Origin of the sequence: Nonomuraea sp. NPDC050153 (assembly GCF_044460125.1) — a bacterium.
GTDB lineage: Bacteria > Actinomycetota > Actinomycetes > Streptosporangiales > Streptosporangiaceae > Nonomuraea.
This window is the reverse complement of record NZ_JBITJQ010000045.1, coordinates 54441-99114: the sequence shown is the minus strand read 5'-3', so window position 1 is coordinate 99114 and position 44674 is coordinate 54441. Positions and strand designations below refer to the sequence as shown.

General features: G+C 69.6%; 51 protein-coding genes and 1 tRNA gene (1 of these 52 running past the window's edge). 22 read left to right on the top strand and 30 right to left on the bottom strand.

The window, feature by feature from the left end:
- The first annotated feature begins 283 nt into the window (after window positions 1-283).
- Window positions 284-1399, top strand: a complete 1116-nt coding sequence (locus ACIBQ1_RS55585; protein WP_397291040.1) for a DUF418 domain-containing protein — start codon at window positions 284-286, stop codon at window positions 1397-1399.
- Here ACIBQ1_RS55585 and ACIBQ1_RS55580 read toward each other — a convergent pair.
- Entirely contained in the window at window positions 1394-1528 is a 135-nt protein-coding gene (locus tag ACIBQ1_RS55580) for a hypothetical protein (RefSeq protein ID WP_397291038.1), read from the bottom strand. The genes ACIBQ1_RS55585 and ACIBQ1_RS55580 overlap by 6 nt on opposite strands.
- A 292-nt stretch (window positions 1529-1820) precedes the next feature.
- On the opposite strand from ACIBQ1_RS55580, the gene ACIBQ1_RS55575 reads away from it, so the two are divergent.
- Window positions 1821-2204 carry a hypothetical protein gene (locus ACIBQ1_RS55575; protein WP_397291036.1) on the top strand — a complete coding sequence of 128 codons (384 nt, stop codon included), beginning with the start codon at window positions 1821-1823 and terminating at the stop codon, window positions 2202-2204.
- 5 nt (window positions 2205-2209) lie between these two features.
- On the opposite strand, the gene ACIBQ1_RS55570 is transcribed toward ACIBQ1_RS55575, so the two are convergent.
- A complete protein-coding gene (locus tag ACIBQ1_RS55570) occupies window positions 2210-2587 on the bottom strand; it encodes a hypothetical protein (protein ID WP_397291034.1) in 378 nt (125 codons plus the stop codon).
- Window positions 2588-2924: 337 nt separating this feature from the next.
- Window positions 2925-3761, bottom strand: coding sequence for a hypothetical protein (locus ACIBQ1_RS55565; protein WP_397291032.1), 837 nt, complete (start codon window positions 3759-3761; stop codon window positions 2925-2927).
- A 584-nt stretch (window positions 3762-4345) separates the two neighbouring features.
- Here ACIBQ1_RS55565 and ACIBQ1_RS55560 point away from each other — a divergent pair.
- Together ACIBQ1_RS55560 and ACIBQ1_RS55555 are read left to right on the top strand one after the other, a co-directional pair.
- A complete protein-coding gene (locus ACIBQ1_RS55560) occupies window positions 4346-4639 on the top strand; it encodes a hypothetical protein (RefSeq protein WP_397291031.1) in 294 nt (97 codons plus the stop codon).
- Window positions 4640-4677: 38 nt separating this feature from the next.
- Window positions 4678-4902, top strand: a complete 225-nt coding sequence (locus ACIBQ1_RS55555; RefSeq protein WP_397291029.1) for a hypothetical protein — start codon at window positions 4678-4680, stop codon at window positions 4900-4902.
- Between the two features lie 285 nt (window positions 4903-5187).
- Here ACIBQ1_RS55555 and ACIBQ1_RS55550 read toward each other — a convergent pair.
- From ACIBQ1_RS55550 to ACIBQ1_RS55535, 4 genes are all read right to left on the bottom strand, one after another.
- Window positions 5188-5260 (bottom strand) — tRNA-Thr (locus ACIBQ1_RS55550).
- Window positions 5261-5280: 20 nt separating this feature from the next.
- Window positions 5281-6243: a 23S rRNA (guanosine(2251)-2'-O)-methyltransferase RlmB gene (gene rlmB, locus ACIBQ1_RS55545; RefSeq protein ID WP_397291027.1), complete on the bottom strand. Its 963-nt coding sequence runs from the start codon at window positions 6241-6243 to the stop codon at window positions 5281-5283.
- Between the two features lie 346 nt (window positions 6244-6589).
- Window positions 6590-7981 (bottom strand): cysteine--tRNA ligase, encoded by a 1392-nt coding sequence (gene cysS / locus ACIBQ1_RS55540; RefSeq protein WP_397291025.1) that lies wholly within the window; start codon window positions 7979-7981, stop codon window positions 6590-6592.
- 64 nt (window positions 7982-8045) lie between these two features.
- The gene (locus tag ACIBQ1_RS55535; RefSeq protein ID WP_397291024.1) at window positions 8046-8432 is read right to left on the bottom strand and encodes a PPOX class F420-dependent oxidoreductase; all 387 of its coding nucleotides are present in this window, start codon (window positions 8430-8432) and stop codon (window positions 8046-8048) included.
- A 52-nt stretch (window positions 8433-8484) separates the two neighbouring features.
- Here ACIBQ1_RS55535 and ACIBQ1_RS55530 point away from each other — a divergent pair, with 52 nt between their 5' ends.
- On the top strand, window positions 8485-9453 hold the full coding sequence (locus ACIBQ1_RS55530; protein WP_397291022.1) for a DUF2637 domain-containing protein: 969 nt from the start codon (window positions 8485-8487) through the stop codon (window positions 9451-9453).
- Between the two features lie 43 nt (window positions 9454-9496).
- Here ACIBQ1_RS55530 and ACIBQ1_RS55525 read toward each other — a convergent pair whose 3' ends face one another.
- From ACIBQ1_RS55525 to ACIBQ1_RS55510, 4 genes are all read right to left on the bottom strand, one after another.
- A complete protein-coding gene (locus ACIBQ1_RS55525) occupies window positions 9497-9646 on the bottom strand; it encodes a hypothetical protein (RefSeq protein WP_397291020.1) in 150 nt (49 codons plus the stop codon).
- Window positions 9647-9658: 12 nt separating this feature from the next.
- On the bottom strand, window positions 9659-9955 hold the full coding sequence (locus ACIBQ1_RS55520; protein WP_397291018.1) for a GlsB/YeaQ/YmgE family stress response membrane protein: 297 nt from the start codon (window positions 9953-9955) through the stop codon (window positions 9659-9661).
- Between the two features lie 183 nt (window positions 9956-10138).
- A complete protein-coding gene (gene ispF, locus ACIBQ1_RS55515) occupies window positions 10139-10609 on the bottom strand; it encodes a 2-C-methyl-D-erythritol 2,4-cyclodiphosphate synthase (protein WP_397291017.1) in 471 nt (156 codons plus the stop codon).
- A 17-nt stretch (window positions 10610-10626) separates the two neighbouring features.
- Window positions 10627-11109, bottom strand: coding sequence for a CarD family transcriptional regulator (locus ACIBQ1_RS55510; protein ID WP_043624891.1), 483 nt, complete (start codon window positions 11107-11109; stop codon window positions 10627-10629).
- A gap of 275 nt (window positions 11110-11384) precedes the next feature.
- Here ACIBQ1_RS55510 and ACIBQ1_RS55505 point away from each other — a divergent pair, with 275 nt between their 5' ends.
- Window positions 11385-11960 (top strand): copper chaperone PCu(A)C, encoded by a 576-nt coding sequence (locus ACIBQ1_RS55505; RefSeq protein WP_397291015.1) that lies wholly within the window; start codon window positions 11385-11387, stop codon window positions 11958-11960.
- 61 nt (window positions 11961-12021) lie between these two features.
- On the opposite strand, the gene ACIBQ1_RS55500 is transcribed toward ACIBQ1_RS55505, so the two are convergent.
- Together ACIBQ1_RS55500 and ACIBQ1_RS55495 are read right to left on the bottom strand one after the other, a co-directional pair.
- A complete protein-coding gene (locus ACIBQ1_RS55500; protein ID WP_397291013.1) occupies window positions 12022-12714 on the bottom strand; it encodes a winged helix-turn-helix domain-containing protein in 693 nt (230 codons plus the stop codon).
- A 63-nt stretch (window positions 12715-12777) separates the two neighbouring features.
- On the bottom strand, window positions 12778-13953 hold the full coding sequence (locus ACIBQ1_RS55495; RefSeq protein ID WP_397291045.1) for a sensor histidine kinase: 1176 nt from the start codon (window positions 13951-13953) through the stop codon (window positions 12778-12780).
- Window positions 13954-14086: 133 nt separating this feature from the next.
- On the opposite strand from ACIBQ1_RS55495, the gene phoU reads away from it, so the two are divergent.
- Window positions 14087-14731 (top strand): phosphate signaling complex protein PhoU, encoded by a 645-nt coding sequence (gene phoU / locus ACIBQ1_RS55490; RefSeq protein WP_397291011.1) that lies wholly within the window; start codon window positions 14087-14089, stop codon window positions 14729-14731.
- A gap of 215 nt (window positions 14732-14946) precedes the next feature.
- The gene (locus tag ACIBQ1_RS55485; protein WP_397291009.1) at window positions 14947-15750 is read left to right on the top strand and encodes a tyrosine-protein phosphatase; all 804 of its coding nucleotides are present in this window, start codon (window positions 14947-14949) and stop codon (window positions 15748-15750) included.
- A 1159-nt stretch (window positions 15751-16909) separates the two neighbouring features.
- Here the strand turns inward: ACIBQ1_RS55485 and ACIBQ1_RS55480 are convergent.
- From ACIBQ1_RS55480 to mshA, 3 genes are read right to left on the bottom strand one after another with little or no spacing between them, the layout of a single operon-like run.
- The gene (locus ACIBQ1_RS55480) at window positions 16910-17653 is read right to left on the bottom strand and encodes a phosphoglyceromutase (RefSeq protein WP_397291007.1); all 744 of its coding nucleotides are present in this window, start codon (window positions 17651-17653) and stop codon (window positions 16910-16912) included.
- A gap of 23 nt (window positions 17654-17676) precedes the next feature.
- Complete coding sequence (locus ACIBQ1_RS55475; RefSeq protein ID WP_397291005.1) at window positions 17677-18156, bottom strand: YbjN domain-containing protein; 480 nt, start codon at window positions 18154-18156, stop codon at window positions 17677-17679.
- 38 nt (window positions 18157-18194) lie between these two features.
- A complete protein-coding gene (gene mshA / locus ACIBQ1_RS55470; RefSeq protein WP_397291043.1) occupies window positions 18195-19433 on the bottom strand; it encodes a D-inositol-3-phosphate glycosyltransferase in 1239 nt (412 codons plus the stop codon).
- Between the two features lie 162 nt (window positions 19434-19595).
- Between mshA and ACIBQ1_RS55465 the strand changes: the two genes are divergently transcribed.
- On the top strand, window positions 19596-20339 hold the full coding sequence (locus ACIBQ1_RS55465; protein ID WP_397291003.1) for an SDR family NAD(P)-dependent oxidoreductase: 744 nt from the start codon (window positions 19596-19598) through the stop codon (window positions 20337-20339).
- On the top strand, window positions 20332-21150 hold the full coding sequence (locus ACIBQ1_RS55460; RefSeq protein ID WP_397291001.1) for a class I SAM-dependent methyltransferase: 819 nt from the start codon (window positions 20332-20334) through the stop codon (window positions 21148-21150). The genes ACIBQ1_RS55465 and ACIBQ1_RS55460 overlap by 8 nt, the downstream gene beginning before the upstream one ends.
- Window positions 21151-21153: 3 nt before the next feature.
- Here ACIBQ1_RS55460 and ACIBQ1_RS55455 read toward each other — a convergent pair whose 3' ends face one another.
- The 3 genes from ACIBQ1_RS55455 to ACIBQ1_RS55445 are packed head-to-tail and all read right to left on the bottom strand — an operon-like array spanning window position 21154 to window position 23919.
- Window positions 21154-21657 (bottom strand): O-acetyl-ADP-ribose deacetylase, encoded by a 504-nt coding sequence (locus ACIBQ1_RS55455; protein WP_397290999.1) that lies wholly within the window; start codon window positions 21655-21657, stop codon window positions 21154-21156.
- Window positions 21658-21673: 16 nt separating this feature from the next.
- A complete protein-coding gene (locus ACIBQ1_RS55450; protein ID WP_397290997.1) occupies window positions 21674-23461 on the bottom strand; it encodes a cytochrome c oxidase assembly protein in 1788 nt (595 codons plus the stop codon).
- A gap of 2 nt (window positions 23462-23463) precedes the next feature.
- Window positions 23464-23919: a DUF305 domain-containing protein gene (locus ACIBQ1_RS55445; protein ID WP_397290995.1), complete on the bottom strand. Its 456-nt coding sequence runs from the start codon at window positions 23917-23919 to the stop codon at window positions 23464-23466.
- A 122-nt stretch (window positions 23920-24041) separates the two neighbouring features.
- Between ACIBQ1_RS55445 and ACIBQ1_RS55440 the strand changes: the two genes are divergently transcribed.
- The 6 genes from ACIBQ1_RS55440 (at window position 24042) to ACIBQ1_RS55415 (ending at window position 27502) form a co-directional block, all read left to right on the top strand.
- Complete coding sequence (locus ACIBQ1_RS55440; protein WP_355390972.1) at window positions 24042-24398, top strand: BlaI/MecI/CopY family transcriptional regulator; 357 nt, start codon at window positions 24042-24044, stop codon at window positions 24396-24398.
- A complete protein-coding gene (locus ACIBQ1_RS55435) occupies window positions 24395-25300 on the top strand; it encodes a M56 family metallopeptidase (RefSeq protein WP_397290993.1) in 906 nt (301 codons plus the stop codon). Before ACIBQ1_RS55440 ends, ACIBQ1_RS55435 begins: the two co-directional genes overlap by 4 nt.
- 63 nt (window positions 25301-25363) lie before the next feature.
- Window positions 25364-25855 (top strand): helix-turn-helix domain-containing protein, encoded by a 492-nt coding sequence (locus ACIBQ1_RS55430; RefSeq protein ID WP_397290991.1) that lies wholly within the window; start codon window positions 25364-25366, stop codon window positions 25853-25855.
- A gap of 3 nt (window positions 25856-25858) precedes the next feature.
- Entirely contained in the window at window positions 25859-26257 is a 399-nt protein-coding gene (locus ACIBQ1_RS55425; RefSeq protein WP_397290989.1) for a hypothetical protein, read from the top strand.
- Between the two features lie 116 nt (window positions 26258-26373).
- Window positions 26374-26742, top strand: coding sequence for a DUF2516 family protein (locus ACIBQ1_RS55420; RefSeq protein WP_397290987.1), 369 nt, complete (start codon window positions 26374-26376; stop codon window positions 26740-26742).
- Window positions 26743-26767: 25 nt separating this feature from the next.
- Entirely contained in the window at window positions 26768-27502 is a 735-nt protein-coding gene (locus tag ACIBQ1_RS55415; RefSeq protein WP_397290985.1) for an alanyl-tRNA editing protein, read from the top strand.
- Here ACIBQ1_RS55415 and ACIBQ1_RS55410 read toward each other — a convergent pair.
- Window positions 27499-28410 carry a TetR/AcrR family transcriptional regulator C-terminal domain-containing protein gene (locus tag ACIBQ1_RS55410; protein WP_397290983.1) on the bottom strand — a complete coding sequence of 304 codons (912 nt, stop codon included), beginning with the start codon at window positions 28408-28410 and terminating at the stop codon, window positions 27499-27501. The genes ACIBQ1_RS55415 and ACIBQ1_RS55410 overlap by 4 nt on opposite strands.
- A 42-nt stretch (window positions 28411-28452) precedes the next feature.
- Between ACIBQ1_RS55410 and ACIBQ1_RS55405 the strand changes: the two genes are divergently transcribed.
- Window positions 28453-29604, top strand: coding sequence for an FAD-dependent monooxygenase (locus ACIBQ1_RS55405; RefSeq protein ID WP_397290981.1), 1152 nt, complete (start codon window positions 28453-28455; stop codon window positions 29602-29604).
- A 28-nt stretch (window positions 29605-29632) separates the two neighbouring features.
- On the top strand, window positions 29633-31240 hold the full coding sequence (locus ACIBQ1_RS55400) for a DUF2207 domain-containing protein (RefSeq protein ID WP_397290979.1): 1608 nt from the start codon (window positions 29633-29635) through the stop codon (window positions 31238-31240).
- Here the strand turns inward: ACIBQ1_RS55400 and ACIBQ1_RS55395 are convergent.
- On the bottom strand, window positions 31237-32145 hold the full coding sequence (locus ACIBQ1_RS55395) for an asparaginase (protein ID WP_397290977.1): 909 nt from the start codon (window positions 32143-32145) through the stop codon (window positions 31237-31239). The genes ACIBQ1_RS55400 and ACIBQ1_RS55395 overlap by 4 nt on opposite strands.
- 71 nt (window positions 32146-32216) lie before the next feature.
- Between ACIBQ1_RS55395 and dtd the strand changes: the two genes are divergently transcribed.
- The gene (gene dtd / locus ACIBQ1_RS55390) at window positions 32217-32642 is read left to right on the top strand and encodes a D-aminoacyl-tRNA deacylase (RefSeq protein WP_397290975.1); all 426 of its coding nucleotides are present in this window, start codon (window positions 32217-32219) and stop codon (window positions 32640-32642) included.
- A 71-nt stretch (window positions 32643-32713) separates the two neighbouring features.
- Here the strand turns inward: dtd and ACIBQ1_RS55385 are convergent, their stop codons facing one another.
- The 5 genes from ACIBQ1_RS55385 to cyaB all read right to left on the bottom strand — a co-directional run bounded on the left by ACIBQ1_RS55385 (window position 32714) and on the right by cyaB (window position 35801).
- A complete protein-coding gene (locus ACIBQ1_RS55385) occupies window positions 32714-33652 on the bottom strand; it encodes a YgfZ/GcvT domain-containing protein (protein ID WP_397290973.1) in 939 nt (312 codons plus the stop codon).
- Window positions 33653-33718: 66 nt separating this feature from the next.
- Window positions 33719-34132 (bottom strand): Fur family transcriptional regulator, encoded by a 414-nt coding sequence (locus ACIBQ1_RS55380; RefSeq protein WP_185070409.1) that lies wholly within the window; start codon window positions 34130-34132, stop codon window positions 33719-33721.
- Window positions 34133-34444: 312 nt separating this feature from the next.
- Complete coding sequence (locus ACIBQ1_RS55375; protein ID WP_397290971.1) at window positions 34445-34741, bottom strand: DUF2470 domain-containing protein; 297 nt, start codon at window positions 34739-34741, stop codon at window positions 34445-34447.
- A 6-nt stretch (window positions 34742-34747) separates the two neighbouring features.
- The gene (locus ACIBQ1_RS55370; RefSeq protein WP_397290969.1) at window positions 34748-35236 is read right to left on the bottom strand and encodes an FABP family protein; all 489 of its coding nucleotides are present in this window, start codon (window positions 35234-35236) and stop codon (window positions 34748-34750) included.
- Complete coding sequence (gene cyaB, locus ACIBQ1_RS55365) at window positions 35223-35801, bottom strand: class IV adenylate cyclase (RefSeq protein WP_397290967.1); 579 nt, start codon at window positions 35799-35801, stop codon at window positions 35223-35225. Before cyaB ends, ACIBQ1_RS55370 begins: the two co-directional genes overlap by 14 nt.
- Before the next feature lie 43 nt (window positions 35802-35844).
- Here cyaB and ACIBQ1_RS55360 point away from each other — a divergent pair, with 43 nt between their 5' ends.
- Window positions 35845-36207 carry a DsrE family protein gene (locus tag ACIBQ1_RS55360; protein WP_397290965.1) on the top strand — a complete coding sequence of 121 codons (363 nt, stop codon included), beginning with the start codon at window positions 35845-35847 and terminating at the stop codon, window positions 36205-36207.
- Between the two features lie 82 nt (window positions 36208-36289).
- On the opposite strand, the gene ACIBQ1_RS55355 is transcribed toward ACIBQ1_RS55360, so the two are convergent.
- The 4 genes from ACIBQ1_RS55355 to ACIBQ1_RS55340 form a co-directional block, all read right to left on the bottom strand.
- Window positions 36290-37003: a type 1 glutamine amidotransferase gene (locus ACIBQ1_RS55355; RefSeq protein WP_397290963.1), complete on the bottom strand. Its 714-nt coding sequence runs from the start codon at window positions 37001-37003 to the stop codon at window positions 36290-36292.
- Window positions 36993-38222 (bottom strand): MurT ligase domain-containing protein, encoded by a 1230-nt coding sequence (locus tag ACIBQ1_RS55350; RefSeq protein WP_397290961.1) that lies wholly within the window; start codon window positions 38220-38222, stop codon window positions 36993-36995. Before ACIBQ1_RS55350 ends, ACIBQ1_RS55355 begins: the two co-directional genes overlap by 11 nt.
- 206 nt (window positions 38223-38428) lie before the next feature.
- On the bottom strand, window positions 38429-41479 hold the full coding sequence (locus tag ACIBQ1_RS55345; protein ID WP_397290959.1) for an ATP-binding protein: 3051 nt from the start codon (window positions 41477-41479) through the stop codon (window positions 38429-38431).
- Window positions 41480-41550: 71 nt separating this feature from the next.
- Window positions 41551-43491 carry a hypothetical protein gene (locus ACIBQ1_RS55340; RefSeq protein ID WP_397290957.1) on the bottom strand — a complete coding sequence of 647 codons (1941 nt, stop codon included), beginning with the start codon at window positions 43489-43491 and terminating at the stop codon, window positions 41551-41553.
- A gap of 170 nt (window positions 43492-43661) precedes the next feature.
- Here ACIBQ1_RS55340 and ACIBQ1_RS55335 point away from each other — a divergent pair, with 170 nt between their 5' ends.
- Together ACIBQ1_RS55335 and ACIBQ1_RS55330 are read left to right on the top strand one after the other, a co-directional pair.
- Window positions 43662-44330, top strand: a complete 669-nt coding sequence (locus ACIBQ1_RS55335; RefSeq protein ID WP_397290955.1) for a hypothetical protein — start codon at window positions 43662-43664, stop codon at window positions 44328-44330.
- Window positions 44327-44674, top strand: partial view of a hypothetical protein gene (locus ACIBQ1_RS55330; RefSeq protein ID WP_397290953.1) — the 5' portion only. Its footprint extends 297 nt past the window's final position; the window shows 348 of its 645 coding nt (coding positions 1-348); it begins with the start codon at window positions 44327-44329; its stop codon lies off the right edge, out of view. Before ACIBQ1_RS55335 ends, ACIBQ1_RS55330 begins: the two co-directional genes overlap by 4 nt.

The window sequence follows — 44674 nt, the reverse complement described above, 5'->3', positions numbered from 1 at the left end:
GAGCCCGCTCCTGTCCGCAGGTGTGACACACCGGGAGAACCGCCGAGATCGCCCCAACTCGGCCGTACCGACCAAACCCTTTGTCAGCAGGCTCTTACAGGAATCCGCCGCTGCACCCGCGCACCTTCCGAGATCAAGGGCTACCGGAATGGAGCCTCAGCGATCGCTTATGGCAAGGCTCCCGCCCACGCCGATGAACCGACCGAAAGTATGATCTCGGGCGCTACGGACCCTGCTTTCGACCGGTGCCGTCCTCCCGGGTGCCCCTGCAGGATGAGGCCCCATGCCACGCGAAGAACTCCCCCATGAATCGCCTCCTAAAGGGCCAACCGGCCATCGCGGCCACCGTCTCCCGCACGACGGGCCCGCCGTCTCCCCCGATCCGCCTCAGACCGCCGCGCTCGCGTCCGGCCGGCCCCAGACCGCCGTGCCCTCCTCGGGTCGGCCCCGGATCATCGCGCTCGACGTGCTGCGTGGGTTCGCGCTGTGCGAGATCCTGCTCGCCAACATCCAGCTCATGGCCACCGGCACCTCCGCCCTCGTGGTGCAGCCCATGGGCGACTGGGACCCCTGGCTCGGACTACCGATCTTCTCCCTGCTGTTCGGCATCGGGTTCGCGCTGCTGCTGGACTCCGCCGCGAGCCGCGTCCCCCGCCCACGCCTGGTCCTGCTGCGCCGGCTTGGGGTGCTGCTCGCGATCGGCCTCGCGCACATGCTGCTATGGCCCGGCGAGATCCTGACCGACTACGCCGTCGTCGGCATACTGGTGCTGCTGCCCTCGACCTGGCTGCCGCGGTGGGCCATGGCCGGCCTCGCCGCCACACTCATCCCGGCGGCGCTGTTCTTCGGCGGGGGCGGGCCCCTGCTGATCGCCGGGCTGTTCCTGCTGGGTGCGGCGCTGGTCCGCTACGGGGTGATCGAACAGATCGAGCGATCCACCCGAGGGCCGCTCCTGCTGGGCCTGCTCTTCGCGGCGGGACTGGCTTCCGCCCTGTGGGTACAGGCCGGCATGCGGGCCGTGGGGGCAACGACGTACCTGTCTTCCATGTCCAGCCTTGCCGATCTGCTGCTCGTCGGTGTGTACGTGTGCGGCCTGCTGGTCCTGCTCAGAACGCCGCTGCGACCGGTGCTGCAGTTCGTCTTCGCGCCACTGGGCCGGATGGCGCTGACCAATTATCTGACCGCCACACTCCTCGTTCTGGTGGCCAGCCACCTCCTCGGCCTGCCGATCGGACAGTCCTTGACGGCGGCGTACTGGACCGCGGGAGCCATCCTCACGACCCAGTGGCTGTTCTGCACCCTTTGGCTGCGCCGTTACCGTCAGGGCCCCATCGAGTGGCTCTGGCGGTGGGCCACCTGGGCCTACCGCCCGCCCCTCAGCCGGGCCAGGACGTCATGAACTCGGGCCGGAGTCGGAGTCGGTGACGACGACGTCGTCCTCCTGACCGGCGCCGCCGACCGCACGCTGGAACAGCATCCCCAAGCCCCTGGTGGTGACGGTGTCGATCGTGGCGATCCGTTTGTCCACCAGGCGTTTCTCTACGTCTTCAGGCGAACGCCGGAATCACCATCATGCTGTCACCGGCCGACGCTGCCAGAGGCTGAAATGGGTTCACCAGACTGCCCGCAGTTTCGAGGCGGACCACAACCATCTGGCGCGGTGATCGTAAGGGCTCCATCTGTGCGGCGGCGCGGCAACGCCCGCTGGTGGGTTCGGTTGGTACGGCGCGGCAGACGTGCGGCGGACGGCCCGGTGTCCCGCCGGCGTCCGGGACCGGCCTCCAGGCCGCACGCCCGGACGGCGGACGGGCGAAGGGCCGGTGGTACGGCGGCGCGGTGCGGTCTATCTCGGCCACGTCCCGGACGGGAAGCGAATCCGCGAGAAGGTCTCCGGCAAGACCCGCGCCGAAGTCGTCGAGAAGGTTCGCAAGCTCAAGGAAGCGCTGGCCAAGGGCGCTCCCGTCCCCGATGACCGGCTGACGGTCGGCACGTTCCTCGATCGCCGGCTGCTCCACCTGCCCGGCCATGTCTCCGATGGGACCATGAACAACTACGAGGACACGGTACGGCTGCATCTCAAGCCAGGACCCGGCCGTCACAGGCTGACCAAGCTCACCGTGGCCCAGGCGGAGTCTGGAGACCGTCGGCCAGCAGGCTCTGCGGGCATGGTGCGTGTAGAACGCGGCCATGCCCGCAGCGGTTAGACAGGTCAGCAGCTCACGGTCTTCTGGTAGACGCCTCGGGAGCTGTGGGTGAAGCCCTTGCCGGGCGCCAGGCTCTTGCAACTGGAGTTGGATCCACCAGCGCGGAAGATTACCTGGGCACGCACCGTGGAACTGCAGTTGTTGGTGACCTTCACGTAGCGCTTCTGGTTGAACCACGTCTCGATCGACACACACGAGGGAAGGGCCGCCTGCGCGCTGGATGCGACGGAGGCATGAGCGGCAGGAGTGGCGATCAGGCTCGCACCCGCCAGGGCAGCAACGACGAAAGCGGTACGGACAGACATGACAGCCTTTCGATTGGCATCGTGGTCGATCACCATCGAAACAGCAATGATCAGCGAATACGGAATTATGACGAGCACCCGTCTGCTTCTGCAGCCCACGCAGCACCGGCCGTTCCGTCAACTCGCCGGGGACATGCGAGCCTCTCCCCGGCGCCCTCGGCATCTGCACTCACTCATGACATCGGCATCCCGCGAGGCGCAACCGCTGGCGTTCACGGATGCGGGCGTAGACAAACGGACAACCACGGGCTCCCAGCCGTGGGCACACCGCTTGAAGATGACCTCAGCCGGAACCACCAAATCCCTTCGTCAACAGGCTCTGAGCGAGAGGGCCTGATCATGCGGAACGTCGCGGCGCTGTCGATGAAAGGCGGCCTCCGAGCCTGGGCCGTCGTAGGCGAGGGGCGACAGGGGCCTATTCGGGGGTGTCGATGAGCTCGTCGCGGGTCGCCACCTGATCGGCTGCAGGCGGTTTGATATCGGTCGCGCGGCCCCACCGCGACAACCGGACGTCGTCGACGAATTGCATGGGCTCCAAGTCGTCTTTCCCCGGCCAGCCGGGCAGCAAGGAGGAACTCTGGCATCGGCGGACGAGTTGGTCCTGCCCTATCCACAGCTTCCAGTTGATGCGGACTTGGGCGTATGTGCCTGTGGGCTTGTGATCGAGGACGCGGAGGTCAGGATCCGCCTTGGCGACCTCGCCCAGCGTGATGATCCCCTCGTGCAGGGTGGTGCGGGCGCCGTCATACACACCGGCCGGGCGCTTGTCCTTGGTGCCGGCGAGCAGGGTCTTGAGCGTTGCGGGGTGGCTCAGCCGCATATGGCCACAGGTCAGGGCAAGGGACTGCTTGTCCTCAGTGACCCTCCAGCTCTTGCCTTCCGGCAGACGCTCGCCCAAGAAGGAGGACTGCTCGTAGTACCGGTCCGGGAAGACAATGAAGCGCTCTGGGTCCTTGCCATCCTTAAGATCAAGGAGCTCGCTCGCGATGACCTCACCGTGAGCCAGTTCGTGGACCCCTGACTGCCGAAAGGTCCGCGGCTCTCCATCCCAGGCCTTGAAGACCGTGGCGTTCGAGAACGTCACGGTCTTGCCGCTCGCGAGCTGGCGGCGCAGCGCGGCGACGGGGTCGAGGCGAGCCTCGGCTACGCCCGACGGCGGGACGATCACGGCAACGGACGCGATCGTCAGGGCAAGCGACCAAAGCCTCATGCGGTCGTCTTCCTCGAAGCGGGACCGGGCCGGGGTGATCATCGCAGGCGGAGATCTCGTCCCGGTATCGACGCTTCCCGCCGCTGTCCGCAGATCCGAACCATAGTCGCGAAGTGTCCCCTGCGCGTCTACGCCCACGTCATCCACGAGCAAGCGGCGTCCGCCGCCGACGTCTTCGCCAAGGCCGTCAACGGCTGAAGACGGGAGCCACCGCGTTAGCAAGATCTCAGCATTATCCTGACAAACCAAGAAGCCCCTGACGGCGAATCTCCTGTTCAGGGACTTCCTGTTGCAGAGCCGCCGAGGGGAATCGAACCCCTGACGTTCTGTTCACAAGAGACTTCGCGCCCGTCCACGGTGGGGAGCTGCGCCTGGATCAGGGCCTCGTGCAGCAGCTCCGCCGTCCACATGCATCCATGCGTTTCCAAGCCCGTTGTTAGCATCCGCGTTGGCAGGATCACCGATCGTCGGAATTGAAGGTCTCCAGATCACTGGCGCCGAGCCGGGCAGTCATGCTCACTGCAGGCCTGGTAGACGATCACGGGCACACTCTTCCCCTTGGGCCTACGGGATTCCTGCGAGTAGTTGAGATCAAGTCGTAGGCTGACAGCGTGAAAGGTGGTGTCATGAGCGCTCAGCCTGTCCACGGTGGTACACCGGACCACCCCAGAGTGCCGCGGACGATCGGCGGAATCTCCGGCGCGCTGCGCGGCAGCCGCCGTGCGCAGTTCTTCGCCGAACTTCTTGAAGCTCAGCAGGGCGCTGAACTGGACGGCGTGCTCAACGCCTGGTGGGGGCGGGCCATGCTGGACACCGACCCGGACCGTGACCGTATCCGAGCTGCAGCCGAAGCCGGGACTCTGCCGACCACGACCATGGAGGAAGTCCTACGTCGCCGACAAGAGCGTGGCGCTCAGTGAGCGAGGACGACCTATGGCCGGTCGTACCATCGGAGGTCGTGGCTGAAACACTCGCCGACCCATCGGTCTCGGCGGAGGTGTTCTCAAGTGTGGCCGCGCTCACAGTCGCCATTTGCGAGGACCCGTGGCTGACGGCAAGCGACCAGGTCGGCACCGATCCCGACTGGCGGGAGATCCTCATCCCCAAGGGATTCGGCATCGCGGAGTATCGGATCGACCGGAAGAATCAACAGGTGCTGCAAACCCGGATCGTCCTGTTCTGACCCGGCCCTACGAACAGGCTTGGTAGCGAGACCTTCTCCCTACCTCCTCCAATACGCCCCGCAAGGCTCTCAGGGAGTGTTGAGAAGGCACTGCCCCGGCCTGCCTTTCGCCATATCTCGAGTTCCACCCCATCCGAGCAGAGCTCACCGACATTCCCCGCAACGGCCAGCCTTGTACAGCCTCCGAACTTTCGACAGCAGCCGCGTGGGATGCCCAGACGGCAACGCTGCTGTACGGAGGCGAAAAAGCCCCTTCCGCAGACCGGAAGGGGCCTTCTGCATGAGAGCCGACGAGGGGAATCGAACCCCTGACCTTCTGTTTACAAGACAGATGCTCTGCCGATTGAGCTACGTCGGCGCGGCCTTTCAGTGTAGACGCTAGAGGCGCCTGTGACGAGCGACTTCGTACAGCGCCACTCCGGCCGCCACTCCCGCGTTCAGCGACTCCGCGGCCGCCTGCATCGGGATCCGGGTCACCACGTCGCACTGCTCCCGGACCAGGCGCGAGAGCCCCTTTCCCTCCGAGCCCACGACCACCACCAGCGGCTCGGTGAGCAGGTCGACGTCGCCGATGTCGGTTTCGCCGGCGCCGTCGAGGCCGATGACGAACAGGCCCGCGTCGCGGTATTCCCGCAGTGCCGCCGTGAGGTTGGACGCGCGGGCGACGCGCATGGTGGCGAGTGTGCCCGCGGAGGTCTTCCAGGCCCCGCCCGTCACGCCGGCCGAGCGGCGGGAGGGGATGAGGAGGCCGTGGGCGCCGAAGGCGGTGGCGGATCTGGCGATGGCGCCGAGGTTGCGCGGGTCGGTGACCGAGTCGAGGGCCACGATCAGCGGGACCTCGGCGGCGTCGTGCGCGATCTCCACGAGGTCCGACGGGTGCGCGTAGTCGTACGCGGGGATCTGGAGCGCGATGCCCTGGTGGACGGCGCCCTCCGTCAGGCGGTCGAGCTTGTCGCGGCTGACCTCGAGCAGGGCGATCCCGTGCTCGGCCGCGATCCTGATGGAGTCGCGTACGCGGTCGTCGTTGTCGATGCGCTGGGCGACGTAGAGAGCGCTGGACGGGACGCCCGCCGTCAGAGCCTCGAGAACGGGGTTGCGGCCGCCGATGTACTCGGGCGCGTCCTCGGAGCGCCGCTGCCGCGTGGGAGCGGGGCGTCGGGCGCCGCCCTGTTCCTCGCGGGTGATGCGCTCAGCGCGGGCCTTGTCCTTGTACCAATGCCGCATTTCGGCAGGCGGGGTCGCGCCCCTGCCCTCAAGCGACCGGCGACCCTGCCCTCCGGCGCCTTTGGACGGGCCCTTCTTCTTCGCGGGCCTGCCCGAAGCCCTACCGCCTGCTGCCATGCCAACAAGGGTACTCGGACCGCCGGGCGCCTTATCCCACGGCGGGAACGGGGCGTTCTTCCGGGTTCGGGATGTGGAGGATTCCGTGCAGAGCGCCGCAGGGTCGGCGGAGGGTGCCGGGACGTTGCGCGGACCGTGCCGGGTGTCGATCGTCCCGTCCACGGTTTGGCCGGCCCAGGTGTTCAGGGGCCGGCTGAGCGTCGGTACGTGGCTGCCCGGCTCGGCGCGGAGCGTCAGCACATGGGTGGCCGGCCCCGCGTCACGTGGCGTAGCGTCGGGCCGGGTCAAGCTGTGCGGTGCCTCGGTCCGGCCCAGGGGTCGGGCCGAGGCCTCGGGGTGGGTGGGGCTAGCGGGTGAGTTCCCAGCGGGCGCCGTGGGGGGTGTCCTCCACGGTGATCCCCGCCGCCGCCAGCTGGTTCCTGATCGCGTCCGCCGCCGCGTAGTCCTTGCGCTCCCTGGCCGCCTTGCGCTGTTCCAGCGCCACCGCCACCAGCGCGTCCACCACCGGCGACAGGTCCGAACCGGCTCCCCGCCACTGCGGTGAGCGGGGGTCGAGACCGAGGACGTCCAGCATGTTCTGCGTCTCGGCGAGCAGCCGGGCCACGGCCTCCTTGTCGCCGCGCGACAGCGCCACGTTGCCCTCGCGCACCACCTCGTGCACGACCGCCAGCGCCTGAGGCGTGCCGAGGTCGTCGTCGAGGGCGTCCACGAAGGCCTGCGGCAGCGGCGCGTCCGCGTCGACGTCGTGGATGACCTCGGCGGCGCGCGTGACGAAGCCCTCGATGCGCTGGTACGCGGCGGCCGCCTCCAGCAGGGCCTCCTCGGAGTAGTCGATCGAGGAGCGGTAGTGCGGCGCGGCCAGGTAGTAGCGCAGTTCCACCGGCCGGACCTTCTGCACCATCTCGGGGATCAGCAGCGAGTTTCCGAGCGACTTGCTCATCTTCTCCGCGCCGATCTTGAGCATGCCGTTGTGCATCCAGTAGCGCGCGAACCCGTCGCCCGCCGCCTGGGACTGGGCGATCTCGTTCTCGTGGTGCGGGAAGATCAGGTCGATCCCGCCGCCGTGGATGTCGAAGGTCGGGCCGAGGTACTTCGTCGCCATGGCCGAGCACTCCAGGTGCCAGCCGGGGCGGCCGAGGCCCCAGGGGGTCGGCCAGGTCGGCTCGCCCGGCTTCTCCCCCTTCCACAGGGCGAAGTCGCGCGGGTCGCGCTTGCAGGACTCGTCGTCGGTGTCGGCCGCGGCCCGCATGTTCTCCAGCTTCTGGTTGGAGAGCGTGCCGTAGCTGTCGGCGTAGGACTGGACGTCGAAGTAGACGTCGCCGCCGGAGGGGTACGCGTGGCCGCGGGCGATCAGCCGCTCCATCAGCGTGATCATCTCGGGTACGTGCCCCGTGGCCCGCGGCTCGACGGTCGGCGGGAGGCAGCCCAGCGTGTCGTACGCCCAGGTGAAGGCCCGCTGGTTGCGCTCGGCCACGACGAACCAGGGCACGCCCTCCTCGGCCGCCACCCTGATGATCTTGTCGTCGATGTCGGTGACATTGCGGCAGAACGCCACGTCATAGCCGGATCGCGTCATCCAGCGTCGGAGCACGTCGAAGTTCACACCCGAGCGGATGTGCCCGATGTGCGGCGGAGCCTGCACGGTCGCCCCACACAGGTAAATCGACGCCCGGCCGGCTTCGACCGGAACGAATTCACGGATGGCGCGCGTACTGGTGTCGTAGATGTGCAGGCTCACGAAGGCAAGGCTAACGCCTCAGAGGCCTAGTCAGGCCGATAAATCCCGCCGTCACGGCGATAAATCAGCCCCGCAACGTTACTCTGTCCGGCGAGATCCGTACGATTACGCGCTCGACGCCCGGTTTGTCCTCCCAGGGGATCCCTCGGTACTTGTGCGAGAGCTCCTGAATGAGCGCCCCTTCAGGGTCGGGCGTCATGGTCACCGGCCCGCGCACCTCCACATACCTGTACGGATTGTCCGGATCGATGACCAGCAGGCTAGCCCGCGGATCGCGCTCGAAATTCCGCGGCTTCCTGCGCCCCCGCACGGTCGAGAACAGCACGTCGTCACCGTCCGTACGCACCCACACGACCGTCGACTGCGGCCCGCCGTCGGGGTTGAGGCTGGTCACCGTCGCATAATTCGGGGCATCCAAGAGTTTGCGCGCATCTTCCGACAGCTCGGCCATGTATCTCCCTTGATCGGTCCTGACCTCCATTCTTCTGTAGGCTCGAACCGCCATGGACGTGACTCCCCCCTCTGTGCTCCGCCGCCTGGGCATCGCCCTGGCCGGGCTCGCCGTCGCCGCCCTCGCCGGGGCCGCGTGCGCGCTCTCCTTCGACGACCTGCGCGCGCTGGCCATCACCGGCGAGGCGCGCCAGGACCTCGCCTTCCTCTATCCGGCGGCCTTCGACGCGCTCCTGGTGATCGCGCTCATCGACGTGCTGCTCCTGCGCTCCGCCCGGCTGCTGGTACGCATTCAGGCGGCGTTCGTGCTGGTCGTGCTCATCGTGGCGGCCGCGGCGGCCAACGTGGCGACGGCGGTGCGGTTCGCGTTCGACGTGCGGCAGCTGGCCGTGGGCGTGGCGCTGGCGCCCTGGGTCATGCTGGCCGTGGCTCTGTGGCTCTGGCTGCTGCTGATCAAGCACGTGCAGGCGCACCGGGAGGAGAGGGGCGGGGAGGTCGCCACCGAGCGGGACATCGTCCCCTTCGAGCCGGGCCTGTCCGCCGAGATCTATCCGGAGCGGCCGCCCGTCGAGATCTACACCGAACGGCTCTCGGAGACGCCACCTCAGCCGGTCCAGGAGGTTCAGCCGGTCCACGAAGTGGCCGAAACCGGAGCCGGAGCTGGAGAAGAAGCTCCGGTGGCGGCGCGGGTGGCGGAGTGGCCCGTGCAGAACGAGGCGACGCCCGAGTCGCCCGAGCCCCCGACCCGCCCCGTCCGCTGGGGCGACCGGGTCAAGCCGACCGACGTCCTGGTCCACCCGCGCGCCGGAGAGAAGGACGAGAAGGACGTGGACACCCAGCCCCATCCGGTGTTCGAGGACGACATGCCGGATCCCGGGCACGGCCCCGAGCTCGCCGACGACGGGGAGCGCCCGCGGGAGGACGAGTTAGAGGACACCGCCCCCCACCCGGTGATCCACGACGACGACACCCCGGCCCCCGCGGAACGCCTCCGCAGCACCCCACGCCACCCAGAGGACTGAGAAGGCCCGCCCAGGCGCGATCCCCGGGCGGGCCGGGCTATTTCTAAACACTGGAGCCGCGGCGCAGCCCGGCGACCAGGCCCACGCCCACCACCGCCAGCACCACCTGCATCACCAGCTCGATCCAGTCGATGCCGGGGGTGGTCGCCACGCCGAGCATCTGCGCGATCACCGTGCCCAGCAGGGCCGCCACGATGCCGACAGGTCAGGTGGGTGTTCCGGGCGTTCCACGGGTACGTCCGGTGCGTCCCGCAGTGAAGCGTGCCACGAGCAGCACGCCGGCGACCGCCAGCACGAGCTGGAGAATGTGCTCGATCCAGTCGATGCCTCGCGTGTCGGCCAGGCCGGCGGCCTGCGCGATCAGCGTTCCGATCAGGGCGGCCACGATGCCGACGATGAGCGTCAGTCCGATGGACATGTTCTGCCTGCCAGGAACGATCAGCCTGGCCAGGGCGCCGATGATGGCACCGATGACTATCGCGGAAACTATCGCGCCGATCATGTGCTGCTCCCCCCGAGACGTTCACATGTCGTGGGGACACATACCCTCAGAGCAGGCAAAACAACCAAAAAGGAGACGGCGGTCCGTACCGCGCCAGTGACGAACCGCCGCCCCCGGATACAGCGGGCTTCGCGACGACCCGCCGGGACACCCTCACGCATCCATACGTAAGACGCCCGGCGTTCAGGAAAGGTTGACGACCAGGGCCGTCGCGACGGCCGCGACGCCCTCTCCCCGCCCGGTCAGCCCGAGCCCATCAGTGGTGGTGGCGGACACGCTCACAGGCGCGCCTACGGCGGCGCTGAGCGTCTTCTCGGCCTCGGCACGGCGCGGCGCCAGCTTGGGCCGGTTGCCGATCACCTGAATGGCCACGTTGCCGATCTCATAGCCGGCGGCACGCACCTGCCGCGCGGTCTCCTCCAGCAGTGCGACGCCGGAGGCACCCGCCCAACGCGGGTCCGCGGTCCCGAACAGCTGCCCGAGATCGCCCATGCCGGCCGCGGACAGCAGCGCGTCGCACGCGGCATGCGCGGCCGCGTCGCCGTCAGAATGGCCCTCCAGCCCGGTCTCGCCCGGCCAGCGCAGGCCGGCGAGGTTGAGCTCGCGCCCCGAGGCTCCTGAAGCGAACGGGTGGACGTCGACTCCGACGCCCACCCGTGGAAGATTTGTGTTCAGGAGTTGAGAACCTCGTCGAGCAGGGCCTCAGCCTTGTCCTCGTTGGTCTTCTCCGCCAGGGCGAGCTCACTGACCAGAATCTGACGCGCCTTGGCGAGCATGCGCTTCTCGCCCGCGGACAGGCCGCGCTCGCGGTCTCTCCGCCACAGGTCCCGAACGACCTCGGCGACCTTGTTCACATCGCCGGAGGCGAGCTTCTCCAGATTGGCCTTGTAGCGACGAGACCAGTTGGTCGGCTCTTCCGTGTGCGGCATCCGCAGGACATCGAAAACCCGCTCAAGGCCTTCCTGGCCGACAACATCGCGCACACCGACGAGTTCTGCGTTTTCGGCTGGCACCTGGACGGTAAGGTCGCCCTTGTCGACCTTGAGCACCAGGTAGGTCTTTTCCTCACCCTTGATGGATCGCTTCGTGATTGCTTCGATCCGAGCAGCCCCATGGTGGGGGTAGACGACTGTGTCGCCGACCTGGAAAGTCATGTGACAAGTACCCCTTCCGCTGTACTCCAGGGTACCACGCATCCACAGCCTCCCGGAACAGTGAAATCCTCATAACTGCAGGTCAAGGCCGCATATTAGGGCTTGACAAGTGTTCAACTCTATGTCTGGCATTTCCGGACATAGCGAATGACCTGCGGGGGTGTGGATATGACCATGGATTCGGATGGATATGGTGGGCGCTGCACATCACGCATGCGCGCCACCTGCGTCTAACGCATGCGCGAGCCCTCCGCAACACCAAGGAGAACCCGCCCGTGACCAGCCGTCGCTGGATTGTCGTCGCCGCCGCGTTCTTGGCAGCCCCCGTGCTCGCGGGCTGTGGGGCTGGATTCGACGCAACCACCAACAAGCCGTACGCGCCCAACGAGGCACAGGTATTGATCGAGAACGGTGCTTACGGCACGCGCGGCATTCAGATCCCGCAGGCGTTCATCCTCGGCCCCGACGCCGGTGCGCAGATCGCCTGGCGCGGCTCGGCCCCGATCTACCTGAACATCCTCAACACCACCGGAACCCCCGACACCCTTCAGGCGGTCTCCGCGGGGAACATGGGCACGGTCAAGGTCACGGCCCCGATCCAGCTCCCGAGCAACCAGCTCGTCAACACCGGCAAGCCCACCCCTCAGCTCATGCTCGAGTCGATCCCCAAGAGCCTCAGGGGCGGCGAGAGCATCAAGCTGGACCTTCAGTTCGCCAACGCCGGGATCGTGTCCATGAACGTCCCTGTGGTGACGCGCAGCCGCGAATTCAAGGACTACCCCCCGGCGCCGAACGCCACCGCGGCCCCCACCCCGACGCCGTCCGCGTCCGCTTCCGAAGAAGCCCACTGACCCTTCAGGAAACGCCAAAACCCTTGTTCCGGTACGCGATCCGTACCGGAACAAGGGTTTTTTACTCTTCGGCGGCGTCGAACTTGTAGCCCAGGCCGCGCACGGTGAGGATGCAGCGCGGGTTGGACGGGTCGGACTCGATCTTGGCGCGCAGGCGCTTGACGTGGACGTCGAGGGTCTTGGTGTCGCCCACGTAGTCGGCGCCCCAGACGCGGTCGATGAGCTGGCCGCGCGTCAGGACCCGCCCCGCGTTGCGCAGCAGCACCTCCAGGAGCTCGAACTCCTTCAGCGGCAGCTGCACCTGCTCCCCGCGCACGGCGACCACGTGGCGGTCGACGTCCATGCGCACGGGGCCGACGGCCAGCACCGCCGTCTCCAGCTCCTCCGTCACGTCGCCCTGACGGCGCAGGACCGCGCGGATGCGGGCCACCAGCTCGCGCGACGAGAACGGCTTGGTGACGTAGTCGTCGGCGCCCAGCTCCAGGCCCACGACCTTGTCGATCTCGCTGTCCTTGGCCGTCAGCATGATCACCGGCACCTTGGAGCGCTGCCTGAGGGAGCGGCACACCTCCGTACCGGGCAGACCCGGAAGCATCAGGTCGAGCAGCACCAGATCTGCTCCGTTGCGGTCGAACGTGTCGAGAGCCTCCGGCCCGGTCGCCGCGACCGACACCTCGAAACCCTCTTTGCGGAGCATGTAGGACAGGGCGTCGGAGAAGGACTCCTCATCTTCAACGACAAGTACGCGGGTCATGCTGCCCCCTTCGTCGGCTTCATGACCCTGAGGGTGCTGTGTTCATTGGTTCCTTGGCTCCGCTCAGTCACGGACTGTCTCCAGGGGAATCGAGGGTGGTACTGCCACCGCCGTGCCGCCGAAGGCGGGCAGGCGGAGTGTGAAGGTGGAGCCGGACCCTTCCTTGCTCCAGACGGACACATCGCCGGCGTGCGCCGCGGCGACGTGCTTGACGATCGCCAGGCCGAGCCCGGTGCCGCCGGTCGCCCGCGACCGGGCCGCGTCGACCCGGAAGAACCGCTCGAAGATGCGTTCGAGCGCCTCCTCCGGGATGCCGATGCCCTGGTCGCTGACGCTGATCTCCACCGAGTCCCCTGCCGGCCGCACGCTGACCACCACCCGGGTGTGCTCCGGACTGTACGCGACGGCGTTGTCGATCAAATTGCGCAACGCCGTGACGAGCAGCTCGTCGTCACCCCAGATGCGCAGGCCCTCGGTGCCGCCGGAGACGAGCGTGATGTCCTTGGCGACGGCCTTGGTGTTGCAGTGGTCGATGGCGTCGTGGATGGACTCGTCGATCGAGACCTGTCCAGGGGTGGGGATGGGCTCGGCGCCCTGGATCCTGCTGAGCGTGATCAAGTCTTGGATGAGGTAGTTGAGCCGGGCGGCCTCGTGCTGCATGCGCCCGGCGAAGCGGCCGACCGCCTCGGGGTCGTCGGCGGCGTCCTGGATGGTCTCCGCCAGCAGGCTCATCGCGCCCACCGGGGTCTTCAGCTCGTGGCTGACGTTCGCGACGAAGTCACGGCGTACGGCCTCGACCCTGCGCCGCTCGGTCTGGTCCTCGGCGAGCACCAGGACCTGGCCGTGCGAGCCGAGCGGAGCCACGCGTACCGCGAAGTTCGTGGTCTCCTGGCCGAACTTGTGCCCCGCGACGTCGATCTCGCTCTCGCGGATCTCGCCGTCGCGGCGTACCTGCCTGGCCAGCGCCAGCAGCTCGGCGGCCATCAGCCGGTCACCCTTGACCAGCCCGAAGGCCCTCGCTGCCGAGCTGGCGCGCAGCACCTTGTCGTGCGCGTCGAGCACCACGGCGGAGGAGGGCAGCACGGCCAGCACGGACGCCACGCCCTGCGGCAGCGCGCTCCCGGTCTGTGTGCCGTCCTCCGCCGGAGTGCGGCTTGGAGCCTCGATCTGGTTTCGGTAGAACAGGACCGCCAGGGCGCCCACGACGAACCCGGCCAGGGCCGCGAAGCTCATGGCCATCTCACTCATGCTTTCGATGGTAGGTGGCCTTCTCCCAGGGGCAGACCCTCTCATCAGGGGTGGAAGGCCCCTTTCCTGGAAAGTTCATCTGACGGTCGAGGTTCGTTCATCGAGAGCCACGTACGGTGACCACATGCGCGACGCGTACCATGAAGAACTTGATTCGCTGACCGACAAGCTGATTGAGATGACCAGACTTGTCCGGTCGGCCATTTCCCGTGCCACCACGGCCCTCCTCGACGCCGACCTTCAGCTCGCCGAGAGTGTCATTTCCCGGGACGAGGAAGTGAACGCGACGTTCGCCGAGATCGAGACCTCGATCTTCGACCTGATGGCCCGGCAGCAGCCGGTGGCGGTCGACCTGCGGATGGTCATCACGGCGCTGCGCATGGGCACCGACCTGGAGCGCATGGGCGACCTCGCCGTCCATGTCGCCAAGGTCGCCCGCCTGCGCCACCCCGAGTCGGCCATCCCGGCCGAGGTGCGCTCCACCATCGTGGAGATGGGGCAGATCGCGGAGAACCTCGTCACCAAGACCGGCAGCTGCATCGCCTTGCGGGACGTGGACTCGGCGCTGGAGATGGAGCAGGACGACGATGCGATGGACCGGCTGCACCGACGGCTGTTCAGGAACATCCTGTCCAAGGACTGGGAGCACGGGGTGGAGCCGGCGATCGACATCACGTTGATCGGGCGCTACTACGAGCGCTACGCGGACCACGCGGTGCGGGTGGCGGCGGACGTCGTCTACCTGGTCACGGGGACCCGCCCCAGCTGACAGCACGGCCTTCCACCCGTGGGCGGCTTCTCGTCGCCCGGGGTTCCAGACAGCGCCTCCCAGGCGGCTTCTCGCTCCCTGGGAGGCGCTGTCGCATGCGCGCACCCCCTGACAGGCCGAAGGCCAACGGTTCCTCACCGCCAAAAGCATCGGCCGTGTGGTCGTGGGTCTTGGCGACAATGAACAGAGTCGTCGCTGTGCGCGTCAGATGACGCATGGGTCACATCGATGCTCACTTCGGATCGGCGCGCACCGCTCGGCACCTCGGCTGGGAAGGCTGTTTCAACGTCCGCGACCTCGGCGGCATCCCGGTGACCGGTGGCGGGGTGATCCGGTGGGGTGCCGCCGTCCGGTCGGACAACCCGGAGCGGCTCACCGCCGTGGGATGGTCGGCACTTGTCGCGCACGGCGTCCAGACGGTCATCGATCTGCGCAACCCTGACGAGCGTCATGGCGATCTGTGCCCACGGCCCGACATTCTGACCACTGTGCACGTGCCACTGGATGACGTCGAGGATGAGGGCCTATGGACCTACCTCCGCGATAACGAGTTGGACGGTTCGCCGCTTTACTACCGGGTGTTCCTTGAGCGCAAGGCGCGGCAGTGCGCCGCCGCCGTCGCCGCCGTCGCCCGCGCTCGCGCTGGTGGAGTCCTCTTCCATTGTGGCCTGGGCCGCGACCGCACCGGGCTCATCGCCATGCTGCTGCTGGCACTGGCCGGGGTCAGCGCCGACGACATCGCCACCGATTACGAACTGAGCGCTCCCCGCCTGCCCTCGCTGTTCGCCGCGCTGGGGATTGACGACCAGACAGAGGAAATCCGGGAAATCCTGGCTCGCAAGAACACCACAGCTCGCTCCGCCATGATCGGCGCCTTGGACGGACTCGATGTGGAAGCCCATCTGCGGACGGCAGGACTCGATGCGCGGGACGTCCAAGCCATCCGCGAGCGTTTCTCGGCATCGGCGAATGAGAGTGGCGGCGCTCCAGGCGGAGCTCGGGGGATCGGCGGCCGGTGATCTCCCACGAGTGAGCGAACAGTGCCATCGAGCGGGGGTCGAACTGCTCATCCTGCCCGAGTGCTACTTCGGCGGGATGCCGTCCGATGAACCGGCCGCCCAAGCCGTCGCGATGTCACCCCCGTACGCGGACCTGATCTCGGCCCTGCAGGAGTGCCCACCCACGATGACCGTCGTCGCCGGCTTCATCGAGCGTTCAGCCGGTGGGCGGTTGCACAGACCCGGTCCACGCTCATCGCCCGAGCCGTGGAGAACGACTGCTGGGTGATCGCGGCCGATGTCGCCGGCACGGCGGGTGGGCGGGAGGGAGGCGGGGCGGGGCGACTCGGATCATCGCCCCGGATGGCCAGGTCACCGCCGCGGCGCAGGCGGAGGAAGTGGGCCTGGTCATGGCGGACATCGAGGTGCCGGGCCGCTCATTCCTGGAGCGCTGGAACGTGGCGCAGAACCCGGCGGTCCTCAGGAAATGGCTCGATCATGTGTCCGGACAACGCAGGTGACGGGTGGTGAAGGTGCCGTCGATCCGCAGGTTCGTTTTCCCGTCTCGGACGTCCGGTGCGGGTCTACCGGGAAGCGAGCTCGGGCCGACCGTGCAGACCGCATGAGGGAACCATGGGCCCACCACGCCAGGGCACGAGGGTTCAATTGCTGCTCGGCGGCCAGCTCTCCCAGGAGCTGCCCGATCCGCTCTCCTCGCCGTACCGCTTCGCCCTGGTCACGCAGTCGGGGCAGATGGGCTCGTCAACAGACCTCGCCACGGCTTCCGGTTTGGCCGGACGAAGAGAGCCCAGGACCGTGATCCCTGGTGGCATGTGGGTCTCGGGATCGATCAGGAGAGTCATGACTTCTCTCGGATCGAACGTGAATGTGCGCTTGCACGCATAGCACCGGCCGGTCGTCTCGCGATGTTCGCCCATACCTGCCCATCCCTTCCTGAATACCGAGAGGGCCCAGGACCGGGGAGCGCGAGGGGACGGGAATCCCCTCGCCCGGGGGTGTGGGGGCGTGCCCCCACACGACACAGCCTGAGCCCCTTCGCGCGAAGCGCGCCTCTGCGAAGACCGCGCCTTTCGGGGGTCGAAGGGGGCGAAGCCCCTGGGAAACGCTGTCTGGAACCCCGAGCGCGAAGCGCCACTGAGTGGAAGGCCGTGCTTCCGGGTCAGCGGCCCTGGTTGGCGACGGCTTCGATGGCGGCCTTGGCGGCGTCCGGGTCCAGGTATTCGCCGCCCGGCCGCTGCGGCTGGAAGTCGGAGTCCAGCTCGTACAGCAGCGGAATGCCCGTCGGGATGTTGAGGCCCGCGATCTCCTCGTCGCCGATCCCGTCCAGGTGCTTGACCAGGGCCCTCAGGGAGTTGCCGTGGGCGGCCACCAGGACCGTGCGGCCGGCCGACAGCTCGGGGACGATCGAGTCGTACCAGTACGGGAGCATGCGCTCGACCACGTCCTTCAGGCACTCCGTACGGGGCATCAGCTCCGGGGGAAGCAGGGCGTAGCGGGGGTCGCCGGACTGGGAGAACTCGTCGTCGTCCGCGATCGGGGGCGGCGGCACGTCGTACGAGCGGCGCCACAGCATGAACTGCTCGTCGCCGAACTCCTCGCGCGTCTGGGCCTTGTTCTTGCCCTGGAGGGCGCCGTAGTGGCGCTCGTTGAGGCGCCAGCTCCGCGTCACCGGCAGCCAGAGCAGGTCCGCCTCCGCCAGCGCCAGCTGGGCCGTCTGGATGGCCCGCGTCAGCAGACTGGTGTGGACGATGTCCGGGCGCAGTCCGGCGTCCTGGAGGAGCTTGCCACCACGACGGGCCTCGTCCTCGCCCTTGGCCGAGAGGCTCACATCCACCCAGCCGGTGAACAGGCCCTTCGCGTTCCAGTCACTCTCGCCGTGCCTAAGCAGCACCAAAGTCGCCATATCGCCAATCCTATGGTCAGGTGTCACCGCTCCGGGTCGGCGAACCGGGCGAACGCCTGCAGGTTGGCCAGCGATTCCCCGCGCTTGACGCGCCATTCCCACTCCCGCCTGATCGACGAGGCGAACCCCAGCTCCAGCGCCCGATCGAACCAGTCGTCCGAGTACGTCAGCACGCATCCGAGCAGCCGGTCGACCTCCTCCTGGGTGACGGCGGCCGGGGGCACCCGGCCCACCAGGTACACGTCCCCGACGGGGTCGAGCGAGAAGTGCACGCCGTACATGGAGCCGTTCTTGCCGAGCAGCCAGCGGTAGAACTCGGCGTGGTTCTCGTCGGGCTGGCGGCAGAAGAACGCCTCGACGTGCAGCGCCTGCTCCCCCACGATCAACCAGGTCATGGTGGCGAGCTTGTGCTGCCCGGGCAGTTTGACCAGGAACGCCCCCGGCCGCGGCTCGTCATAGGTGACGTCCGCGGCCTTGAGCGCGGCTTCGACGACATCGCGCATGCCGACAGGATAGAAGGCCGGCAGAACAAAAGTCGGGGCTAGAGGTTCAGGGCGATGGGCGTCTTGTGCAGGTGCGCGGCGGCGGCCGTGTACGCCTCGACCAGGCGGGACGCGGTCGCCTGCCAGCCGAACGCGGCCGCGTGCGCGCGGGCGCCCGCCGACAACGAGTCGCGCCAGCGGGGTGAGACGACGAAGCGGCGCAGCGCCTGCGCCCACTGCGCCGGGTCGTGGCCGTCCACGAGGACGCCCGACACCCCGTCCCGCACGGCGGTGCGCAGCCCGCCCACGGCCGCGGCGGCCACGGGGGTGCCGCAGGCCTGGGACTCCAGGGCGACGAGGCCGAACGACTCGCTGTACGAGGGCACGACCGTCACCGAGGCGGCCCGGTACCAGTCGGCCAGCTCCTCCTGCGGGGCCGGGGGGACGAGGCGGACGACGTCCGTGATGCCGAGTTCGGCGGCCAGTTCGGTGAGCAGGGACGGCCTGGCCAGGCCGTTGCCCGAGGGGCCGCCGACGCAGGCCACGACCAGGCGGCCGCGCAGCGACGGGTCGTCGATGAGCATCCTGGAGGCGGCGCGGAGCAGCACGTCCGGGGCCTTGAGCGGCTGGATGCGGCCCACGAAGAGGAGGACGTGCGCGTCCTGCGGCAGGCCGAGCCGCCGGCGCGCGGCGCCCTGGGAGGCGGGCTGGAAGACGGTGAGGTTGACGCCCGGGTTCACGACGGCCACGCGCTCCTCGACGGCGCCGTACAGGTCGATCAGCTCGCGGGCCTCGTCGACGGTGTTGGCCACGAGGCGGTCGGCGACCTGCACGACCTGCTCCTCGCCGACCACGCGGGCCCGGGGCTCCGGGTTGTCGCCCTGGGCGAGCAGGAGGTTCTTGACCTTGGCCATGGTGTGCATGGTGTGGACGAGCGGCACGCCCCAGCGTTCCTTGGCGAGCCAGCCGACTTGTCCGGAGAGCCAGTAGTGGGAGTGGATGACGTCGTAGTGGCCCGGGTCGTACATGGCCTCGGTCCGCAGCACCCCGGACAGGAACGCGCAGAGCTGGCTCGGGAGCTCGCTCCGGTCCATCTCCTCGTACGGTCCCGCGGTGAGGTGGCGGACGAGGACGCCAGGGACGAGTTCGGCCACGGGCGGGAGGTCGCGGGCGGTGGCCCGGGTGAAGATCTCCACTTCCACGCCGAGTTGAGCCAGCCGCTTGGCGGACTCCACGATGTACACGTTCATGCCCCCGGCGTCGCCCGTTCCGGGCTGGTCCAGGGGCGATGTGTGCATGCTGATGGTCGCGACCCGGCTGACCCGTCTTCGCCTCACTCGACATCACCTCCAAGCGGGTTATAACCATCGAAATTTTTGCGACATTCCCGACACATGGTCATAACTGGTGATTAAGGGCTGTCGTCAACGGTTCCCAGGCAGGCTGGCAGGATGAGGGGCATGCGGAGAACGGCAGTGGTGACCGGGGCGAGCAGCGGGATCGGGGAGGCGACCGCGCGGCGGCTCGCCGCCGAGGGTTTCGAGGTGGTGGCGGGCGCGCGGCGGCGCGAGCGGCTCGACAAGCTCGCCGCGGAGGTGCCCTCGATCAGGCCGGTGACGTTGGATGTGACCTCCCAGGAGTCGGTCGACGCGCTGGCGGGCTCGCTCGAGCGGTGCGACGTGCTGGTCAACAACGCCGGTGGCGCCCTCGGCCTTGAATCGGTCGCGGAGGGGCACCTGGATGACTGGCAGCACATGTACGACGTGAACGTGCTCGGCTCCCTGCGCATGACCCAGGCGCTCGTTCCCAGGCTCGTCGAGTCCGGCGACGGCGTGCTGGTGATGTTGACCTCGACGGCGGGCCTGGTGTCGTACGAGGGCGGGGGCGGCTATGTCGCGGCCAAGCACGCGCAGACGGCGATGGTCGAGACGCTCCGCCTGGAGCTCGTCGGCCAGCCGGTGCGGGTCGTGGAGATCGCGCCGGGCATGGTGCGGAGCGAGGGGTTCGCGGTCACCCGGTTCCGCGGCGACGAGGCGGCCGCTGCGCGCGTCTACGAGGGCGTGCCCGACCCGCTGACCTCCGAGGACGTGGCCGACGCGATCGCCTGGTGCGTGACCCGCCCCGCCCACGTGAACGTCGACCGCCTGATCATCCGCCCGAGAGCCCAGGCCGCCCAGCACAAGGTCCACCGCGTCAGTGGCTAGAGCGGCCGCCGGAGCCGGGGGCAGACCGGTCGGCGCCATCACGAGGGGGACGACCGGGCACAACCGGCTGCGCCGCTCCGACCGGTGGCTCGCCGCCGCGCACGGCAGGCTGCTGCGGGACACCGAGCGGCCGCTCGTGGTGGATCTCGGGTACGGGGCGTCGCACACGACGACGCTGGAGCTGTTCACCCGCCTGCGCCGGATGGCCCCTGGCGTCGAGGTGGCCGGGATCGAGATCGACCCGGCGCGGGTGGCGGTGGCCAAGCCGTACGAGCGGGAGGGCCTGAGCTTCCGGCTGGGCGGCTTCGAGCTGCCCGTGCCGCGCCCGCCGACGGTGGTGCGGGCCTTCAACGTCCTGAGGCAGTACGGCGAGGCCGAGGCCTGGCACTACTGGGACGTGCTCAGAGGCCGGCTGGCCCCCGGCGGTGTCCTGATCGAGGGCACCTCGTCCGAGAACGGGCGGCGCGCGGTCTGGGTGGGGCTCTCTCCGGAAGGGCCCCGGACGATCACGTTCTCGGCCCGTTTCGATGCCTTCGAGCGGCCTTCAGATCTGGCCGACCGGCTGCCGAAGACCCTCATCCACCGGAATGTGCCGGGCGAGCGGATTCATGCGTTCCTGAGCGACTTCGACCACGCGTGGGCGGTGAGCGCGCCGTACGGGGCTCATGGGCTGCGGCAGCGGTGGCTGGCCTCCGTGCGCGCGCTGTCGGGCTCCTGGCCCGTCCCCATGCGGCCGCCCCTCGGCGGCCCGGCCCGGTGGCGGCTCGGCGAGCTGACCCTCCCGTTCTCGGCGGTGGATCCGCGCACTTGACGGCTATAGGCGCGCCTCGAACACGGCGTAGGCCGCGCTGTCGAACAGCACGAAGCGGACGTCCTCCACGGACGTGTCCGCCTGCCGCACCGCGTCCAGGGCGATCCGCGCGGCGTCGTCCATGGGCCAGCCGTAGATCCCGGTCGAGATCGCGGGGAAGGCCACCGACCTGGCCCCCAGCGAGTCGGCCACCCGCAGCGACTCCCGGTAGCAGGAGGCCAGCAGCTCCGAACGGTCCTGTGACATGGAGTACACCGGCCCGACCGTATGGATCACCCACTTCGCGGGCATGCGCCCGGCCGTCGTCGCGACCGCCTGTCCGGTGGCCAGCCCCTTGCCGTAGTGGCCGGCACGCAGCTTCCGGCACTCCTCCAGGATCTCCGGACCGCCGCGGCGGTGGATGGCGCCGTCCACTCCTCCACCGCCCATGAGGGAGGAGTTGGCGGCGTTCACGACGGCGTCCACCGGCTGCTCGGTGATGTCGCCCTTCACCAGCGTGATGTGCATCTCACCAGAGTGACGATCACCGGCCGTCGCGCGCCAGTACCGCGCTCCCCCTGTCCGCCGCCCTGCCCGCCGCCATGCGTACGGCCAGCAGGACGAGCGCGGGCAGCGGCAGGAGCATGACCACGGCTCCGGCCAGGCGCTGGTCGGCGAGGACGCCGGGCGCGCCGGGCGGGGCCGCGAGGGAGATCCAGTCGGCCGCGACCGGGGACGCGAGCAGCAGGTACGTCCCGACGGCGAGGTGGGTCAGCGTCACGGCGGCCAGCAGGCGGGCGCGCTCGCCCCAGGTCGCCGGGTCCGTCCCGGTCAGCACGCCGAACACCAGCAGGCCGAGGCCGAAGGACAGAAGCTCGGTGACCAGGTGAGGGGCGTAACCGGACAGCGACCACGACAACCAGGGCGTGCCGTAGAGGAGGACGAACGCGGCGAAGTAGACGGCCGGATGGGCCAGCAACCGGTGACGGCCGGCGAGCGCCACCGGGGCGCCCAGGCAGAGCAGGAGCGGAGCGACGACGGTGAGCACCGTGTGCTGGACCGCGTGGACCGACAACATCGCCCGCGCGTAGCTCCCGACCCCGCCGAGCAGCACCAGCGCGGTCAGCGCCAGGCCCGCGTACCAGGCCACCATGCGGCCGGCGGGCCAGGCGGCCGTCCTGCGCACGCTGACCGCGTAGGCGACCGCGGGCAGGATCAGGAGGAGCAGGACGGTCGGGTCCAGGCGGACCTCGGTGAGCAGCGCTCCCGGGGTGAAGGGGGCGAGCGCGTAGTCCAGGGCGGCCTGGTCGTGGCCACCGCCGCCACCGGGCGGGGGCGGGGTGCGGGACAGGCCGATGGCCAGCCCGACGGCCGCCGCCATCACGATCACCTCGCCGGTGGCCAGGCGGACGAAGGTCCCGCGTACGGTGCGGTCGGCGACGCCCGCGACCGTGCGGCGGCGATGGGTCCAGCCGAACAGTCCGAGCACCACGAGGGTGGCGGTCTTGGCCAGCAGGAGCTGTCCGTACGTGCTCTGCCAGAGGTCGGACGGGTCGCTGAGCCGTACCCAGGCGCTGGCCGCGCCCGAGACGGCCACGGCGGCGAAGCAGCACAGGGCGAGGGCGCTGAACCTGGACAGCACCGCCGGCAGGTCAGCGGAGCGGCGGAAGTGGACGAGCACCGCGACCAGGCCGCCGACCCAGACCGAGACCGACACCAGGTGCGACATGAGGGCGGAGACGGCGATGTCGTGGTCGCCCGCGGAGGCGGCGTGCCCGACGTACGCGGGCGGCAGCAGCCCGAACACCGCGACCGCCAGCCGAAGCCCCGCGGGCAGCCGCCGGGAGACGCCCAGGACGGCGGTGACGGCCAGGACCAGGAGCAGCGCCTGGGTCTGCGGGATGGAGACGCCGAACTCCAGCATGTCCGGAGAGGCGAACAGAGCGCCGACGGGCAGCGGGATGAGGTTGGACAGGGTCAGCACGTAGCTGAGCGCCGTGGCCAGCGCCCAGCCGAGCGCCCACCGGCCGGCCGCGCGCCGGCAGGCCAGGGACTCCGGGGAGGAGGCCGGAGCCAGGAGGGCGGCCGTGAGCGTCCCGACGCAGCCGACCGCGCACAGGTCGTAGCAGAACCGGGCCAGGGGCAGCCCCCACTCGGTGAGCGGCCCGGCGGTGGGCAGCCCTGGGATCTCCGGTTTGATCGCCCCGCCGAACCGCAGCACGACGACCAGCACCACGACGCCGGCGGCCACCGCCGCGCCGGCGTACGTCCTGGCCGAGGCGTGGGTCCTGGCCGAGCGGCCTTCGACGATGTACGGGAACGCCCTGGCCACGGTCAGCCCGCTTGCTTGGCGATCTCGGCCAGCTCCGCCTTCTGCGCGGTGATGATCTTGTCAGCCAGCTCCAGCGTGGGCCCGTGCTTGCCCGACTTCTTGACGGTCTCGGCCATCATCACGCCGTGCTCCAGATGCCCCGACAACGCCGACAGCCACTCCTTGTCGAACCCGGAGCCGGCCTTCAGCTCCGCGCCCATCTGGGCGGTCGGCTGCGTCGGCACCTGCTCCTGCCAGGACTGCAGCCACGACGACATCATGTCGATGTCCGCCTGCTCCTCCGCGATGAGCTTCTTGCTCAGGTCGCGCACGTACGCGGACTTTCCGCTCTTGGCCGCCACCTCGGCCAGCTGGATCGTCTGCTGGTGGTGTGTGATCATCTCCTGGCTGAAGACCACGTCCGCCTGGACGTGCGTCGCCGTGCTGTCCGCCGAGGCGGAGCACCCGGACGCCAGCACGAGACCAAGCAGGACCACAACCGCTGTTCGCCAACGCATGCACGGAGATACGCACGACACGGAGACATGGTTCACACGCCCCGAATGCCAGCTCGACAGGTTGTAGAGCTACCCTGAAGGGCGTGAAGGGTCTTGGCGAGCTTGAGCGCAGCATCATGGACATCCTCTGGGCGGAGAGCCGCGCGCTGACCGCCCGTGAGGTCGGCCGGCTCATTGCCGACCGCGATCTTGCCCCCACCACGGTGATGACCGTCCTCGACCGCCTCACCCGCAAGGGCTTCCTCCAGCGCACCCGGGACGGCCGGGCGTGGAGATATCTACCCGCCGAAAGCCGCGACGCGTACATTGCCGAGCTTATGCTTGAAGCCTTGGACATGACGGGCGACCGATCGGCCGCCCTGACCCGCTTCGCCCAGGCCGTGTCGGGCTCGGAGGCGGAGATCCTGCGCAGAGCCCTTACGGAGCTGGAGGAAGAGTGATCTCGGCAGTGGCGCTGGCAGCGCTCGCCACGGCGTGCGCGGTTGGCTCCTGGCGTTTCACGACTGCCCGGTGGACCTCACGCGCTCCCCGGCTGGCCATCATCGTCTGGCAATCCTTGGGCGTGGCCTGGGGCCTGGCCACCACCGGCGCCATGCTCGCGTACGCGGTCCAGCCGTACGGCGAGGGGGTGCTGCCCGGGCTGATCGCGTTCGCGCAGGGGCGGGCGCCGCTCGAGGCGTGGGACCCGATGCACGTGCTGGCCCTGATCGCGGGGCTCACCGCGCTCACCGTGCTGATCGCGGTGCTGCTCACCGCGGGTGTGCAGGCGCTGCGCGCCCGCCGGCGGCACCGCATGCTGCTCGCGCTGATCTCCCACGACGACCCGGGCGTGCCCGGGGTGCGGGTGCTCGACCACCCCGGCGCCGCCGCGTACTGCGTGCCCGGCCTGCGCTCGCAGGTCGTGGTGAGCGAGGGCGCGCTCAAGCTGCTGTCGGAGGACGAGATGGCGGCCGTGCTCGCGCACGAGGCCGCCCACGTGCGCGAGCGGCACGACCTGGTGCTGCTGCCGTTCGCCGCGCTGCGCAGGGCGCTGCCCTGGTCGAAGGTGGTGGCCGACGCGCAGTCGCAGGTGGAGCTGCTCGTCGAGATGGCCGCCGACGACCGCGCCCGGCGCTACTGCTCGCCGCGCAGGCTGGCGACGGCGCTGCTCAGGTTCGGTACGGCGGGCGCCATGCCGACCCCGCACGGCATGCTGGGTGTGCACGCCAAGCACGTCATGGCCAGGGTCGACCGCCTGATCAAGCCGGGTCCCGAGCTGGCCGCTCCGGTGCGCTACGGCTACATCGCACTATCTGTGACTTTGGTCACCTCAGCACCACTTCTGTGGGTCTTCCAGCTCTGACGTGCTTGCTGGCGTTAACTGCTCCGTTTGCAATTGCAAGCACCGCGGGGCAGACTATGAGGCATGGCACTACCCAAGGTCGGCTCGATCGGCGAATACATCCGTGAGCAACGACAGCAGGCGCAGATCTCGCTGCGCCAGCTCGCGGCGGCGGCAGGGGTCTCCAACCCCTACCTGAGCCAGATCGAGCGCGGGTTGCGCAAGCCGAGCGCGGAGATCCTCAACCAGATCGCCAAGGGTCTGCGCATCTCCTCGCAGGCGCTCTACGTGCAGGCGGGCCTCATCGAGGACCGTGAGCCGCCAAGCGACGTCATCACGGCGATCAGGGCCGACACGCACCTCAGCGAGCGGCAACGCCAGGTGCTGATTGATATCTATGAGTCGTTCCGCAAGGAGAAGCGCGCCGAAGACGAGCAGACCTCCCAGAATGCTCGCCCTCGGCACGACTCCGAATCGGACGACGAACCGCTGCCGGAGGAGTTTCTCGCCGCTCTTCAGCCCTATACGGCGCCCTCCGGCAACGGCAACGTCACCCAGGAAACCAAGGAAGGTTAACCCATGACGCTCGCAACCGAGGTCAAGAAGCTTACGGAGTCCAAGCCGTTCTACGCCGTCGCCGGGGTCGGCGACTTCGCGGTCGAGAAGCTCCGCGAGCTGCCCGAGCAGCTGCAGAAGCTGCAGTCGCGCCGCTCCGAGCTGGCCAAGGACCTGCCGGAGCGGGCCCGCGAGTACGCCGGCAAGGCCGAGAGCTTCGCCAAGGAGTTCCCGGAGCGGGCCCGCGTCTACGCCGACCAGCTCACCAACAAGGCCACCGAGGCCTACGAGGACTTCGCCACGCGCGGCCGCCGGGTCGTCAGCAAGACGAGCGGCGACGTCGCGCTGGAGCTCGAAGAGGTTTCGCAGACCGCCAAGCCCGCCGCTCCGGCCAGGAAGCCCCGCACCACCAAGGCCAAGTGATCCAGAGAAAGCCCGTCTCCTGGGGAGGCGGGCTTTCCGCTTTGGGGTGCCCGTCTGTCGGGGTGGCCTATTAGGCTGAAGCCGATTTCATTGCGGCGTCGTGCGGAGCCAACAACATGAATTTGATCAACAGTGTCCTCAATCTCCTCTTCCTGGTGCTCGCCGCCGCCATCCTCGGCATGTCGGTCTACGCGTTCGTCCACGCGCTACGGGTGCCGACCGGCGCTTTCGTCTCGGCGGGCAAGCTGCAGAAGAACATCTGGCTGCTGATCCTGGCGCTGGCGTCGCTGTTCTCGGTAGGCGGGGCGTGGAGCTACTTCACCGCCTTCCTCATCGTCGGCGGCATCGAGTTCATCGGTCTGGGCGCCCTCGGCTTCTTCTCGATCGTGGCGGCCATCGCCGCCACGATCTACATCGTCGACGTCAAGCCGGCCGTCAAGGGCATGGGCGGACGCGGCAACAACGGTCCCTACGGCCCCTGGTGACCGGCCCGGGCGTTAGGCTGCCGACATGACCTACGACCTTCACGGGCGCACGCAGCGGCTGGAACTGTCGGACCAGGCTCTCCGCGACTTCGAGGCAGTCGTGCTGGAGGCGACGCCCGAGGGGATCGTGCTCGACAGGTCGGCGTTCTACCCGGGGGGCGGCGGCCAGCCGGCGGATCACGGGGTGCTGCTCTGGCAGGGCGTCGAGACGCGCATCATGGGGGCGCGCAAGGGCGACGACCTCCACCTGATCCCGGCCGAGGGCGACCCGATCCCGCCGGTGGGCACCGTGGTGCGGGCGGCGGTGGCCGACGAGCGGCGCTCGGCCCTCATGCGTACGCACTCGGGGCTCCACGTGCTGTGCGGGGTGGTGTTCAGGGACTACGGCTGCCTGGTCACCGGCGGCAACATGGACGAGCTCAGCGCGCGCATGGACTTCAACCTGCCGGAGGTGCCCGCCGGGTTCAAGGAGGCCGTCGAGGACGCGTGCAACGCCGAGATCACCGCCGACCGGCGCATCGACGTACGCGTGCTGCCCCGCAAGGAGGCGTTCGAGATCCCCGACATCATCCGCACGGCCACCAACCTGGTCCCCGAGGCCGTCCAGGACGTGCGGATCGTCGACATCGTGGGCCTCGACACCCAGGCCGACGGCGGCACCCACGTGGCCTCCACCAAGCAGATCGGCCACATCAAGGTGGCCAAGATCGAGAGCAAGGGCCGCGGCTTCCGCCGGCTGCGCATCCAGATCTCCGACTAGTCGATCACCTTGGCGAGGCCGTCGAGCAGCGGGCCGAGCCCGAACTCGAAGAGCCGGTCCAGGTCGAGGTCGAAGTCGCCGCCCAGGTCGGCCACGACCCCGGCGAAGGCCGGATAGTCGTTCGACTCGGCGATCCAGAGCAGGTGCTCCTCCTGGTCGGCCATCCACTCGTCGGCGCTGACGCCCGTGGCGGCCTGGGCGCGCCGCTCCAGCTCGATGTTGGCGGCGATGCCCTGCACGTAGCTGTAGACCAGGGTGTGCACGTGCATCTTGGCCGTGGCGTCGAGTTTCGTGCCCGCCAGCGCCGCCATGACCCACTCCGTGTGCCTCAGCAGGCTGGCCGAGGGCAGCGGCCTGGTCAGCGAGGTGACGCCGGCCATCCACGGGTGCGCGCGGTAGCCGGCCCACTGCAGGCGGGCCGACGTCTCCACCCTGGCCCGCCAGCCGTCCGGGGGCTCCTTGGGCAGCGCGAACTCGTCGATGACGGCTTCGACCATCAGCAGGATCAGGTCGTCCTTGCCGCCCACGTGGCGGTAGAGGGACATGGTGGCCATGCCGAGCCGGTCGGCGACGCCGCGCATGGTCAGCTCGGGGAGGCCCTCGGCGTCGGCGATCTCGATGGCGGCCCGTACGATGCGCTCCCGAGTCGCCTCATTGCCTGAAATATCCGGACGCCGGGCCGCCGCCCTGCCCCCGCGCGGCTCGGCCACGATCGTCCCCACGCGCGGCTCGGCGACCACGACGCCCTCCTGGGCCAGGAGCGCGAGCGCCTTGGCGGCGGTGGCCAGGGCGACTCCCCGGTCTCTGGCGATCTGCCTGGTGGACGGGACGCGGTCTCCCGGGCGGAGCCGGCCGTCGGCTATGCGGCGCTTGATGTCGGCGACGATCTCGGCGTAGGGCGCTGCCATCCTGACCTCCTGTACTAGTACAGATCCCGCCATCATACCCTTGTGAGCCGCTGTCCGTACGTCGTACATTCAGCGTACAACGTCAACTTCGACAAGGAGCAGACCATGAAGGTGCTCATCTCCGGCGCGAGCGTCGGCGGCCCCGTCCTGGCGTACTGGCTGCGGCGGCACGGGTACGAGACCACGCTCGTCGAGCGGGCCCCGGCACCGCGCAAGGGCGGCCAGGCCATCGACATCAGAGGGGCCGCGCTGGACGTGGTCGCGAAAATGGGCGTCATCGAGCAGATCAGGGCTCTGCGGACGACCATGCGCGGCATGTCCATGATGGACGGCGACGGCAACGAGCTGATGCGCAGCTATGAGGAGACGGTCAGCGGCGGCCGGTTCGACAGCCCGGACATCGAGATCATGCGTGACGACCTGACCGCCATCCTCACCTCGATCTCCGGCGCCGAGTACGTCTACGGCGACTCGATCGCCACCCTCGTCCAGGACGCCGACGGCGTGGACGTGACGTTCGAGAGCGGCGGCCGGGGGCGCTACGACCACGTGATCGGCGCCGACGGCCTGCACTCCAACGTGCGCAGGCTCGCCTTCGGCCCCGAAGCGCAGTTCCTCGGCCACCTCGGCATGTACGTCTCCATCTTCACCGCCGACAACTTCCTCGACCTGGACCACTGGCAGACCTGGTTCCGCGAGGGCGACGTGGGAGGCGCCGTCTTCAGCGACCGGGACACCGGCGTGATGCGGGTCAACCTGGGCTTCGGCGCAGGGCCCATCGAGTACGACCACCGCGACGTCGAAGGGCAGAAGCGACTGATCCAGGAGCGGTGCTCGGGGCTGCGCTGGGAGGTGCCCAAGCTGCTGGAGGCCATGTGGCAGGCCGACGACTTCTACTTCGACGCGATGGCCCAGGTCAAGATGGAGCGCTGGTCGAAGGGCCGGGTCGCGCTGATCGGCGACGCGGGCTACTGCGCCTCGCCGCTGTCGGGGCAGGGCACCAGCCTGGCGCTGGTGGGGGCGTACGTGCTGGCGCAGGAGCTCGGCAGGGACCCGATCGCGGCCTTCGACCGGTACGAGGAGCGCATGCGCCCGTTCGTCGCGCGGAACCAGGCCCTCGCCGTCGAGAACCCCGGCCAGGGCGCCTCGCCGGAGAGCGTTCAGCGGGCCGCAACCAGCATCACGCTGGACTGACAGTCACGAACCGATACGATTTGCCGCCATGGGTATCAGACTCACGATGGCCGCGCTCGGGGCCACCGCTCTGACGTTGACCGCCGCACCCGCGCACGCGGCGGGTGCCGGGATCACGGACGAGGTGACGATGACCCTCGGCAAGAACGGCACCCTGCACGTGGTCGAGAAGATCAGCGGGGCGTCGGGGGAGCTCAAACGGACGTTCATCACCAGGACGCGATACGACGACGGCAACGACCGCGTCTACCAGGTCTCGAACGTCAAGGGCGGCACCCTCACCGGCGACGTGCTCACCGTGAAGGGCGACGGAACGGTCGAGTACGACGTCAAGGGAGCGGTGACCACCTCGGGCGGTGTCGAGGAGCTGCGCTGGTTCGCGGTGAACGGCTGGAGCCGGCAGGTCGCCAAGGCGACGGTAAAGGTGAACGGCCCAGGTCAGGTCCAGAACCTGTCCTGCTTCGCCGGGGAGCTGACCTCGGCCATCGGCTGCACCTCGGCCTCCATGGACCACTCGGCCACCCAGGCCGACTTCGAGCAGGAGAACATCGCGCCCGGCCAGGCCCTGACCGTGGTCATCGGCTACCCCAAGGGGTCCAGCTCCGGCGTCCCCATCCTGGAGAAGCGCTTCTCGCTGGCCGCGGCGTTCACGCTGAACCTCGTCACCGGCGGCGCCCTGGCCGGCCTGCTGGTGCTGCTGCTCGGCGGCGTTGCCCTGCTCTACTGGACGCGCGGCCGTGACGCCAGGGCCGCCGACCACGCGCAGAGCCCGGTCGATCCGGTGCAGAACGGCCATTTCTCCCCGCCCGACGGCGTCCGGCCCGGCCAGATCGGCACCCTGGTGGATGAACAGGCCGACGTGGTCGACGTGACCGCGACGATCGTGGACCTGGCGGTCCGTGGCTACCTGCGGATCGACGAGCAGCCGCGCCAGACGTACGACGCCCCCGACTGGATGCTGGTCCGGCTGCCGAACGCGCCGGTCAACGCGCTGCTGCCGTACGAGCGCGCCCTGTACGACGCCATCTTCGAGGGGCGGGACGGGGTGCTGCTGTCGCAGCTGTCCGGCTCGTTCGCGGCCCACCTGGGCAAGGTGCGCGACGCCCTGTACGCCGACGTGGTCCGGCAGGGCTGGTTCGCCCGCCGGCCCGACACCGAGCGCACCAGGTGGACGACGATCGGCGTGATCCTCATCGGGGTCGGCATCCTGGCCACGGTGGGGCTGGCCTGGTTCACCACGTACGGGCTGCTGGGTCTGGCCCTGATCATCGCGGGCGGCGCCCTGGCCGCCGGCGGGCAGTACATGCCGGCCAAGACGGCCAAGGGGTCGGCGGCGCTGGCGCACACGATGGGCTTCCGGCAGTACCTGTTCTCCGGCGAGCTGGGGAACGTGCCGGAGCAGCACCGGGTGGAGCTGTTCTCCCGGTATCTGCCCTATGCGGTGATCTTCGACGGGGTGGAGCACTGGTCGCGCGTGGTGGCCTCGGTCACGGGGACCGGCCACCAGTCCGACAACCTGTACTGGTACCACGGGCCCGCGGAGTGGGACCTGTCCAAGTTCGCCGGGTCGATGCGGACGTTCACCACGACGACCTCGGGCGCCATCTCCGCGAGCCGCCAGTTCCGCACCCTCTAACGCAGTCGCAGCTCGCCGACCGGCCGGCCGCCGCCGAGCAACGGCGGGACGGCCAGTTCGGCCAGCTCGGGCGCGTCCAGGCCGAGCGAGCGCAGGGCCGCCACGGTGACCGGGACGCGGGCGCGCTGCGACCCGTCCTCGATCTTGACGGTGCCCGCGCGCCCGTCCTCGAACACGAACGCGTCGAACGCCTCCGCCCCCGCCTTCAGCATGAGCCCGGGCAGCGCGCGCATCAGCTTGGCCTCGGGGCGGTCGGTGCCCGAGGTCCACTCGGGGTAGGTGCTCATCGCGTCGAAGATCCTGCGCTCGTACGAGTCGGGGGACGACATCGGGAACGCCCGGAACGCCTTCGTCACGCCGAGCATCGACACGAAGAACAGCGGCGCCCCGCACCCGTCCACCCCGGATGCCGCCACCCGCTCCCCCGTCAGGTCCTCCACGGTCTCGCGGATCGCGCGCTGGAGCGGGTGCCTGGGCTCAAGGTAGGACTCGGTGGGCCAGTCGTTCAGCACGCAGGTGGCCAGCATGGCGGCGTGCTTGCCCGAGCAGTTCATGTAGACGCGCCCGCGTTCCGTGACGCTCCGGTCGTACGGGTAGTCCTCGGGGCACAGCAGCGCCGCCTCCTCCAGCCCGGCGCCCGCGAGGATCTTCCTGACGCCGTCCACGTGGAACGGCTCGCCCGAGTGCGAGGCGCAGGCCAGCGCCAGCAGCTCCCCCTCCAGCCCGAGGCCGGAACGGAGCATGCCGAGCGCCTGGAGCGGCTTCATCGACGACCGTGGCGACGCGGGAACGTGCACCGCGCCCTTCGCCTCGACCGGGCGTCCTTCCGCGTCCACGGTCAGCATGCGAGCCTGATGCGTGGACTCCACGAACCCGGATCGGACAACTTCCACAATCATCGACATTTCGCCTCTCCTTTCGGCTTGAGTCTACGGACCGTTCTCGCCGCTCTCTTACTGGTCCAGAATGGGGTGCCATGCGAGCAGTGGTGCAGAGAGTGAGTTCGGCGTCGGTGGTGGTCGACGGTCAGACGGTGGGCGCCGTCGACGAGCCCGGCCTGCTGGTGCTGGTGGGCGTCACCCACGCGGACACGCGGGCCGAGGCCGCCAAGCTCGCCGCCAAGCTCTGGGGCCTGCGCATCCTGCACGGCGAGAAGTCCTGCTCGGACGTGTCGGCGCCGCTCCTGGTGATCAGCCAGTTCACCCTGTACGGGGACGCCCGCAAGGGGCGCCGGCCCACGTGGCAGGCGGCCGCACCAGGGCCGGTCGCGGAGCCGCTGGTGGAGGCGGTGGTGGAGGAGCTGCGGGGGCTGGGGGCGCACGTGGAGACGGGTGTCTTCGGCGCGGACATGAAGGTGTCGCTCGTCAACGACGGCCCGATCACCCTCGTCCTCGACATCTGACCGCCCCTGGGGCCGCCCCCACCACGGCCTGTGGCCCCTCTCGGGGCCTCAAGCCTGGCCCTCCCGGCCTCTCAGCGGATGCGGCGGCGGAGGGCCGGGTCGATGGAGACGTTGCGGCCCGCGTCCGGCGGCACGATGACCTCCTGGGCGGCGGCCACGCCACCGGCCAGCAGCGGCGCGTCCACCGGCACCGTGCGCTTGACCACGGCCAGCGCGATCGGCCCGAGCTCGTGGTGCCGGGCGGCCGACCCGACCACGCCGACCTCCTGGCTCTCGAAGATCACCGGATCGCCGTGCGCCGGCAGCGTGTCGACGCTGCCGTCGAGGTGCAGGAACACCAGGCGACGCGGCGGGTGCCCGAGATTGTGCACCCGGGCGACCGTCTCCTGGCCCCGGTAGCACCCCTTGCTCAGGTGCACGGCCGTGCCGATCCAGGCCACCTCATGGGGGATCGTCTTGTGGTCGGTGTCGAACCCCAGCCGCGGCTGGTGCGCCTCGATCCGCAGCGCCTCGTACGCCCACAGCCCCGCCAGCGGCTTGCCCAGGTGGTCGGGCAGCTCGTCGCGCGGCACGAAGAAGTCCTCGGTCGCCGTGGACAACACGGCCAGGTCGTCGGCCCGCGACACCTCGACCCGCAGCATGAACCGCATCCGGTCGAGATAGTCGATCAGGCTCTGCGCGGTGCCCGGCTCGACGTGGGCCAGCAGGCTCTCACCGTCGTCGACGAGCGTCAGGTGGTGCAGCACGTGGCCCTGCAGGTCGAGATCGAGCGTCTGCGTCCACTCGCCGGGGCGCAGCGTGTCGAGCTTCTGCGAGGTCAGGTCGTTGAGCCATTTCAGCCGGTCGACGCCGGAGATGCGGATCACCTCGCGGTTGCTGCGGTCGACGACCGCAGCACCCTTGGCCAGCGCGCGCTGCTCGGCGAACAGGTCGCCGTAGTGCGCGGCTACGTCGGAATCCGGCCCGTCGGCCGCGACGGCACCGGGGAGATCGAGCAGAGGGCTACGCATGCCATCCAGGCTATCGGCACCCGCGCCAATGCCCGAATGCGGTCGTGCTCCCGCCCGGCGGCCGGCCTACCGGCAGTTGCGGCACCGGCCGAAGACGGTCAGATGGTGCACGTCGGCGACGAACCCCAGCTCCTCGTCCAGCCCCTTGACCAGCCCGTCCGCCAGCTCGGGCCGCACCTCGAACACCTCGTCGCACCCCCGGCACACCAGGTGCACGTGATCGGCCTCGGCGGCCAGGTGGTAGGTCGGCGCGCCGTGCCCCAGATGCGTGTGGGTCACCATGCCGAGCTCTTCGAGCAGCTCCAGCGTGCGGTAGACCGTGGAGATGTTCACGCCGCGCGCGGTCTCGCGCACCTTGACGCAGATCTCCTCGGGCGTGGCGTGCTCCAACGTCTTGACCGCCTCAAGGACGAGCTGGCGCTGCGGGGTGACCCGGTAGCCCTTGGCGCGGAGTTCCTCGTGCCACTGCGTCTCCGTCATGCCCCGAGTCTACGACTCGGAGATATTCACTTGCCCCTTTTGAGCGGGAGCGCATAGCGTCTTTGGTACGCGGAAAGGAGGTGGTCCAAACAATGGTGAATCATAGTTGGGCTAGCGAGGTGGTTGTCCGCTAACGTCGCGGACTGTTGTCTCGTGACGTACGCGAAATACGAGGCAACCACCGGGGCCCCTGGCAGCCGGAGGGCGGGATGCCGATCCCGGCCATGGTCCATCCGGCCCACCTGCCCGGCAGGTGGAGTTGGCCCGGGGCCCTTCTTCATACCTTCTGAGTGCCAGCCGCGCGATGCCTGCTCAGTGCTCGCCGCGCGCCGCGATCCCGAGCTTGTCGCACGCGTCCCGATAGAGGCGCACCACGGCCTTACGCACCTGGGCCCGCTCGGTGAGCGTCTCGCCCCAGGGCACCCGCACCCGTTCGGCGCCGTCGACCGTGAACTCGATCGCCTCCGCGTCCACGTCACTCGTCATCGCCGAGGTGGCCTCGGGCCGGTCGCCGAGCGCCCGTACGATGATCAGCGAGTCCTCAGCGTGGTCGTCATTCATGTGCCGCTTGATCGCCTCGACGGCGTCAGCGGTGAAAGGCGTGCTCATATCGGCTCAAGCTACCTTCTTCAGCTCCGCCGACATATGGTCCGTGAGCGGGTGGCCCATGGCCGCCATCTCGTACGCCCACATCAGGTTGCCGTTGACCAACCCGTACAGCCGGTGGCCCGCCGTGTACTCCTTGGCGGAGGCGGTGCGGGCCACGACGTCCGTACGCAGCTCGATCTTGTGGAAGACGACCTCGCCGATGTAGATCTCGACGATCCCGGTCGGGTGGGAGAGCACCACCTCGATCTGCCTGCCGGGCTGCGGGCGCCAGAATCCCGACTCGGTGGCCAGCGGCTTTACCCGGTTTCCGTCCTGGTCGAGCAGCCAGGTGCGGCTCACGTAGCTCAGGAACGGCTTCCCGTTGTGCCCGAACTCGATCTCCTGCCCGAAGTTGAAGCTCTCGATCGACGGGTAGCCGCCCACGCCGGCGCCTTCCCACCGGCCGAGCAGGAACGCGATGGGCTCCAGGTCGGGGTGCACCTCAGGTTCTTCCATGTTCCCCAAGCCTAGTGCTCCTGGCCCGCCGTACCGCCTCGGTGTAGAGCTCGGTGGTGAGATCGCCACGGTCGATGCCGACTTCCGCCATCACCTGTCCGATCACGCGCAGAACGCCCGGGACGGCGTCGGGCTCGACCACTGCCTCGACCTCAAGGAACGTGCCGTCGAGCTCGGGGACGGTGACGAGCGTGGCCAGCAGGGAAAGCCCCGACTCCGAGATCCGGTAGTTCCGGCACTTCTTCTCGTACCGGATCACTTCCTCCAGCCCGAGCCCGCGCAGCACGGCCTCCATCGCCACCGGGTCCTCGACGCCGGTCTCGTACTCGGGCTTGGACCCGCTGGCCGGGTCGACGCTGGGCTCCTTGAACGTGAGCAGGCTCACCGCACCCTCGTCCACCACCCGCACCCGGATCTCCCTCCCGCTCCGGGAGTACCGGCGGTCGGGAGTGTCGTAGTAGACGTCGCGGTAGACGTTGGCCGTCTCCGGCGCCCGTTCCCGCAACGCGGCCCGCACTCCGGCGGGATCCCGCACGACGGCCTTCAACTCGGCCTCGATCCTCATGCTCCTCCTTCGTCGGGAGTCGGGGGGCGTTAGGGTGACGGACATGGAACGATCGCTGGTGATCAAGGTGACCGCCGGGGCGGACGCCCCCGAGCGGTGCAACCAGGCGTTCACGGTCGCGGCCGCCGCGCTCGCGAGCGGTGTGCACGTCTCCCTGTGGCTGACCGGCGAGGCGGCGTGGTTCGCGCTGCCGGGCAGGGCCAAGGAGTTCAGCCTGCCGCACGCCGCGCCGCTCGCCGACCTCCTCGATGCCGTGCTGGCCGCCGGGCGCGTGACACTCTGCACCCAATGCGCGGCCCGCAGGAACATCACCGTGGACGATCTCATCGACGGGGTCCGCATCGCGGGCGCTCCGGCGTTCGTCGAGGAAGTGGTCAGCGAAGGCGCCCAGGCGCTGGTCTACTGATCCTTCGCGGTCACCGGCCGCTGAGCGGGGCCACACCGCCTCGGGCGCGTACGGCCGGGGCGGTGTGGCGGAGCGGGGACTGTCAGGCCGGGAGGACGGCGGTCAGGCGTTCCTGGCGGAGGGCCTCGTAGCGGGAGTTGTCGAGGGGCGCGAGGGCGCCGACGCGCCACGACAGCAGCAGGTCGGCCAGGGCCGGGTTGCGGGCCAGGGCGGGGCCGTGCAGGTAGGTGCCCACCACGTGGCCCGCGTAGCAGCCCTCGAAGCCGTCCCCGTTGCCCACCCCGACGAGGGTCCGGGACAGCGGCTTGACGCCGGGGCCCAGGTGGGTGACGCCCATGTGGTTCTCGAAGCCGGTCAGGGTGGGGAGGTTGAGCGCGGCGTCGACCTCGGCGGCCAGCTCTCCGACCGCTCGGGCGGGACCGCGGGAGCTGGCGATGTCCAGCAGGCCGATGCCGTCCACCGGCTGGCCTTCCTCGCCCCCGAACGTGCTGCCCATGATCTGGTATCCGGCGCACACCGCCAGCAGGGCGGCGCCCCGGGCGATGGCGTGGTGCAGGCCGCCGTCGCGGCGGAGGCGTTCGGCGGCCAGGATCTGGGGCCGGTCCTCGCCACCGCCGATGAGGTAGATGTCGCCCGTTTCCGGCACCGGGTCCGCCGAGCGTACGTGGATCGTCTCGGTCGCGATCCCCCTGCGGTTGGCGCGCTGCTCCAGGACGAGCACGTTGCCTTGGTCCCCGTACGTGCTCAGCAGGTCAGGGTAGATCCAGACGATGCGAAGGGCGCTGTCAGACGGCACGGCCGAACTCCGTTCGGATCTGCTGGAAGGCGGTGTAGTTGGCGATGACGTCGACCCGGCCGGCCGGCTGCATGGCCAGCGCCTCCGTGAACGTGCCGCACAGCGTGAACGGCACGTCCGCCACGTCGAGCCGGAGCGCCAGGTCGAGGCGGCGCTCGCCCGTCACGAAGACGGGGCGCCCGCGCAGGATGCGGTAGTCGACGTCCCACAGCCACGAGGTGTCGCGCCCGTCGGGGCCGTTGGCGTTGACCGAGAGGATGATCGGCAGCTGCGGGTCGGCCACGTCGAACGCCTCCAGCCACCCCGCCGGGTTCTTGGCCAGCAGCAGCCGCGCGTGGCGGCCGTCGCGCTCGACGGTGGTGTAGCGGCCGGCCACCGAGGTGACTTCGCGCAGCCGGGGCAGCGCCCGCTCCACCGGAACCCCGAACGCCTCGGCCACCGCCAGCGCCATCACCGCGTTGGAACGGTTGGCCAGGCCGGGAAGCTGGATGTCGAGCAGCCACCGCTGCCCGTGCGGATCGACGGCCACGTCGTCGTCGAGCACCCACTGCGGCTCCGGCCGGTGGAACGTGCACTCCTTGCACGCCCAGTCGGCGTCCTTACGGTCGAGCGGGCCGCCGCACTCGGGGCAGCACCAGGAGTCTTCCTTCCACCGCTGGCCGCCGGAGACCCAGGTGACCTTGGCCGCGGTCGAGGCGCCCCAGGTCACGAGCGGGTCGTCGCAGTTGGCGATGACGTGGGTGGGCTTGCCGGACAGGGCCCTGCGCCACTTCTGCGCGAGCAGCCAGATCTCGGCGGCACGGTCCATCTGGTCGCGGCTGAGGTTCATCAGGCAGACGACGCCCGCGCCGGTGGTGTCGAGGACCTCCGGCAGGTATTTCTCGTCCACCTCCAGCACGCCGTACGGGGCGGTCTTGTTCTGGGAGAGCGCCGAGACGTGGCCGGCGGGCATGTTGGCGCCCAGCGCGTTGGTGGCGACGTCTCCGAGCTCGAGCAGCGCCGAGGTGATCAGCCGCGTGGTGGTGGTCTTGCCGTTGGTGGCGCTGACCAGGGCCAGCTTGCGGTCGCGGGCCAGCTTGCGCAGGAGGTCGGGCTCAAGCAGCAGGCCCACTCGCCCGCCGATCACCGAGCCGTCCCCACGCCCGGTCATCTTGGACAGCGTGGCGGCACTGCGGCCCAGAGCGCTGGCGAGCTGGGCCCGCAGAGGAAGCTGGGTCATGCCCAAGGATCCTAGTCGGCATTGGCCGTTAGTCTGGAGATCCACACGAAAACGCGGCCCGGTCGGTAGCCCGGCGAAGCCTCATCGTATCCGCCCTTCCATGGGATGTCCGGTGTGCCGGAAAGCGGCCTCGAACGGGCGGCCTCCTCGCCGCCGGTCCCGGTGAGAGAGCGCCCAGCCGCCGGTGGCCGAGATACCCAGGAAGGTCAGGACGGGGAGGGGGCGGAGTCGGCGAAGGCGATCTCCGGAGCGCCGCCGTGGTCGAACGGCAGGACGAAGCGGCGCGGCCACGACAGCACCCCCTCCAGCCACCCGGCCCCCATCGTCTGCCCCACGTGCCGCAACCGCGCCGACGACTCGACCCCGATCGCCACCGTCGTGATGTCCCGCTGCATCCCCTCGTTCTCGTCGTCCCCGAGGATGACCCGCCAGGCCAGCGCCCGGTTCCGGTCCACCTCCATCGACAGCGGGTGGTGCCGCAGCGCCTTGGCCCGGTGCCCGAGGAGCTCGGTGTGGACGAGGTCGGAGTTGGCGCCGTTGCCGTTCGAGGGCTGGCGGAAGAGGGCGTACTCCATGGGCGGCGCCGGGCTGCGCAGGTTGGGGGCGGGGTGGCCGTACGGGAAGAGCCTGTCCACCTCGTGCAGCCACCGGACCTGCGGGATCACCCACGACGCCCCCGGCCGTTCCCCGCCCCCGTCGAGGCCGGAGAGCAGGCGGGTGGCGGTCTCAGCGGCCTTCTCCGTGAGCAGGGCCGGGTCGAACCAGCTGCGCAGCGACCAGGCGCGCCGCTGCACCGAGCGTTCGGTCAGGGTCGCGAGCAGGCACTCCGCCCGCCGCGCCGGCAGGTCGGACCAGGCGGCGCCCAGGGCGCGCGGCACCCCGGGCAGCGGCCGGTTGCTGACGAAGGCGAGCACGACCGTGTCGCACCAGATCCGCAGCCAGGCCCACTCGGGGGCATCGGCGAGCACGTCGGCCTCGCGCAGCTCGACCAGCGTGCACGCCTGCCCGGTACGGCAGGTCGCGCCGCAGGCCGCGGACCGGCGGCCGCGGATGGGCGGCGGCGGGCCGGGCAGCACCTTCTCGCGGGCTTCCCCCAGCGGCACGCGGACCCGCAGCGGCCGGTCCATCCCGTCGGCGAAGACCGCCGCCGAGCCCGGCTGCAGGGAGACCACGTGGCGGGACTGCTCGTCGCTGAGATTCATGGCGGCGCCGACGAGCTTCCTGTCGTCCTCCGCCGGGAGCCGGTGCACGACCTTCAGCGCGGTGTTCTTGACGACGTCGGAGACGAGCTTGGTCGGGATCTGCTCGGCCACCACGATGCCCTCGCCGTACGCGCGGACCTCCGCCAGCAGGCCGGCCAGCAGCTCCACCGCGTGCGTGGAGGCCCGGCCGTGGCCGCGGTCGCGCAGCAGCCGGTGCGCCTCCTCGATCACGATGACGTGGCGCAGCCCGTGGGACTTCTCCCGGCGGGCCCGCATGCGCAGGTGCTCGACGATCCGGATGATCAGCGTGCCCATGAGGAACGCCTTGTCCTCGTCGTTGGCCACGTCCTCGATCGCCAGCACGACGTCCCGCTCCAGCAGGCCGCCGATGTCGGCGGGGTGGCCGCCCTCGAAGAAGCGCCCGGCCGAGCCGACCCGCAGGGACCGGAGCCTGAGCGAGATGAAGCCCTCGACGTCCGCCTGGACCTCGCGGCCGTAGCCGATCTCCTTGATCACGTCCATGGCGTGCTGCTGGAGCTGTTCGAGGGTCGGGACGCTGGGCGGGACGTTCGAACCCGGCACGGCGCCGCCGGTGACGACGTCCCAGCCGGTGGCCTCGTAGACGCGCTGCAGCGCCAGCGACATGATCTGCGGGAACGGCTCCTCGGCGTCGAACGCCGCCATGAACAGCGCCCTGACCATGTCGATGTGGGCCTGGACGGGGTAGCCGGGCTCGGGTTCGAGCGGGTTGATGCTGAACGGCACGCCGTCCGGCGCCGACGGGTTGATCACGGTGACCGTGTTCGACGGTCGCGCTCTCGACGGGTCCTCGCCGGTAACGCAGGCCGCCGCTCTCGAACCCTGTTCGCCGCTCCGGAGGTCGTCGAGGCGTCCGGCCATGGCGGCGTACTCGGACTTGGCGGGCTCGATGGCCAGCCACGGGATGCGGGCGCGGCTGAGCTGCTCCAGCAGGTGACGCACGGTCTGCGACTTGCCCGAGCCGGTCGCCCCGGTGACGAACGCGTGCCGGTTGAGCGTGGCCAGCGGCACCCGGAACGACCCGACCCCCCGGTCCTGCCCGTCGAGGATCTCGCCCAGCTCCAGCTCGCCGCCGTCGGCCTCGGAGGTCACGTCGAAGAAGCCCGACTCCAGCACGCGTACCCCCGGGACCTCCCTCCTGGGCAGCCCGGCCAGCGCCGCGAGGGCCCCGGCGGTGGCGGCGAACGGGGCGGCGGCGCCGTCGGACGGGTCCTGCATGGACATGGCGAGGGCCTCCGACAGCCCGTAGGCCGCGCCGTGCGAGCTGCGCAGCCGGTACGGGTGATGGCTCATCTCGACCGACCCGACCAGCACGGGAGCGATCTGCCGCAGCTCCTCGGCGGTGGCGCCCCCGGCCAGCACGCGTACGTTCCAGAGCCCCGCCTCCCTGAAGGAGTCCAGCTCCTGCATGCGCCGCTCGGCCCGCTCGGCGTCGAAACGGGACCGCTCGGAGGCGTCCCCGTACTGCCTGAGCACGTTGAGCTGGGTACGCAGGTGCGCGACCTCGGCGTCGAGCAGGTCGGTCGGCTCGGCCACCACCAGCCAGGCGAAAGGCCGCGACATCAACGTCACCAGCGTCGACTCGAACAGCGTCGGCCGCCGAAGCTCGTCCGGGTCGAACTCGCGCCCCTTGCTCCCCAGCGGCGGCGCCTGGCGGCCGGGGCACGGCGTCCACACCAGGTCGGCCAGGTCGGCGAGATACTCCTCGTCGAGCTGCACCCCGCGCGCCCCTCCTGGGAACAGCAGCGGCTGCGGCCCGCTCGGGCGGTCGGGCGCGTCGGTGGACCTGCGCGGCTGGCGCGGAGGCGACAACGGCCCGGCGTTGGTGATGAGCTCAAGCGGCGCGCCGGACCCCCGTGACAACCACCCGATGACGAACGGCCGGTCGCGTTGCGCCGCCGACAGCACCGCGGGCAGCACGGTGACGAAATCCCACTCCGCCGACGAGCTTCGCGAGGGCGCCGCGATCGACTGGATTCGATACCAGGGCCCACTCAGCGACACACTCGGCTGCATTTCATTCCCCCACAGACGGTTCTTTGTTAAATTCCGCCAACCGTCAGCTCGTCACGTTGACATTGACCATGTCATTGCCTGCCCTTGCGCCAGTCCAGGCGTGGCGGTGGTGGCCCGAGGTTCGGTGGGGGCTCCCCGTCGGTGTCCTGTGCCTGGGGGTCGAGCGCGAGCACGGCCTCGCGTACGTCCTCCAGCTCGCCGAGCGTGGTCTTGGGGAAGGTCAGGATGGCCGGGTTGGCGTCGGCGAGGCGTACGCGCCTGCCCTGGGCCGTGGCGTCGGTGACGATCACGGAGGTGGTGGGGAGCTGCTGGAGCTGGTGCGGCTCGACCAGGAACTCGCGAGAGCGCTGCAGCACCCGCTCCTTCTCCGAGATCTTGTCGGCGGTCCTGCCCCACTCGGTGGACTCGGTGATGTCGCCGGCCAGGTCCGCGAGGTTCTCGTCGCGGTCCTCCCGGTCGTCGTCCATCTGGGCGATCGTGGAGGTGTAGCCGCCGTCGAGGCCGGGCAGCGAGTCGCTGATCGTCTCGGTGAGCTGGGCCAGCTCCAGCCGGTGCTCGGTGCCCACGTGCTCGCTGGCGACCCGCGCGTCCTCGGCGTTGCCCAGCCGCATGAACGCCACCGCCGCGTGCCCCCTGCCGAGCCGCTCCCGCACGGTGGGGGTCAACGACCGATACGTCAGGACCAGTCCGGTACGGGAGGTCTCGCAGGCGTCCATCAGCCGGTCGAGCACGTCGCCCCTGAGCTTGTCCGCGCCCGCCACGATGATCGTGTGGTACCAGGGCCGGTCGGAGGCGGGTGACTGGCGCAGGATGTGGGTGAGCGCGGTGGCCACGTACGTGCCGAGCACCCGGTTGCCGAACGCGCCAGCCTGCCTGTCCATGCTCACCACCCGCAGCCGCGCGGGCGGCAGCCGCACGGCCTGCGTGCCGAGCGACTCCAGCTTGCGCAACTGCGACTCCAGCGCCCAGGCCCGCTCGATCACCACCCGCTCGCTCACCCCGCGGCCGAACAGCGTGCCGATGCGCTCCAGCTGGGTGGCCGTGATCAGCCCGAACCTCAGGTCGTCACGCGGGTCGCCCACCTGCGCGAGCGCCCGCAGCGCGGCCGTGACCTGGCTGATCGTGGCGTTCTCGCCGAGCACTTCGAGCACCCGCTCCAGGATCGCGTTGTCGAAGCTGAGGTCGCGCGTGGTGCGGTGCTCCTCGCTCACGCTCACCACGTGCGCCAGCACGTCCGCGAACGCCTCCGGCTTGAGCGTGGCGCCCAGGTCGAGCCTGGGCAGGTCGACCGGCAGCACCCAGACCAGCGGGTCGTCGCCGCCCTTGCGGGCCAGCTCGATCAGGTCCTTCGCTATCGCGCCCTCGGACAGGTCGAGCACGGTCAGATGGCCGCCGCTGTAGAGCCGCGTGGCGCCGAGCAGCGTGATCAGCGCCGACCAGCCGGGGAGCGTGCCACCCGCCACGTCGATGCGGTCGATCTCGTCCGGCACGGCGACGGCGTACCACGTGAGCTGCCGGTCGTGGCGCTCCTTGAGGTCCTGCCACTCGCGGTAGCGCTGGGCGTGCTCCTCCTGCGCGCGGAACAGCTCCTTGTCACGTTCCTCGCGCCGGCGTTCGTTCCTGGCCTGCTGCTCCAGCACGCGGTACTTGACCGCCCGGTCGCCCTGCAACAGCGCGTAACTGCAGATGCCCGCCACGCCCACGGTCGCGATGAGCCCGGCGATCGCGAACGACCACGCGAGGTAGCCCGCGATGCTCGCGGCCAGGATGAGCACGGCCAGCATCAGCATGAAGGCCCGGACGAGCCGCACGGGCTTGTTGAGGATGTCCTCCTGGAGCCGCTCGCGGCGCAGTAGATCGGGGTCGACGCGGCCGGGCGTGTCGGCGGGCTCCTCGAGCGGAGAGGGGCGCTTGGGCGGTGGGCCGGGGTCGGGGTGCAGCAGGATGTACTGCCAGCCCAGGTAGATGCGGTCCGCCTGGAGCTGGGCATGCTCGGGATGCACGTCCGTCACGTGACCCTCCGGCCGCCGATATGTCGTTAGGAGTAAGGGCCAACCCTTTCCGCTCCGTGACAGCGTATGAGCTTCGAGGCCCGTAGCGGCAGGGTTTCTCGGCAATTCTCCCAGTCCGATGGGAGTATTGCGGCAGATGGGACAAGCGAGACCTACTACCATCTTTGCCCATGACGGAACCCTCCGGCGCAAGCAGTGAAAAGCCCAGACGCCCGGTAGTGGTGCCCGCCGTCGCCCTGGTGGCGTTCACCGCCGTCGGCATCACCGCCCTTTTGGGCGGGCTGAGCGAGGCCCCTGAGGAGCCCGAGGCGCTGGGCCCGGGCTCGGTGCTCGATCAGGGCCTGTACTCCACCAAGTTCGTCGAGTCCCGCGTGACGGTGGAGAAGGCCAAGGGGACGTGGGACAAGGACAAGCGGTTCGTGGAGCTGGTCTTCGAGGTCACCAACAAGGGCGACGAGACCTACCAGGTCGGCCTGCCCCCGGTGAAGCTGGAACAGGCCTTCTCGAGCAACTCCTTCGCCGGCTCGCTGGTGAAGATCACTCCCGCCTTCCCCAAGGATTCGGGACCGTTCACGTTCGCGCAGGCCAAGGGCGGCGAGACCCGCCAGCTCCAGCCGGGGGTGACCAGTCAGGTCATCGTCCGCTATCGGCTCAACGACACCGAGCAGCCGCCGGAGAAGATCACCATGGACGTGGCGTCGTTCGAGTTCGAGCCCGCATGGAACACCAACGTCCCGCGCTGGCAGATGATCGCCAACGAGAGTCTCGAGAACTACAAGTTCTATCCCGAGATCAAGGCCCGGGTGACTCTTGCGGTCAAGAAGGGTGACGCAACGTGACCGTCACACAGCAAAGATCAACGGTCGCGCCAGGTCGCCGCAGCAGGAGGGCCGGCCGGGGACAGGGGATCGGCGCCCGGCTACTCAGCGTCATCGTCGGGCTGGTGCTGCTGGGCGGCGCCGTCTGGCTGCAGACGCTGCACATGACCGAGGGTGAGATCAGCGACCCGCTCACGTACACGGGCGCCAAGGGCGAGATCGTGGACGCCCGGCGGTTCTCCCTGCGGCTCGACTCGATCGTGGCCGCCAAGTCGATCCAGAGCAGCATGACGACGATCGGGACCGACGGCGTCTTCCTCATCGTCAACGTCTCGGCCAGGTCCAGCCTCAAGCCCTATCACCTG

Excerpts from the sequence above, each read along its gene's own strand:
- ACIBQ1_RS55395 (WP_397290977.1), bottom strand. The coding sequence starts at position 32,145 with ATGTCGATGATTGTGGAAGTTGTCCGATCCGGGTTCGTGGAGTCCACG.
- mshA (WP_397291043.1), bottom strand. The coding sequence starts at position 19,433 with ATGCACACATCGCCCCTGGACCAGCCCGGAACGGGCGACGCCGGGGGC.
- ACIBQ1_RS55350 (WP_397290961.1), bottom strand. The coding sequence starts at position 38,222 with ATGACCCAGCTTCCTCTGCGGGCCCAGCTCGCCAGCGCTCTGGGCCGC.
- ACIBQ1_RS55345 (WP_397290959.1), bottom strand. The coding sequence starts at position 41,479 with ATGCAGCCGAGTGTGTCGCTGAGTGGGCCCTGGTATCGAATCCAGTCG.
- ACIBQ1_RS55520 (WP_397291018.1), bottom strand. The coding sequence starts at position 9,955 with ATGATCGGCGCGATAGTTTCCGCGATAGTCATCGGTGCCATCATCGGC.
- dtd (WP_397290975.1), top strand. The coding sequence starts at position 32,217 with ATGCGAGCAGTGGTGCAGAGAGTGAGTTCGGCGTCGGTGGTGGTCGAC.
- ACIBQ1_RS55360 (WP_397290965.1), top strand. The coding sequence starts at position 35,845 with ATGGAACGATCGCTGGTGATCAAGGTGACCGCCGGGGCGGACGCCCCC.
- ACIBQ1_RS55335 (WP_397290955.1), top strand. The coding sequence starts at position 43,662 with ATGACGGAACCCTCCGGCGCAAGCAGTGAAAAGCCCAGACGCCCGGTA.
- ACIBQ1_RS55420 (WP_397290987.1), top strand. The coding sequence starts at position 26,374 with ATGAATTTGATCAACAGTGTCCTCAATCTCCTCTTCCTGGTGCTCGCC.
- ACIBQ1_RS55485 (WP_397291009.1), top strand. The coding sequence starts at position 14,947 with ATGGGTCACATCGATGCTCACTTCGGATCGGCGCGCACCGCTCGGCAC.
- ACIBQ1_RS55530 (WP_397291022.1), top strand. The coding sequence starts at position 8,485 with ATGGACGTGACTCCCCCCTCTGTGCTCCGCCGCCTGGGCATCGCCCTG.
- ACIBQ1_RS55375 (WP_397290971.1), bottom strand. The coding sequence starts at position 34,741 with ATGAGCACGCCTTTCACCGCTGACGCCGTCGAGGCGATCAAGCGGCAC.
- ACIBQ1_RS55425 (WP_397290989.1), top strand. The coding sequence starts at position 25,859 with ATGACGCTCGCAACCGAGGTCAAGAAGCTTACGGAGTCCAAGCCGTTC.
- ACIBQ1_RS55560 (WP_397291031.1), top strand. The coding sequence starts at position 4,346 with ATGAGCGCTCAGCCTGTCCACGGTGGTACACCGGACCACCCCAGAGTG.
- ACIBQ1_RS55380 (WP_185070409.1), bottom strand. The coding sequence starts at position 34,132 with ATGACGGAGACGCAGTGGCACGAGGAACTCCGCGCCAAGGGCTACCGG.
- ACIBQ1_RS55585 (WP_397291040.1), top strand. The coding sequence starts at position 284 with ATGCCACGCGAAGAACTCCCCCATGAATCGCCTCCTAAAGGGCCAACC.
- rlmB (WP_397291027.1), bottom strand. The coding sequence starts at position 6,243 with ATGGCAGCAGGCGGTAGGGCTTCGGGCAGGCCCGCGAAGAAGAAGGGC.
- phoU (WP_397291011.1), top strand. The coding sequence starts at position 14,087 with ATGCGCGACGCGTACCATGAAGAACTTGATTCGCTGACCGACAAGCTG.
- cyaB (WP_397290967.1), bottom strand. The coding sequence starts at position 35,801 with ATGAGGATCGAGGCCGAGTTGAAGGCCGTCGTGCGGGATCCCGCCGGA.
- ACIBQ1_RS55430 (WP_397290991.1), top strand. The coding sequence starts at position 25,364 with ATGGCACTACCCAAGGTCGGCTCGATCGGCGAATACATCCGTGAGCAA.
- ACIBQ1_RS55480 (WP_397291007.1), bottom strand. The coding sequence starts at position 17,653 with ATGGCGACTTTGGTGCTGCTTAGGCACGGCGAGAGTGACTGGAACGCG.
- ACIBQ1_RS55500 (WP_397291013.1), bottom strand. The coding sequence starts at position 12,714 with ATGACCCGCGTACTTGTCGTTGAAGATGAGGAGTCCTTCTCCGACGCC.
- ACIBQ1_RS55415 (WP_397290985.1), top strand. The coding sequence starts at position 26,768 with ATGACCTACGACCTTCACGGGCGCACGCAGCGGCTGGAACTGTCGGAC.
- ACIBQ1_RS55475 (WP_397291005.1), bottom strand. The coding sequence starts at position 18,156 with ATGCGCGATGTCGTCGAAGCCGCGCTCAAGGCCGCGGACGTCACCTAT.
- ACIBQ1_RS55455 (WP_397290999.1), bottom strand. The coding sequence starts at position 21,657 with ATGCACATCACGCTGGTGAAGGGCGACATCACCGAGCAGCCGGTGGAC.
- ACIBQ1_RS55535 (WP_397291024.1), bottom strand. The coding sequence starts at position 8,432 with ATGGCCGAGCTGTCGGAAGATGCGCGCAAACTCTTGGATGCCCCGAAT.
- ACIBQ1_RS55495 (WP_397291045.1), bottom strand. The coding sequence starts at position 13,953 with ATGGCCATGAGCTTCGCGGCCCTGGCCGGGTTCGTCGTGGGCGCCCTG.
- ACIBQ1_RS55465 (WP_397291003.1), top strand. The coding sequence starts at position 19,596 with ATGCGGAGAACGGCAGTGGTGACCGGGGCGAGCAGCGGGATCGGGGAG.
- ACIBQ1_RS55565 (WP_397291032.1), bottom strand. The coding sequence starts at position 3,761 with ATGATCACCCCGGCCCGGTCCCGCTTCGAGGAAGACGACCGCATGAGG.
- ACIBQ1_RS55385 (WP_397290973.1), bottom strand. The coding sequence starts at position 33,652 with ATGCGTAGCCCTCTGCTCGATCTCCCCGGTGCCGTCGCGGCCGACGGG.
- ACIBQ1_RS55400 (WP_397290979.1), top strand. The coding sequence starts at position 29,633 with ATGGGTATCAGACTCACGATGGCCGCGCTCGGGGCCACCGCTCTGACG.
- ACIBQ1_RS55510 (WP_043624891.1), bottom strand. The coding sequence starts at position 11,109 with ATGACTTTCCAGGTCGGCGACACAGTCGTCTACCCCCACCATGGGGCT.
- ACIBQ1_RS55410 (WP_397290983.1), bottom strand. The coding sequence starts at position 28,410 with ATGGCAGCGCCCTACGCCGAGATCGTCGCCGACATCAAGCGCCGCATA.
- ACIBQ1_RS55370 (WP_397290969.1), bottom strand. The coding sequence starts at position 35,236 with ATGGAAGAACCTGAGGTGCACCCCGACCTGGAGCCCATCGCGTTCCTG.